We start from the raw sequence: 55949 nt of genomic DNA, 5'->3' as shown, positions 1-55949 counted from the left end.
CTCGACGGCCGGGCCACCAGCCTGAGCGCCTTGCAAGGCAAAGTGGTGTTCGTGAATCTGTGGGCCAGCTGGTGCCCGCCCTGCGTGGCCGAAATGCCCGGCATTCAGGCCCTCTACCAAAAGATGGACCCGAAGAAAGTGGCCTTCGTGATGATTTCGCTCGACCAGAACCCGGCCAAGGCCCAGGCGTTGCTCACGCGCCAGGGCTACACCTTTCCGGTGTACTTTTCCACTGGCCCGCTGCCGGCGCCCTTCGACTCGAACACCATTCCCTCCACCGTCATCCTCGGCCCCGACGGCCAGGTAGCCGCCCGCCACGACGGCATGGCCGACTACGACACACCCGAGTTCAAAGCCGCCATCGAAAAGCTGGCGGCCCGCTAGCCCGCCGCCACCCTCTTCTCGGCTGCCATGCCTAAACCGGCCCCGGCCCGCGGTTTCAGCCGCGCAGCCGGGGTCGGTTTTTTCGGCGGGCCGCCCGCCGCAAAAAAAAGTTGGCCGCTCGCTGTAACCTTGGCCCGAAGGCGAAGTTTCCACGCCCGAATTCGCTTCCATCTCCTCATCGACCCGGCTTGAACTCGCTCACCGACAACTCGCTCATGCTGCAGGTAAAGGCCGGTCAGGTCGAGAAGATGGGCCTGCTGTTCGAACGCTACCACCGGCCGCTGCTGGCGTTTTTCTACCACGCCACCGGCAACGCCACGGCCGGCGAAGACCTGGTGCAGACCGTGTTCTACCGCATGCTGAAGTACCGCCACACCTTCACGGGCGAGGGCGAGTTCCGCACCTGGATGTACCACCTCGCGCGCAACGTGCTAGCCGATGCCGCGAAGAAAAACAAGCCGGCGGCCCACCACCAGGACATTGCCGACTGGGCCGAGAAGATTCCGGGTGGGGCCGCCTCCGACGCCGGGCTGCAGCAGGCGCAGGAGCTGGACCTGCTGCACCGGGCCCTGGGCCGGCTCAGCGCCGACAGCCGCGAGGTGCTGGTGCTGAGTCGCTTTCAGGAGCTGAAGTACGAGCAGATTGCCCAGCTGCTCGACACCACGGTAGGGGCCGTGAAGGTGCGCGCGCACCGGGCCCTGAGCCAATTGAAGGACATCTACTGGAAAATGGAAAATGGAAGCAAAGTTCATTGACTGTGAGAGCGTGCGGCAGGGGCTGATGGACTGGCTGGCCAACGAACTGCCCCCCGACGAGGTGCAGGCCCTGGAAGCCCACCTGGCCCGCTGCCCCGACTGCCGCCGCGAGCAGGCCGCTACCTGGCAGCTCTGGCAAACCCTGGGGCAGCTGCCCGCGCCCGCCCCGAGCGAGGAAATGCGGCCCCGCTTCTACGCCATGCTGGCCGAATTTCAGGCCGCCGAGCAACGGCGCCGGCAGTGGTCGGTGGCGGGCGTGGTGGAGCGGCTGCGGGCGTGGTGGCAGCCGGCCTACGCCCTGCGCCTGGCCTACGGCCTGCTACTGCTGGTGGTGGGGCTGGCCGCCGGCTACGGCCTGCGCAGCCGGGTAGAACCGCCCGCCGTGGCCGCAGTGGAGCAGTCAGTGCCGGAGCCGGTGGCCGCCGACAACGTGCGCCACGCCCGGCTGCTGACTTTGCTGGCCGACCCCTCGGCGGTACAGCGGCTGCGCGCCGTGAGCTACGCCGAGGAAGTAGCTCCCAGCAACGAACGCGTGGTGGCGGCCCTGCTCAGCACCCTCAACCAGGACCCCAATGTGAACGTGCGCCTGGCCACGCTGGAAGTACTGGCCGGCCTGGGCGACGACCCCACCGTGCGCCAGGGCCTGGTGCGCGCCCTGGCCCAGCAGGATTCGCCCCTGGTGCAGTCGGCGCTGGCCGACGTGATGGTGCAGCTGCAGGTGCGCGGCTCGGTGCGCCCCCTGCGCAAGCTGCTGCGCCAGGACAACCTCAACGAGCAGGTGAAAAGCAAAATCGAGCAAAGCATCGAAACTCTATCCAACGACGGGGCCAACAGTCCCGCCACTCCTCCCGCAACTTCTCATGAAACTCCCAACGATAATCACCCTGCTGGGTACGCTGCTGTGGCTGCCTAGCGCCGCCACGCAGGCCCAAAGCCGCGAAGCCAGTGAGAAAATCACCCGCGAGCTGACCCTTACGGCCGACGCCGGCCGTAGCACCCTGGCCGTGTACAACCTCTTCGGCTCGGTGTCGGTGCAGGGCTACAGCGGCAGCAAGGTGCTGGTGGAAATCACCAAAACCATCCGCGCCCGCAACGCCGCCGACCTGGCCCAGGGCCAGAAAGAAGCCCAGCCCGGCTTCGAGCAGCGCGGCGACAGCGTGGTGCTGTACCTGCAGGGCCCGCACGATACCCGTCCGCGCCGTCAGCGCAACTCCGGCAACCACCAGCTGGACTACGAGTTTTCCTTCGACTACGTGGTGAAAGTGCCCGCCGGCATGCAGGTGGACGCCTCGACGGTGAACGGCGGCAGCGTGCGGGTACAGGACGTGACCGGGCTGGTGAAGGCCCGCAACGTGAACGGGCCGGTGGCCATCGTCAACGCCCGGGAGGCCACCGTGGCCCGCACCGTCAACGGCGACGTGAGCGTGAGCTACGCGGCCGTGCCCCGGCAGGCCTCAACCTACCACACCATCAACGGCGACATCACGGTGAGCTACCCCGCGGGCGTGGCGGCCGACGTGTACTTCAAGAGCCTGCACGGCGAGCTGTTCACCGACTTTCCCCAGGCCGAAGTGCTGCCCGCCCGGGTTTCGCAAAACGAAGAGCGCGGCAGTGCCGGCACCAAGTACAAACTCAGCAAGGAGACGGCCGTGCGGCTGGGCAAGGGCGGTACCGATTTCCGCTTCGAAACCCTGAACGGCAACGTCACCATCAAGCAGCTTTCCCGATGAAAAACCTGATTTATAGAGCCCTGTTGACCGCGCTGCTGGCAGCCGGGGTGCTGCCGCTGGCGGCGCAGACTGCTGGCAAAGAACAAATGGTGGTGACGCTCAGCAACCCCGGCAAGCCCGGCGTGCTGCACCTCAAGCTGGTGGGCGGCGCCATTCGGGTGGTGGGCCACAGCGGCAAGGACGTGGTGGTGGACATGAGTACCCGGGGGCGCAGCGGCCGCGACGAAAGCCGGTCGCCCGAGCCGCCCGGCGGCATGCGCCGCATCTCGCAGGCCGGTGGCCTCGATGTGACGGCCCAGGAAAAAGACAACCACGTGTACCTGAAAACCCAGTCCTGGCAGCGACCGGTGGACTTCACCATCAAGGTGCCGCGGCAGTTTTCGCTGCAACTCTCCACGGTGCAGGACGGCGACATCAGCGTGGAGAACGTGGCCGGCGAGTTGGAAGTCTCCAACGTCAACGGCTCCATCCGCCTGAGCGACGTGGCCGGCTCGGCCGTGCTGAGCACCGTCAACGGCGACGTGCAGGCCACCTTCCGCGACGTGACGCCCGGGGCGCCCATGGCCTTTTCGACGGTGAACGGCAAGGTGGACGTGACCCTGCCGGCCCGGGCCAAGGCGGCGCTCAAGCTCAAGTCGGACCACGGCGAAATCTACAGCGACTTTGAGCTGGCCCCCGACAACAGCCCGGCCAAGGTGAGCCGCACCGCCAAGGAGGGCACCTACCGCATCAGCCAGGACAACTGGACCTACGGCCGCATCAACGGCGGCGGGGCCGAGCTGATGATGAAGACCCTGAACGGCAACATCTACATCCGCAAAGCCAAATAGCGCCCCGTCCTACTGGCACCCAACGATTGGTCCGGGCCCGGCTGCGGCCGGCATCTGGTCTCTCTGGTGAGTGAATGCAGCCGGATTCGGCCGCAGCGCTGCCCGGGTCCGGGCCAACCACGGGCGGTTCCCCAGCCTCCGCTTTCCTGCCCGCTGGTTTTCAGCGCCGCCTCGGCGGCTGCCGGCTACAGTCTTGCCTTTTTTCGGCCGCCTCCGCGCGCCCTTGCTGCCCCGCCCCAACCTTTCTGAGCTATGATTCGCACGTTTACTTTTCTGTTGACCGGCCTGCTGCTGTGCTGGGCCGCAACGTTCGGGGTCCGCGCCCAGGGGGCGGCCCCGGCGGCCCTGGCGCCGAAAAAGCAGCTGGCCGCCCAGCGCGTGGCCGGGGGCATCAAGCTCGACGGGGCGCTGGACGAGCCGGAGTGGCAGCAGGCGGCCGTGGCCACCGACTTCATTCAGAACCGGCCCAACCCCGGCCCGCCCGAGCGCCACAAAACCGAGGTGCGCATCCTCTACGACGACGCCAACCTGTACGTGGGCGCCATCATGCACGACGTGAGCCCCGACTCCATTCTGCGCGAGCTGACGGCCCGCGACAACTTCGGCAACAGCGACTTTTTCGGCATCTTCCTCGACACCTACCGCGACCAGCTCAACGGCTACGGCTTTATTGTGTCGGCCAGCGGGGTGCAGATGGATGCGCGCTACTCGCCCGCCAGCGGCGAGGACTTCAACTGGAACGCCGTGTGGGACGCCCGCACCGCCCTGCGCGGCACCGACTGGGTGGCCGAAATGCGCATTCCCTACTCGGCGCTGCGCTTTGGCACGGCCGAGGTGCAGCAGTGGGGCCTGCAGTTCATGCGCCAGCGCCGGCGCGAGAACCAGGCGTTCTTCTGGAACGAGGTGAAGCCCGAAGTCAACGGTTTCGTGAACCAGTGGGGCCTGCTCACCGGGCTGCAGGGCCTGAAGCCGCCGCTGCGCCTGTCGCTGACGCCCTACGTGTCGGGCTACGTGAACCACGACCCGCTGAGCAAGGCGGGGGAGCGGCGCACCACCACCAGCTTCAACGGCGGGGCCGACGTGAAGTGGGGCATCAACGAGAGCTTCACCCTCGACGCGACGCTGGTGCCCGACTTCGGCCAGGTGCAGAGCGACAACCAGGTGCTGAACCTGACGCCCTTCGAGGTGCAGTTCGCCGAAAACCGCCAGTTCTTCACCGAGGGCACCGAGCTCTTCAGCAAAGGCAACCTGTTTTACTCCCGCCGCGTGGGCGCCCGGCCCATCGGCCACGGGCGCGTGGCGCTGGCGGCCGGCGAAAAGCTCGTGCGCAACCCGGCCGAAACGCGGCTGCTGAACGCCACCAAAGTTTCGGGTCGCACCAACAAGGGCCTGGGCGTGGGCGTGTTCAACGCTCTGAGCAACAACGTGTACGCCACCGTGCGCCACCAGGAAACCGGCGCCGAGCGCGAGGTGCTGACCCAGCCGTTCTCGAACTACAACATCGTGGTGCTGGACCAGTCACTAAAAAACAACTCCTACGTCTCGCTCATCAACACCAACGTCACCCGCTGGGGCCGCACCTACGACGCCAACGTGACCGGCGGGCTGTTCCGCTTCAACAACAAGAAAAACGAGTACGCCCTGGACGGCAGCCTGGTGTACTCGCGCCGCCGCGGCACCGTGTTCGGCTCGGAAGCCGCCGTGGACGACCCCGACGGCTTCAAGTACACGGTGGGCGTGGGCAAAATCAGCGGCAAGATTACCTGGGGCCTGAACCACCGCATCGAATCGGACCGCTACAACCCCAACGATTTGGGCATTCTGTTCGGCAACAACAACATCACCCAGTCGCTGGACGCGGGCTACCACCTCTACAAGCCGTTCTGGAAGGTCAACAACCTGCACGTGTTCGGGCAGGTCAGCCACTCGCTGCTGTACCGGCCCACCCGCTACCAGAGCCTGAACTACTACCTCGGGGCCAACACCACCTTCACCAAAAGCTTCCTGCAGCTGGGCTTCGACCTGAACGTGGACCCGGCCAACCACGACTTCTACGAGCCGCGGCAGTTTCCGCTGGGCCAGTACTTCGTGCGGGTGCCGGGCAGCAGCAGCCTGATCTTCTTCATCAACATGGACCCGCGCAAGAAATTTCAGCTGAACTGGAACATGGGCAGCCGCCAGTACGCCCAGGACGAGCGGCTGGACCGCCCGCGCCGCAGCCGCTACAGCTTCGGGGCCTACCCGCGTTACCGCGTCAACGACCACCTCACGTTTCGCTACAACATCGACTGGAGCTTCGACGACAACCAGGTAGGCTACGTGAACGGGGGCATGAAGGCCGACCAGCCGCTCGACCAGCCGTTTCTGGACCAGGTGGTGCTGGGCCGCCGCGACGTAAGCACCGTGTCGAACGTGGTGTCGGCGGCCTACACGTTCACCAACCGCATGTCGCTGACGCTGCGCGCCCGCCACTACACCAGCAGCGTGCAGTACCGCGACTTTGTGCGCCTCTCACCCGGCGGCCACGAAGAAGCCGTGGACTACCGCCGCAACCGCGACAACACCTACAACGCCTTCAACGTGGACGCGGTGTACAGCTGGTGGTTTGCGCCCGGCTCGCAGGTGAGCGTGGTGTGGAAAAACGCCGGCGACTTCTCGCGCGATGCCAACCAGGCCACCCCGCTGTACTTCGACAACCTGGCCAACACCATCAACACCCCCCACAACAACTCCCTTTCCGTCAAAATCCTCTACTACCTCGACTACCTGACGCTGAAGCGCACCCGCTAAGCCGACCGAACTCCACCAACCCTCTGGGGTATACTGCCGCGGCCCGCGCCGCCCGTTTTCGGGATGGCGCGGGCCGCGGTGTGGCAGCAGCAAAGAGGCGGGCGCAACGGAAGCTGGGTGACACCCGACCCATGACCAAGCTGCGGAGGGGCGGCTTCAGCCCTGGAACTGCCCGCGGGCCTGGCCCAGCGTAGCGGCCGGCGCCGCCACCTGGGGTTCCGACAGCACCAGCACCGGCACCGGGCAGCGCGCCACCAGCTCGGCCGTCACGCTGCGGTGAAACACCTCGCCCCAGTAGCTGCGGGCCCGGGCCACCACCACCAGCAGGTCGGCCTGGGTTTCGGCCACGGCCGCCAGCAGTCCGTCGACCGGGTGCTCGTGCACGAAGCCGCGCAGGCTGACCTCGGCCACCCCCGCCGCCAGGCCGCTCGACTGAACCGAGTGCCAGGCCCGAGTGCAGCCCGCATCGTCTTCCACGGCCGATACGTGGGCCACGGTCAGCTCGGGCCCCAGGCTTTGCAGCAGCTGCTGGGCCAGCGTCGCCGAGCGGCCCAGGTCCAGGTCCTCGCCATCGGCGGCCAGCAGCACCCGGCGCGGCGGCAGGGTGCCCGGCTGGTCCGCCGGCACCACCAGCAGCGGCAGGCGGGCAGCGCGCAGCAGCTCCCCGGTGGCCGCGCTGAGCTGAGCCGGGGAAGTGTGCTCGGGGGCCGGCCGACCCAGCACGAACAGGGCGGGCTGGTGCCGGGCGGCTACGTCGCGGGCTACGCCGGGCAGCAGGTCGGTGGCTACCTCCACCACGGCGGGTGCACGCTGCTCGCGGGCGAGGCGGGTGAGCAGCAGGGCCGTGTCGGTGCTCTGCCGCAGTTCCTGCTGCTGCCAGCCTTCACCGGCAAACAGGTAGGGGTCGAACAGGGAGGCGCGGTTGACGTGCAGCAGCACCAGCCGGCCCCCGAGGCAGTCGGCCAGCGCGTCGGCGTACTGCAGCGCCTGTTGGCCGGCGGGGTAGAAGCTGGTAAGTACGATCAGGGAGAGAGGCATGGCGTCGGGGCTGTTGGCGGGGGCGGGGCAGAACTCAGTCGAGGGCGGGCAGCACCAGCACGGGCACGGGGCTGGTGCGCAGCAGACGGTTGGTCACGCTGCGGTGGAACATGGCGTCGAGGAAGCTGTGGCGGCGGGCAACGAGCACCAGCAGGTCGGCCCGGGTGGCGTCGATGGTTTGCAACAGCCCTTCCCAGGGGTAGGCGTGGCGCACGGCCTGCAGGGTGGTGTGGCGGGCGACTTCGGTCAGGCCGTTGGCTTTGGCGTGGCGCAGGGCGGCGGCGCAGTTCAGGTCGTCGTCGATCAGCGACACCGTGGCCACGGTGAGGCTGGGGCGCAGCTCGCCGAGCAGGCGCAGCGCCGCGGCCGGCTGGTCCAGGTTAAACGCGTCGCCGTCGGCGGCCAGCAGTACCCGGTCGATGGGCGCCGCGGCGGGGTAGGTTTCGGGCACCAGCAGCAGCGGAAACTGCCCGCTGCGCAGCACTTCCAGCACCGCCGGGCCCACCTCGTGCTCGTCGTCCTCGTCGGCGGCGCGGCCCAGCACAAACAGGGCGGGCGCGTACTGCCGGGCCAGGGCCCGGGCCGTGGGCAGCTGCAGGTCGCCGACCAGCTCGACGCTGGTGGGCACGTACACCTCATCGGCCAGGGTTTGCACGGCCATCAGCAGGTCGCCCTCGCGCTCGGGCGAGTCGGGCAGCAGCTCGCCCTCGAGCACGGTGGCCTCGCGCACGTGCAGTAGCACCAGCTGGGCCCCCAGCGGGGCGGCCAGCTCGGCGGCGTAGCGCACGGCCCGACGGGCGGCCGGAAAGAAGTTGCTGAGCACGATAAAGCTGAGCGGCGCCCGGGCGTCGGCGGGCACGGCTGAGGGTTCGGGCAGGGGCAGGTCGAGGGACATGGCAGCCAGGGGTAAAGGATGAGTAAACCAGCCGAGACGGGGCGGCCCGGCTACGGCGTAAAGGTGGCGCTCCACCCGGCGGCGGGGCCATGATTAATTTCAGCAAAAACGGTGATTAATGCCCGGCGGCTAGAGCTGGCCGGGCGCAAACAGGGCGCGCCGCAGGCCCGGGTCGCGCCGGTACACGTCGGGGTAGAAGACCAGCTCGCCGCTCTGGGCCGCGCAGGTGGCGTAGCGAATGTGCAGGGGCAGGGGCCGCCGCAGGCGCACGTCGCGGGGACGGGGCTGCCGGGCGCACTCGGCTTCGCTGGGTAGCTCCACGGGCCGGCCTTCGCGGCGCAGCAGGTAGGCAGCCAGCTCCATCGGCTGCTCGAGCCGGATGCAGCCGTGGCTGAAGGCGCGCTCGGGCTGCTCAAAGAACTGCCGCAGGGGCGTGTCGTGCAGGTACACCGCGTAGGGGTTGGCGAAGCGAAACACGATGTTGCCCAGGGCGTTGTCGCAGCCCGCCGACTGACGGAAGGAGTAGGCGAAATTCTCCGGCGTAACCGGCTGCCAGTTGATCTGGTGCGGGTTCAGCGGGCGGCCCCGGGTGTCGTAGAGGCTGTAGTTGTTGCGGGCCAGGTAGCCCGGGTCGCGCTTGAGCCAGGTGAGCAGCTCGCGGCTGGCAATGGAGCGCGGTACGTACCAGTCGGGGGCGAGGGTGAAGTGGGTGATGCGGCTGCTGAGTGTGGGCGTGGGCGTTTCGGCTTCGCCCACAATCACCCGGTGGCGGCGCATCAGGCTGTCGGCGGCTATTACCTGCAGCTCGAAGGCGGGCAGGTTGATGAGCACGTATTCCTCGTCGGCCAGCGCATCCCAGCGCCAGCGCTCCAGGTTCAGGGCCGCCAGCTCGTAGCGGGGCCGGCGGGCCGCCGCCGAGTCGGCCGGGGTGGCCCGCAGCCAGCGGGCCAGGGCCTGTTGCAGCTGCCGGTACTCGCGGTTGGCCGGCTGGCACCCTGCGGGCAGCTGGTCCAGGCGGCCGGCCGTCAGTGCCTCCCGCAGCACTTGTTCGGGCCGAAACGGCTGCCCGGCAGCCCGCTCCCGGGCCGAGGCAGTGTAAGTCCGCAGCCGCCCGCGGTGCAAATCGAGCAGGAAGCGCAGCAGCCCGTCGCTCAGGTACAGCTCCAGCCGGGCCTGGGTGGCGGCGCGCCGCTCGGCCGGCAGGGCCGGGCGGGCCAGGGAGTCGCGCAGGGCCTGGAGGCGAAGCCAGTGGTAGGCAGCGCGGGGCAGGCCGTGCTCGGGCGCCCGGGCCAGCAGGATCAGGGCATCGTGGGCGGCGCGGCTCAGGCTGTCGGCGGGCTGGGTCCAGAGCGGTTGCGCCGGGCTGCCGTACAGGGCATACACCGCCGCTCCGGCCTGCAGGCCCCATTTTTCGGTGGTGGCGGCCGCCCCGGCCCCGGTGGTGTCGAGCAGGGCGCGCAGCCGCAGGGCTACCGGCTCGGCAGCTTGCCGGGTGGTGGTCGGCGCAACCGATGCGTATTCGGCGGCGGGAGCTTCGCGGCGGCCGGCGCAGAACTGGGCCGCCAGCAGCAAGCCCAGGCTCAAAGCAATCAGCAGCAGGCGCACAGGGGGAGAAACAAGGGGCAGGAGAGGTGGCTAGGGTTGCGCAAGGGGCGCGGCTTCGGCCGGGTACAGCTCGCTGGGAGCGGGCTGCTGCTGGGCCCAGGCGTCGAGGTTTTCGACGGTGGTGGCGGCGATGTTGCTCAGGGCCTCGTGGGTGAGAAAAGCCTGGTGGCCGGTTACCAGCACGTTGGGCAAGGTCAGCAGCTCGGCCAGCACGGGGTCGGCGGCGGGCTGCTGGGAATGGTCGTAGAAAAACAGGCCCTTTTCGTGCTCGTACACGTCGAGGCCCAGGTAGCCCAGCCGACCGGCGCGCAAAGCGGCCAGCGCGGCGCGGGTGTCGAGGGTGCCGCCGCGGCCGGTGTTGATGAGCATGGCGCCGGGCTTGCAGGCGGCCAGCTGCTCGGCACCCAGCAGGTGGCGGGTGGCGGGCGTGAGCGGGGCGTGCAGGGAAATGATGTCGGCATGGGCGCACAGCTCGGCCAGCGGCACGTAGCGCAGCCCGTAGCGGTGGATCAGCGCGGCGTCGGGCTGCACGTCGTAGCCCAGCAGCTGGCAGCCGAAGCCGTGCAGGATGCCGGCCAGCACCCCGCCAATGCGCCCGCAGCCGATGATGCCCACTGTTTTGCCGTGCAGGTCGAAGCCCACCAGCTGCTGGTCAAGGCGGAAGTTGAAGCGGCGCAGCTGCTCGTCGGCGCGGCGCAGCTGGCGGTTCAGGGCCAGCATCAGCGCCACGGCGTGCTCGGCAATGGCGTAGGGCGAATATTCGGGCACGTTGGCCACGCGCAGGCCCAGGCGCTGGGCGGCGGCCAGGTCCACCTGGTCGTGGCCGGCGGCGCGCACGGCCACGCCGCGCACGCCCAGCTCGGCGAGGCGCGCCAGCACCGGCGCCGAGGCGTCGTCGTTGGTGAACACGGCCACGGCCTCGCTGCCGGCGGCCCGCTCGGCGGTAGCCAGGGTCAGGGCCTCCTCCACGAAGTGCAGGCGGTGGCGGCCCGCGGCGGCGGCGCTCAGAAAATCAGGCTCGAAGGCAAAGGTGCTGTAGACGGTGACGTGCATGGAAAGGCGTTGAGGGAGGTGCCGGCTGAAGGTATGCCAAGTCGGGCCAGGACCGGGCGCATCGGCTCCGCCACGCCGCAAGTATAGCGGCCCCCCGGCCGCCAAAACATGACGTATGTCAGCGGAAAAACCAACCTTGCGCAGCTCACTCCGGCCGCCGTTGCCGCAAGCGTTGCTGCCCATGACTGCCTCCCTGCTCATTCTTACCGACTTTTTTCACACCGCCAACCGCGCCCTGCGCTACGCCGCCGGGCTGGCCGCGCCGCTGCGCGCCCGCCTCGTGCTGCTGCACGTGCGCCCCGAGCTGCCCGACGACGGCGCCGGCGAAGGCGAGCTGTCGAACCTGAACGAGGAGGCCGTGCGCCTGGCCCTGGGCTGCCTGGCCGACGATTTGGCCGTGCCGGCCGCGGTGGAAGTGGGGCGCGGCAGCGTGGCGGCTGCCGTGGCCGACAGCGTGCGCCGTCACCACCCGGCCCTGGTGGTGCTGGGGCGCAGCCACCCGCGGCCCGACGCGGCCGAGCCGGTGGTAGCCACTTCGCTGGAGCTGCTGCGCACGGCGGCCTACCCCATGCTGGTGGTGCCCCACGAGGTAGTGGCCGCGCACCCGCCGCGCCGGGTGCTGCTGGCCGCCGACGGCGACGCGTTTACCCTGGGCGAGCACGCCGGCACGGCCCGGCACCTGCTCAACAGCCTGCGCGCCGAGCTGACGGTGCTCGGCGTGGGCCGCACGGAGCCGGAAGCAGCCCTGGACCGAGCCCTCGAATCGGTGGCCCGCACCGGCCTCACCATCGATCTGCCGCCGATGCGGGGCCGCGCTGCGGTGGCCGCCGACGTGGCCGAGGGCATTCTGCAGGCGGCCCGCGGCGGCGAGTACGAGCTGCTGGTGCTGGTGGCGCGGCGCCGCAGCTTCTGGGGGCAGCTGTTTCACCGCAGCGTGACGGCCCGGGTACTGCTGGGCAGCCCGCTGCCGGTGCTGCTGCTGCCGGCCCAGGAATAAAAGCAACGGCCCGCTCCAAAACCGGGCGGGCCGTTGGGGCTGGCTGCCAAGGGGCCGGGCTACAGCACCGACAGGCTGGAATTCTGGCGCATGCGGTACTCAAACATGGTGGCGATGTTGTGGGCCTTCTGCCGGGCTTCCTCGGCCTTGGGCCCCTGGAAGTGCTCGTCGAGGTTCTGGTAAAACAGCTCCAGCCAGCGCCGGAAGTGGGTGGCGTCGATGGGCAGGGGCAGGTGCTTGGGGAAGGGACGACCCTTGTAGCGTGCCGTGCCCAGCAGCACCGAGCTCCAGAAGTCGTACATGATGGGCAGGTGGGCGGGCCAATGCACCCGGGCAATGGCGTTGAACACCGGCCCGAGCAGGGCATCCTGGTTGACTTTGTCGTAGAATCGGTCAACCAGGGTGCGGATGTCGGCTTCGGTGGCAATGTCGGGCCGCGGGGTGGGGGAGGCAGGCATAGGCGCGGGTAGCAAAAGGCGGGGAAGGTTAGGCGGCGAAGCTGGCGGTGGCGGCGTGGGCGGCCCGGCGCCGGGCCATGCGCAGGGCCCAGCTGAACGCCAGAACGCCGGTGGTGAGCAGGGCCGCGAACTTGCTCAGCTCCAGCACCACGTACGTGAGGTGCTGCGAGTCGGGCGGGTTGGGCGAGCCGGCCAGCAGAGCCGCGGCGCGGGCGTCGAGGGCGGGCAGCAGCCACAGCGTCTGGGCCGAGAGAATGAGCACGGCCGTGAGCAGCGTCAGCCACACCCGCGAAGGTACGCCCAGCAACCCGGCCGCGAGCAGGGCCACCACGCTCAGCATCAGCTCTACCTTATTGAGGGCCTGGAACACGATGCGCCCGATGCCCACGCCCAGCTCAGTGGTGATGTGTGGGGCGGTGAACTTGAGCGGGGCCTCCAGAAAGGAGATGCCCGCCACCATGCCCGCCCACAGAAACAAACTGAGCACGAGCAGCAACGACAGGGTGGAATGAGCAGGGCGCATGGCGCGGGAAAGCTGAAAGGGAAAACCAGGAGCGGGGCGGATCAGCCGCCCAACACCGCAAAGGTGCGGCTTGGTTCGCCCGCGGGGCCTGACGAGGATCAGGCCGGGAGCTGACGTTGGTCAGCTTTTGGCGGGCGCCGCGGGCGGAATTTTGCGGTACCCATCAACTGAGCCCGCCGCGTGAAAGCCACCGCCGAACTGCCCGCCACCCACACCGCCTGCGCCCACTGCGGCGACGACTGCCCCGCGCAGCCGGTGCGCCTGGCCGCCCGGCCCGAGCTGGCGTTCTGCTGCCAGGGCTGCAAGGCCGTGTACGAGCTGCTCGACGCCAACCAGCTCTGCACCTACTACCGCCTCGACGCCCACCCCGGCCAGAAGGTGAAGGAGGTGGAGCTGCCCGGCCGCTTCGACTACCTCGACTCGGCCGCGGTGCAGGCCCAGCTGCTGAGCTTCCGCTCCGACGCGCTGGCCCGCGTGACGCTGGCCCTGCCCCAGATGCACTGCGCCTCCTGCATCTATTTGCTCGAAAACCTCTACAAGCTCGACGCGGGCGTGGCGGAGTCGCGGGTGAACTTCCTGCGCAAGGAAATCAGCATCAGCTACCTGCCCGGGCAAACCTCGCTCAAGGCCCTGGTGAAGCTGCTCGCGGCCCTGGGCTACGAGCCGCAGATTACCCTGGCCGAGCTGGGCGCCGCCCCGCGCCCGGTGAGCCGCCGCCTCTACTACCAGCTGGGGCTGGCCGGCTTCTGCTTCGGCAACGTGATGCTGCTGGCCTTCCCCGACTACCTGGCCCTCACCGGCGAGCTAGCCCACGAGTTCGGCCGCTTCTTCGGCTACATCAGCTTGCTGCTGGCCTTGCCGGTGCTGCTCTTCAGCGCCCAGGACTTCTACCGCTCGGCCTGGGCCGGGCTGCGCCAGCGCTACATCAACCTCGACTTTCCCATCAGCCTGGGCCTCACGGCCCTGTTTGCGGTGAGCGGCTTCGAGGTGCTGAGCCAGCGCGGCCCCGGCTACCTCGACTCGTTTACCGGGCTGGTGTTTTTCATGCTCATCGGCAAGTGGGTGCAGCAGCGCACCTACGACGCGCTGCGCTTCGACCGCGACTTCACGTCCTACTTCCCCGTGGCCGTGACGCTGCTCACCAAAGAGGGCGAGCAATCGGTGTCGGTGAAGGAGCTGCGGGTGGGCCACCGCATCCGGGTGCGCAACCAGGAAGTGGTGCCCGCCGACGCCATGCTGCTGCGCGGCGCCGGCCAGATCGACTACTCCTTCGTGTCGGGCGAGTCGGTGCCGGTGGCCAAGGTGGCCGGCGAGCTGGTGTACGCCGGGGGCCGGCAGTGCGGTGAGGCCGTGGAGCTGGAAGTGGTGCGCGAGGTGTCGCAGGGCTACCTCACCCAGCTCTGGAACAACCCCGCCTTCGGCAAAACCGGGTCGGCCAGCCTCGAAACCTACGCCAACCGGGTGGGCCGCTACTTCGTGGCCGCCACCCTGCTCATTGCCGCCGGCGCGGTGCTCTACTGGTACCCGCGCGATGAGCAGATGATGTGGCGGGCCTTCACCTCGGTGCTGGTCATTGCCTGCCCCTGCGCCCTGTCGCTGGCCACGCCCTTCGCCCTGGGCAGCGCCCTCACCGTGTTTGGCCGCTGGAAGTTCTACCTGAAAAACCCCGCCGTGGCCGAGGTGCTGGGCCGCGCCACCACCATCGTGTTCGACAAAACCGGCACGCTCACCGACGTGAAGCGCTCGGAAGTACACTACCACGGCGCCCCGCTCACGGCCGCGCAGCAGCGGGCCCTGGCCGCCGTGGTGGCCCAGAGCACCCACCCGCTGAGCCAGCGCCTGGCCCAGGAACTACCCGCCCCGGCCGGCACGGTGCTCGACTTCCGCGAAGTGCCCGGCCAGGGCCTGTGCGGCGTGGTCGGCGGGCTGGAAGTAAAAGTAGGTTCGGCGGCATTCGTGGGGCAGGTAACGGCCCCGGCGGCGCCCGGCGGCGCCTCCGACACCACCGCCCAGCTGCAGTCGCGGGTGTACGTGCGCCTGGGCCACGAGCCGGCGGGCTGCTACGTGCTGCGCAACGTGTACCGCCCCGAGCTGCGGCAGGTGCTCACCGACCTCGGTCAGCGCTACCAGCTGGCGGTGCTCTCGGGCGACAACGACGCCGAGCAGGCCCGCCTGCGCGAGCTGTTCGGCCCGCGGGCCGAGCTGCGCTTCCGCCAGTCGCCCCAGGACAAGCTCGACTACGTGGCTGCCTGCAAGGCCCGGGGCGAAACGGTGGTTATGGTGGGCGACGGCCTCAACGACGCCGGCGCCCTGCAGCAGGCCGACGCCGGCATTGCCCTCACCGACACGCTCAGCAACTTCTCGCCCGCCTGCGACGCCATTCTCGACGCCCGCAGCTTCGGCCAGCTCAGCACCTTCCTGCGCTTCTGCCAGGACAGCCTGCAGGTGGTGCTGGCCACCTTCGTGGTGTCGTTCGTGTACAACGGCATCGGGCTGGGACTGGCCGTGCAGGGCAAGTTTTCGCCCATCGTCTCGGCCATTCTGATGCCCGTCAGCTCGCTGAGCGTCATTTTGTTTGCCACGCTGCTGGTGCGGCTGGCCGCCCACCGGCGCAACCTCTGATTCATTCCCCGATCATGGAAATCATCTTCGCCCTCATCACCATCTCGCTCGTCGTGGCCGTGCTGTTTTTGCTGGCCTTCGTGTGGGCCGTGCGCGGCCGGCAGTACGACGACACCTACACGCCCGCGGTGCGCATGCTCTTCGACGAAACCGACGAGCCCAAGCCCGCCGACCAGTAGCCGGGCCGGTACGCAGCGCCCGGTCTGGTAGCGGCCGATGGTACGCTGCCAAGATGGTGCCACCGGGCTGCGCCTAGGGTGTTGCTATAGTGTCCCTATCCTTTCCCTATGCCCGACAGCCACTGCGCCGTCAGCGGGATTTAGCATTATTCGGGTAAGCGTGCCGCCCGCATGCGTGGAGCCGCGGGTCGGCCGACGCCGCGGGCGGGCAGTGGGGCAGGGGCGGGTCATCTTTTTGGGGCGGCGGGCCGTAGGGCAAAGGCAGCGGAGCCCATGCCCGCCCCACGCCATGCAACACCACCCCAAGACCACCGCCCTGCAGGATATTGCCCGCGTGACGCTGGGCACCTTTATGGTTGCGGCCGGCACCGGCCACCTTACCTTTCAGCGCCGCGAGTTCCAGGCCCAGGTGCCCGACTTCGTGCCGCTCGACAAAGACACCACGGTGCTGCTCTCGGGCGTGGTCGAAATCGGGCTGGGGGCAGCGCTGCTGCTGTGGCGGCGCGAGCGGGCGGTGCTGGGGCTGGCCCTGGGCGCGTTCTACGTGGCCGTGTTTCCCGGCAATGTGCATCAGTATACCCACCAGATCAGCGCCTTCGGCCTCGATACCGATGAAAAGCGTTTTGCCCGCTTGTTTGTGCAGCCCCTGCTGGTGGCCTGGGCCCTGTGGAGCACCGGCGCGCTCAAGGCCCTGCGCAACCGCCGCAAGTCGCGAAAAGCGAAATAGCGCAAGAAGGAGCGCAAATAGAACGTCATCCCAGGGGCGCAGCCGAAGGACCTGGCTCGCCCCCCGCACCAATCAACAAGCGCAGCCGCCCACGCTCTTTATCCAGGGTTTGGGGAGCTGCGCTTCTTGCTGTAAGCGGCGGCACTTTGCTGATAGCGGCGGTGCAGGAGACGAGGAAGGTCCTTCGCCTTTGGCTCAGGATGACGGGCGGGTTTTGTCAGCTGTGGCCTGGTCATGCGGTTTTCCCCGCCTAACCGTTCAGCTGGCGCCGTTCCGGGCCGCCCCGCTTCTGACATCAATCAGCGGGGGCTTCTGACTTTCGTCATCTTTTCCCGGGGCGCGGCGGAGGAGCTTTGTAACACTCCAAATAACCCCGTTTCGCGCCATGGCTGTGCTGGTCCAAGCGAAACCGCCCCAGGTCCTGGAAAAGGCCTCCCGCGCGGTTGACGCATTCTTTTACGACAACAAAATCGTCCGCGACTTCGGCATTGCCACCGTGTTCTGGGGCATTGCCGGCATGCTCATCGGCGTCATTGCGGCCTTTCAGCTGGCCCGGCCCGAGCTGAACATGGGCACGCCCTACACCACCTTCGGCCGCATCCGCCCGCTGCACACCAACGCCGTCATCTTCGCCTTCGTGGGCAACGGCATCTTCATGGGGGTGTACTACTCCCTGCAGCGCCTGTGCAAGGCCCGCATGTTTTCCGATCTGCTCAGCAAAATCCACTTTTGGGGCTGGCAGCTCATCATCGTCTCGGCCGTGGCCACGCTGCCGCTGGGCTACACCACCAGCAAGGAGTACGCCGAGCTGGAGTGGCCCATCGACATTGCCATTACGCTGATCTGGGTGGTGTTCGGCTGGAACATGTTCGGCACCATTGCCCGCCGCAAGGAAAAGCACCTGTACGTGGGCATCTGGTTCTACATCGCCACGTTCCTGACGGTGGCTGTGCTGCACATCGTCAACTCGGTAGCCCTGCCGGTATCGTTCCTCAAGAGCTACTCGGCCTACGCCGGGGTGCAGGACGCGCTGGTGCAGTGGTGGTACGGCCACAACGCGGTGGCCTTCTTCCTGACCACGCCCTACCTGGGCCTGATGTACTACTTCCTGCCCAAGGCCGCCGAGCGCCCAGTGTACTCGTACCGTCTGAGCATCATTCACTTCTGGTCGCTGATCTTCATCTACATCTGGGCCGGCCCGCACCATTTGCTCTACACCGCCCTGCCCGACTGGGCCCAGAGCCTGGGCGTGGTGTTCTCGGTGATGCTGATTGCGCCCTCCTGGGGCGGCATGATCAACGGCCTGCTCACCCTGCGCGGGGCCTGGGATAAGGTGCGCACCGAGCCGGTGCTCAAGTTCATGGTGGTGGCCATTACGGCCTACGGCATGGCCACCTTCGAGGGCCCGATGCTGAGCCTCAAGAACGTCAACGCCATTGCCCACTTCACCGACTGGATTGTGGCGCACGTGCACGTGGGCGCCCTGGGCTGGAACGGTTTCCTGACCTTCGCCGTGCTCTACTGGCTGTGGCCGCGCCTCTACAAAACCCCGCTGTTCTCGACCCGCCTGGCTAACACCCACTTCTGGCTCGGCACCCTGGGCATCCTGTTCTACGCCATTCCCATGTACTGGGCCGGCTTCACCCAGGGCCTGATGTGGAAGCAGTTCAACGACGAGGGCATGCTGCAGTACGCCAACTTCCTCGAAACCGTCCTGCAGATCGTGCCCATGTACTACCTGCGCGGCATTGGCGGGGTGCTCTACCTGAGCGGCGTGTTCCTGATGGTGTACAACCTCTACCAAACCGCCAAAGCCGGCGCCCTGGTGGCCGACGAGCCCTTCCACGCCCCGGCCGTGGCCATCGACAACGAGCACAGCCACGAAGGCGGCCACTGGCACCGCTGGATCGAGCGGCGCCCCGTGCAGCTCAGCATCTGGGCCACGGTAGCCATCCTGATCGGCGGCGCGGTGGAAATGGTGCCCACCTTCCTGATCAAGAGCAACGTGCCCACCATCGAGTCGGTGAAGCCCTACACCTCGCTGGAGCTGGAAGGCCGCGACCTGTACATCAAGGAAGGCTGCGTGAACTGCCACACCCAGATGGTGCGCCCCTTCCGCTCCGAGACCGAGCGCTACGGCGAGTACTCCAAAGCCGGCGAGTTCGTGTACGACCGTCCCTTCCTGTGGGGCAGCAAGCGCACCGGGCCCGACTTGCACCGCGTGGGCCAGAAGTACCCGCACTCCTGGCACTACAACCACATGCTCGACCCCACCAGCATGTCGCCCGGCTCCATCATGCCGCCCTACCCCTGGCTGTTCGAAAACGACCTCGACTACTCCGACCTGCCCGCCAAGATCAGCGCGTTGCGCCAGCTGGGCACGCCCTACCCGGCCGGCTACGAGCAGCAGGCCGTGGCCGACGCCCGCAAGCAGGCCGACGGCATCGTGGCCGAGCTGGCCAAGGAAGAGTTGCAGGTGAAATCCGATAAGGAAATCGTGGCCCTCATTGCCTACCTGCAACGCCTGGGCACCGACATCAAAGTGAAGGACGAGCAGGCCGCGGCCATGGCCGCCGCCGAGTAACCACCACCGCCCGGGCGGGGCGCCAGTTGCCACGCGTGCTGAGAACACTTTCCTCGGCGCTCCGCCCCCGGGCTACTCCCAGATCCAAAGTCATGTACAAGAACGTCCTCCAGGCCATTCAGGGCATCGAGATTTACCCGCTCATCTCGTTTGGCATCTTCTTCCTCTTTTTCCTCGGCCTGCTGGTGTACGTGGCCGTGGTCAGCCGCGAGCATATCCAGGCCATGAAACAGATTCCCCTGCACGCCGACGACGCCGCGGCCGCCGAAACGGAAGGAGGTGCGCTGTGCTAACCCGGACCTACTCCCTCGGGGCGCTGCTGGCGCTGACGGCCCTGCTCGCCGGCCCCGCCGCCCGGGCCCAGGAAGCCGCCGCGGCCACCGCGGCCCAGCCCGTTGCCCAAGCCGCCGCCGACCTTACCGGCATGCTCTGGCTGATGGGCGGCCTCACGGCCCTGATCATCTTCGTGCTGCTGATGCTGTTTGCGCTGCTCTGGCAGATGCGGCCGCTGCTGCGCAAGGTCTACGAGATTGAAACCATCCGCCACTCCTGGTACGGCCGCGCCCTGGGCCTGTTTCTGGGCGACACCACCGGCCTCACCGGCCAGTACAAGGAAGACGTGATGGCCGGCCACGACTACGACGGCATCACCGAGTACGACAACGACCTGCCGCCCTGGTGGAAGTACGGCTTCTACCTCACCATCGTGTTCGGCGTGGTGTACTTCGTGCACTTCCACGTGAGCGACACCGGCAGCCTGAGCGAGGCCGAGTATCAGCACGAAATGGCCGAAGCCGCGATGCTGGCCACCAAGCTGGGCGCCAACGACGACCCCAACAAGCCCACCGACTACCAGGTGCTGACGGCCGCCACCGACCTCGACGAGGGCAAGAAGCTGTTCGTGCAGAACTGCGCGGCCTGCCACGGCCAGGAGGGCGAAGGCAAAGTCGGCCCCAACCTCACCGACGAGTACTGGCTGTACGGCGGCGAAGTCAACAAGGTGTACAAAACCGTCAAGTTCGGCGTCACCAGCAAGGGCATGGTGGCCTGGAAGGGCAAGCTCTCCAGCAAGCAGATGCTGCAGGTGTCGTCGTACATCCTCAGCATTCAGGGCTCGAACCCGGCAGGCGCCAAGGCCCCGCAAGGGGAGAAGGAAGCCCCCGCCAAGCCCGTAGCCAAGCTGTAGAGCGGCCGCGCTGGGTGGTGCGCGCGCTACGGCCCGCCCGCGGTGGGTACTCCTTCCCCGCCGTTTGCCCCGAACGCCGCTTTGCAGCCTAGTCGTTCGGGCAAGCCGCAGGTTCCCACGCCGGCGGCGGGCTTTTGGGGCTGCCTTTGGGTGGCGGCAACGTGCCGCGACCCCGCCAGGGCCTGCTCCCAGTGGCCCGACGGAACGTGTAGTAAGCTTTAAACGCTGCCCCGGCGGGCGGTTGCCTCGCAGCCCCGCCCCCGAGCAGCCTTCCCCGATGAACCCCGTCGCCCCCAAACCCACCGCCGCCGAAAGCTTCCGCGACACTATCTCTACGATAGACGCCGAGGGCAAGCGCGTGTGGATCTACCCCAAAAAGCCCAGCGGCAAGCTCTACAACGCCCGCAAGTGGGTGAGCTACGGCCTGCTCACGCTGCTCTTTGCCGGCCCCTGGCTGCGCATAGGCGAGCTGCCGGTGCTCATGCTCAACGTGGTGGAGCGCAAGTTCATCATCCTGGGGCAGATCTTCTGGCCGCAGGACTTCTTTATCCTGCTGCTGGGCTTCATGGCTTTCATCCTGTTCATCATCCTCTTTACGGTGGTGTACGGCCGGATTTTCTGCGGCTGGGTGTGCCCGCAGACCATCTTCCTGGAAATGGTGTTCCGCCGCATCGAGTACTGGCTCGAAGGCGACGCGCCCCAGCAGAAAGCCCTCGACCGGGCCGACTGGACCTGGAACAAGATCTGGCGCAAAACCAGCAAGCACGCGCTGTTTCTGCTCATCTCCTTTCTGATTGCCAACACCTTCCTGGCCTACATCATCGGCACCGAGGCCCTGACGCGGATTGTGACCGACTCGCCACTGGAGCACCTGGGCGGCCTGAGCTCGATGGTGATTTTCACGGGGCTGTTCTACGCCGTGTTTGCCCGCTTCCGCGAACAGGTGTGCACCATTGCCTGCCCCTACGGCCGCCTGCAGGGCGTGATGCTGGATAAGAACACCATCACGGTGGCCTACGACTACGGCCGCGGCGAGCCGCGCGAGAAGCTGCGCAAAAACCAGGAGCGCCGGGCCGGCGACTGCATCGACTGCAAGCAGTGCGTGCAGGTGTGCCCCACGGGCATCGACATCCGCAACGGCGCCCAGCAAATGGAGTGCATCAACTGCACCGCTTGCATCGACGTGTGCAACTCCATCATGGACCTGATCAACAAGCCCCAGGGCCTGATTCGCTACGACTCGGAAGCGCACATCGAAGCCGGCACCAGGTTCCAGGTTACGGCCCGCATCAAGGCCTACACCGCGGTGCTGCTGCTGCTCGTGGGCGTGATGGCCGGGCTGCTGCTCACCCGCTCCAACGTGGAAGCTACCGTGCTGCGCACCCCGGGCCAGCTGTTCCAGAAAACCGGCCGCGGCACCGTCACCAACCTCTACAACATCTCCGTCATCAACAAAACCAACCAGGCCATGCCCCTGGAGCTGCGCGTGCTCGAGCCTGCCGCCGGCACGGTGAAGCTGGTGGGCCAGCGCGGCCTGCAGCTGCCCGCCCAGGGCAAGGCCGACGGCGTGTTCTTCGCCGAGCTGCCCCCGGCGGCCCTGCGCCAAACCAGCAACCAGATCCGCATCGGCGTGTACAGCGGCGGCCGGCTGATTACCGAGCAGCAAACCAAGTTCCTGGCCCCGCCCCAGTAAATCCCGTCGGTCCGTTTTCTCCTTTCTCCCGATTCCCATGCCTTCCCTCGTCGTGAACAAGCCCGCCCCGCAACGCAGCCTCTGGCCCTACGCCATCATTGCCACCTTCGTGCTGTTTGCTCTCTTTATCGGCTCGATGGTGAAGCAGGCCATGAGCAGCAGTGTGGACCTGGTGAGCAAGGACTACTACCGCCAGGAGCTGGAGCACCAGCAGCGCATGGAGGCCACGGCCCGCACCCGCGCCCTGGCCGCCGAGGCCGTGGTGCGCTACCAGGCCGCTGCCCACCAGCTGGAGGTGCAGCTGCCCGCCGCCCTGCAAGGCCAGGCCCTGAGCGGTACCGTGCAGTTTTTCCGGCCCTCCGACCAGACCCGCGACTTCAGCGTGCCCCTGCAGCCCGACGCCGACCTGCGCCAGGTGCTGAGCACCGCCCGTCTGCAGCCCGGCTACTGGCGGGTGCGCCTCGACTTCAGCGCCGACGGCCAGCGCTATTTCGTGGAGCAAAACGTCACCATCCCCAACTGATTTTCGTCATGGTTCCCCGCGGCGGCGCCAACGAACTTGCCCTTCGTTAGCGCCGCCGCCGCGTTTGGGCCCCGCCACCATACCGGCCACCCGCCAGCTGCCCAACAGCTACTCCCTCATCGGCCATTCAGCCTATTCCTCTATCAGCCCATTGCCCACATCAGGCCATTACCCACATCCCGCACATTCATCACATTACCCACATTCATCACATTAACAAATGCTCTGGGCTGGTTTGGTATTTGGGTTTCTGGGTAGCTTCCACTGCGTGGGCATGTGCGGCGCCATTGCGCTGGCGCTGCCCGGCGCGGGCCAGCCCCGCGGCCGCTACCTGCTGGGCCGGCTGCTCTACAACCTGGGGCGCGTGAGCACCTACGCCGGGCTGGGCGCGCTGGCCGGGCTGCTGGGCCAGTCGCTGCGGCTGGCGGGCTGGCAGCAGGGCCTCTCCATTGCCTCGGGCCTGCTGATTCTGCTGCTGGTGGCCGTGCCCGGGCGCTACAGCGGCCGCGTCGCCGCCCGGCTGGGCCTCGACCGGGGACTGGCCCGGGTAAAGCAGGCGCTGGCGTACTTTTTTCAGCAGCCCACCTACCGCGCCCTCTACCTGACCGGCGTGCTCAACGGCCTGCTGCCCTGCGGCCTGGTGTACCTGGCCCTGGCCGGGGCCATCAGCGCGCCGGGCGCGGCGGGCGGTGCGGCCTACATGGCCCTGTTTGGTCTGGGCACGCTGCCCTTGATGCTGGCTCTCTCGCTCACGGGGCAGCTGGTGCCGCTGCTCTGGCGGGGCCGCCTGCGCCGCGCCGTGCCGGTGGTAGCCTCCGTCATGGCGGTGCTGTTCATCGTGCGCGGGCTGGGCCTGGGCATTCCCTACCTGAGTCCGCGCCCCGCGGCTCCGGCCGCCGCCACCGTCGGCCGGCCCGCCGCCATTACCCAGTGCCACTAACGTTTTTCCGTCGGCTTCTCCCGCCCTCCCGCATGCAGACCATCCTCGTTCCCCTGGACCTGACCGCCGCCACCGAGCACACCGTGGTGTACGCCAACAAGCTGGCCGTGCGGCTACACGCCGAAGTGGTGCTGCTCTACTGCCACCCCGGCGCCGAACTCACCGCCGCGGCCGAAGCCGGCTTCCGGCAGCGGCTTTCCATCCTGGCCGAGCGCCTGCGCTACGTGCAGCTGGTGCGCCAGGACGGCCGCCGCATCCGCTACCGCTTCGTGGTGCGCGCGGGCTGTTTGCACGACCACGTGCCGGCCGTCATCGGCGAGGTAGGGGCCGATTTGCTGGTGCTGGCGCTGGAGCACACCGACTGCGGCGAGCAGGCCCCCGACGGCAACCACGCCGTGCGCATCGCCGAGCAGGCACCCTGCCCGGTGCTGGTGGTGCCGGCCGGCCCGCGGCCTCTGCCCAGCCGGCTGGTGTTCACCACCGATTTCGGCCACGTCGATGCGGCAGCGCTGCCGCTGCTGGGCGAGCTGGCCCACAGCCTGCGGGCGCAGCTGAACCTGGTGCACTTCTACCGGCGCCTCGATTTGCCGGGGCTTATCAGCGTGAAGCGCGGCCTGCGCGACACCCGCGAAGCCCTGGCGGGCGTGCCCGTCGACTGCAAGCTGGTGCTCGAGGACGATCCGCTGGAAGGCATCGGCGAGTTCTGCGCCCGCATTGGCGCCCAGCTGCTGGTGTACGCGCCCGCCGAAACCGGCCCGCTGCGCCGCTTTTTCGACGTGTGCTACACCAAAACCGACGCCTACCACACCCGCATTCCGGTGCTGGTGCTGCCCCGGCCCGCCGCGCCGGCCGAAGCATTCTGCTGCCAGCGCTGCGCCCAGCAGGCGCACCCGGTTGCCCTGGCCGAAGCGGTTTAGCGGAGTTTCTGGCAAGGCGCCGGGACGGGAGAAGGGCCCGGCGCCTTTCAACCCGGCTTCACTCGCGCAACGGCAGCGACCTGCGCCACGCCAATCCTGGCAGGGCGGGCGGAGCTTTCCGGCCCGACGCTTCCCGGGGGCCGCCGCTCCGCCGGCTTGTTTTCGGCCAGACAACGGTACGCTGGGCGAAACTCGCCAGTGCCTTTTCCCGCAGACATTAGGACGAGTTGCCGGAAACGATAGGACAACTTCCCGAAAAGACCGCAGTCTTTTTCCCAGGATGCCAGGTCGAGTCGTGGGAAAGGTCCCGTCGCTTCGGCCCGAGGCGGCCGGCTTTTCGCCTAAACGCCGGCCGCCTACCAGTTGGCGCGGCGCAGCTTCTCGGGCTGCAGCACCCGGATGCCCTTGCCGCTGAGCTCGATCAGGCCGTCCTGCTTGAACTCGCTCAGGGTGCGAATCAGCGACTCGGGCGCGGTGCCCACCACGGCGGCCATGTCGTCGCGGGAGAGCTGAATGGCGGCCCCGGCTTCGGCGGCGGCGCTTTGCTGCTCGTGCATGCGCAGCAGCGTGTCGGCCACGCGCTTGCGGATGGAGTTGTAGGCCATGCCCAGCAGCTGCTGCTCCCGCTCGCTCACGCGCCCGGCCAGCAGCCGAATGAAGTGCTGGCCCACCTCGGGGTTGCGCAGCAGCAGCTGGCTGAAGTCGTCGCGGGGAATGTACACCAGCACCGAGTCGTCGACGGCCACGGCCGAGTCGCTGTGGCGGGTTTGCTCGAGCAAGGCCAGGTAGCCGAAGAACTCGCCGGGCTGGTAGAGGCCGGTAATGAGCTCCTTGCCGCCCGGCGTGGTCTTGATGGTTTTCACCCGCCCCGACTTGACGAAGTACACCCGGGTGGGCTCGTCGCCCTCGGAGTAGATTTCCTGCTTTTTGCGCACGGAGTGCTCCTTGCGGTCGGCCGAGAGGCCCTGCAGGTTGCCCACGGCGCGGGCATCTTCCAGAAACTCGTGCAGGCCGTCCTGCTGCAGGTCGTAGTCGGCGCGCAGCTGGCGGAAGCGGCTCAGGCGGCTGGTGATGGCGCGCAGCAGCTCGGCCTCGTCGAAGGGCTTGGTCAGGTAGTCGTCGGCGCCCAGCTCCATGCCGCGGCGCTGGTCGGCGCGCTCGGTTTTGGCCGTCAGGAAGATGAAGGGCACGCCCGCGAGCTGGGCGTTCTGGCTGAAGATCTGCAGCACGCCGTAACCGTCGAGCACCGGCATCATGATGTCGCAGATGACCAGGTCGGGGCGGCGGGCCAGGGCCTGCGCCACGCCCAGCTTGCCGTTTTCGGCCGTGAGCACCTCGTAGCCGGCCAGCTCCAGAATCTCGGCGGTGTTTTCGCGAATCAGGTCGTTGTCCTCAATCAGCAGGATGGTCTTCATAGGGAATGTCGATGGTGACGGTAGTGCCGTGGTTTAGCTCGCTGCGCAGGGCAATGGTGCCGCCCATCAGCTCCAGGTACTTGGCAATGATATACAGCCCGAGGCCGGTGCCGGGCACGTTGGTGACGTTGCGGGCCCGGAAAAACCGCTCGAACAAGTGCTCCTGGTCTTCGGGCGAGATGCCTACGCCCTGGTCCTGCACCGTGAGCGAGAGCCGCCCCCCGGCGCAGGCGGCCTGCACCGTCACCCGCGAGTTTTCGCCCGAGTACTTAATGGCGTTGGAGAGCAGGTTCACCAGGATTTTGCGCAGCAGCGAGGGGTCGAGGCGCACCGGGGCGGGGCAGTTTATGTCGCGCACAATGGTCTGGCCGGCTTTCAGCAAGCCCTGCACGTCGGCAATGGTGTCGGCCAGCAGCGCGCCCAGCTCCAGGGCCACGGGCCGGGCCTCAATCTTGCCTTCCTCGATCTTGCCCACCGAGAGAAACTCCTCCAGAATGTCGTTGAGGTGGTTGACGGAGGTGCGAATGCGCTGCAGGTGCTTGAGGCGCTTGTCCTGCTGGTCGCTGCCGGGGTATTTCTCGATGAGCGTGGCCGAGGTGAGCACGGCGGTGAGCGGGGTGCGAAACTCGTGCGAGGCCATGCTCACGAAGCGCGACTTCAGCTCGCCCAGCTCCTGCTCGACGGCCAGGGCCTGGGCCAGCTCCTCGGTGCGCTGCTCCAGCTGCTCGAGGGTGTTGAGCAGGGCGTGGGTGCGCTCGGCTACTTTCTGCTCCAGGTCGGCGTTGAGGCGCTCCACGCGCTGGCGCTCGGCAATCAGCTCCCGCTCGGCTTCCTTCTTGTAGGTGATGTCGAGCACGTACGACACCACGTACAGCTCGTCGCCGAGGTGAAAGTAGCTCAGGCTGACTTCCACCGGAAACACCGAGCCATCCTTGCGCTGGGCCTGCAAATCGCCGCGGTGGGCGCCCATGGCCCGCACCGAGGGCTGGGCGTTGTAGCTCTCGCGCAGGCGCTGGTGGTGGGGGCTGATGGCGCCGGGCACCAGCACCTCGATGCGCTGGCCCGGCAGCTCGCCCGCGCCGTAGCCGAAGAGCTGCTCCGAAAGGCGGTTGGCTGATACGATGGTGCCCTGGCGGTTGCACACGATGATGCCGATGGTGGCGTTGGCCACGATGGCCTCGAAGCGCCGCTCGCTCTGGGCCAGCTCGCGCTCGGCCTGCTGCAGGCGGCCCTGCTCGCGCAGGCGCACCAGAAAGTAGGGGCGCTCCTGGGCCTGGAAGTAGGTCAGCTCCAGGTAGGCGCCCAGGTCGGGGCCGGCGGGGCGCACCACGCACACCTCGCCCTCGTAGCGGCCGGCGCGGCGGGCTTCGGCCAGCAGCTCGGGCCAGGGTTGACCGGCGGCCGTGCGCAGCTGCCAGGGCCCAGTGGCCTCGGCCGCCGCCCCCAGCAGCTGCTGCCCCGCCGGGTTCACGCGCACAAACTGCTCCTGCGCCCCGTCGTAGATGCCGATAAACTCCTGGGCCTGGTTGATCAGGATGTCGGTCAGGGCGAGGGTGTAGGGGTGGTGGCTGGGCATGCGGGACAGGGGAAAGCGCGGGCGTTACGGGCCTCAAACTTCGGATTTCCCGGCCCGCCTGACAAGCATTACGTCGGCGGGCTGACGAATGTCATGGGACGGGGGCGGGGAAGCGGGCAATTTTACGGCAGGAAAAGTACCCCAACCATGCTGATGTCCCTCGTTCCTGCTTCCCAACCGATGCTGCCGGCCCCCGACCCGGCCATGCTGCTGGTGCTGCTGCCGCCGGTGGCCGGTGGCGAAGGCCGGGCCCAGCTGCTGGCCGTCAACACCCTGCTCGACGGGCTGCAGGGGCGCCTGGGGGCCGCCATCCGCGTCCTGAAAATCAACGAAGCCAGCCATCCGGCTGTGGTGCGCAGCTTCCGGGCTCCCCAGCTGCCGGCCTTCGTGCTGGTGCAGCAGGGCATTGAGCTGTGGCGCCAGCAGGGCCTGCCCGAGGGCGAAGACCTGGCCGGGCTGCTGCTGAGCAAGCTGCGCCCCGCCGAGGCGCCCGTGCCCGAGGTGAGCTAGCGCGCTACCCCAGCAGGCGCGGGCTATTCAATACACACCTTACGTTAGGTTGCCCGGCGCCACTCAATTGGTGCCGAGCGGGCGGGCGGCGGCGGAATTTTCCAGGCGGGGGTAACAGTCAGTTTGGCTGGGGCTTACTGCGCGGGCGCTCAAAAAGCGGTGCCGCGGTTAAACTTTCCTCGGGGTTTGTTGGTAGTGAGTCCGTATTTGTACGTATCGGTGGCTGCTGCGCGAGTGGTCGTGTTCTGATGCCTATCCAATACCTTTGGCATTCCACGACCCCGACTACTGGCCCGCATGACCGATTTGCTGTTCGACGTCAACCTGCAACAGCTGCCGGATGACTTTCTGGCGGGGTCGTGGCGCATTGCCGACCGGGTGCTCAACCGCACCAACCCCGACAGCGCGCTGGCCCTGGCCACGCACTTGCAGCTGCAGGGGCAGGAAATGCGCTTGCAGCTGCCCGGGCAGGCCGAGGCCAGCGGGCACTGGTCGGTGCAGCGCGATGCCCTGCTGCAGCGGCCCTACCTGGAAATCAGCTTGGCCGAGGAAAGCACCCGTGCCCTGATTACCCGCCTGCGCCGTTCCGCCGACGGCCGCCAAAGCCTCCTCAACCTGTATTTCCTGTCGGGAATGGAGCTGCAGCTGGCCCAGTCCTGAGCTCAGCCGCCGTTTCCGTCATTTCTTACTCGCATGCTGAAGCCCGAAGAATCCCAGACCACCAGTTACGAACGCCTGCAAGCCGCGGTGGAAGCCGCGGGGGTGGGCACCTGGGACCTGAACCCGCTGACCGGCCAGCTGCTGTGGTCGGACCGCTGCAAGGAGCTGTTTGGCCTGGCGCCGGCCGAAGAAGTGGATTACCCGCGTTTTCTGCGCTGCCTGCACCCCGACGACCGCGCCCGCGTGGACGCCGTGGTGCAGCAGGCCCTGGACCCGCGCGGCACGGGCGCCTACGACGTGGAGTACCGCACCGTGGCCCCCGACGGGCAGCTGCGCCAGGTGCGCGCCACCGGCCGGGCCTATTTCGATTCGGCCCGCGCCCAGGCCCTGCGCTTCGTGGGCACCATTACCGACGTGAGCGACGCCAAGCGCCGCGACGACGAGTACCGGGCCGTGGTCGAGTTCATTCCGCAGATGGTGTGGCTGACCGACCCGGCCGGCTTCCACACGTTTTTCAACCAGCGCTGGATCGACTACACGGGCTACACCGTGGAGCAAAGCCAGGGCACCGAAATGTGGAACAACCTGCTGCACCCCGACGACCAGGAGCGGGCACGGCAGATCTGGAGCCAGTGCCTGGCCAGCGGCAACGACTACGAAATTGAGTACCGCTTTAAGGGCAAGGCTGGTGACTACCGCTGGTTTCTGGGCTTGGCCCGGCCCATTCGCAACTCCGAGGGGGAAATCGTGCAGTGGTTTGGCACCTGCACCGATATTCACGAGCAGCGCGAATCGGAGGACGCGCTGCGCCGCAGTGAGCAGCGCTATGTGCTGGCGTCGCTGGCCACCAACGACGCCATCTGGGACTGGGACCTGGAAACCAACTCCGTGGGCTGGAATCCGGCCATCTACCGGGTATTCGGGTACGCTCCCGAGCAGGTAGAGCCCACCGCGCAGTGGTGGTACGACCACCTGCACCCCGACGACGCCGAGCGGGTGGTACACGGCATTCACGCCGCCATCGACAGCGGGCAGGCGGCCTGGCACGACGAGTATCGCTACCGCCGCGCCGATGGCTCGTATGCCCAGGTCCTGGACCGCGGCCACGTGGCCCACAACGCCGAGGGCAAGGCCGTGCGCATGATCGGGGCCATGCAGGACGTGACCGAGCAGCGCCGGGCCGAAGCTGCCCTGCGCGAGCGGGAAGAGCAGTTTACCGCCCTGGCCGACAACATGGCCCAGCTGGCCTGGATGACCGACGCCACTGGCTACATCCACTGGTACAACCAGCGCTGGTACGACTACACCGGTACCACGCCCGAGCAGGTGCAGGGCTGGGGCTGGCAGCAGGTGCATCACCCCAGCTACCTGGAGGCGGTAACCACCAAGTTTGAGGAACACTTGGCCGCCGGCCAGCCCTGGGAAGACACTTTTCCGCTGCGGGGGCGGGACGGCGAATACCGTTGGTTTTTGTCGCGGGCGCAACCCATCCGCAACGAGCAGGGGCAGGTGGTACGCTGGTTTGGCACCAATACCGACGTGACCGAGCAAAAGCAGCTGCACGAGCAGCTCGAGCGCGCCTACGCCGACCTGGAAGCCAAGATAACTTTCCGCACCCTGGAACTGGAGCACCAGGTGCAGGAGCTGCGCCGCCAGCTCGAGCAGCGCTAATACCGCCGGGAAATAGCCGTTTCGGCAGTCCAACTAAGCGGCATCGGGGCTGCTGATGCGTACCCGTAGCTGCTGCTCGGGCGCTGCGGCCAGGCTGCGCGCCAGCCCCAGCTGCCGCACCTGCACGCGGGGCAGCTCGCGGTAGGGCAGCGTCACCTCAAACTCTTGGGCGAAGGGAAACGGCGCGAGTTGCACGCGGTCGGGCGCCAGCCAGGCGGCCTGCAGCAGCTGGTGGCCGGTGTGGGCGAAGAAATCGGAACCTGGAATTCCCGCGCGGTACCAGGGGTGCTCAGCGGCCTTACTGGCACCCGGCTCGTTCAGGCACAGGTACAACGACAGCCGGTCGCAGAACTTAAGCAGCTGCAGGTGATACTCCAGGGCGTCTTCGGCCGGGCCAGGAGTGAGGTCGAGCCAGGTTTTCAGCCGCTGCTGCCGCCGCTGCTCGTGGGCCAGGAATTCGGCCGCGGCGCCGGGCTCGGCGGGGTTGAAAAAGTCGGCGTAGTGGCGGCTGCAGAGCAGCCCGGCGTAGGGGGCCAGCGCCTCCACCTCGTCGAGGCCGGCGCGGTAGTGCACCAGCTTGGGCGAAGTCGGAAAGTCGAGAAAAGAGTAGGGCGCCTGGGTTTCAGAGTTCCAGAACGGCGCCGCGTCGAGGGGCTGCCAGCCCCGGTCGTGCTCGTGAATGGCCAGCAGCACGTCGGCCCGCCGCGCCGGGGCCGGGAAGTGCGCCCGGGGCCAGTGCTCGGCCAGCCGGCCCGATGCGCGGGCGTGGTCGGTCTGGGTCAGGTACACGAAGCTGCTGGGCGTAGCGCGTACAATCATCGGCGTGGACTACAGGTCGGGAAGTTCGGCGCCAGCTCACCAAAAACGAACAACCAGCTAAATCAGCCGATCAGGGGTGATGGGCAGCTCGCGGATGCGCCGGCCGGTGGCGTTGAAGATGGCGTTGGCAATGGCCGGGGCCACGCCGATGATGGCAATTTCGCCGATGCCCTTGGTACCCATGGGGTCCACCAGCAGATCGGGCTTGTCGATGAACACCACCTCGATGGGCGGCGCGTCGGCGTGCACGGGCACGTGGTACTCGGCCAGGTCCTTGGTCACGTAGCGGCCGAAGCGGTGGTCCATCACGGCGCCCTCGGTCAGGGCCATGCCGATGCCGCCCACGGCCCCGCCAATCATCTGGCTGCCGGCGGTTTTGCGGTTGGCAATGGTGCCCGCGTCGGCGCACGACACCATTTTCGATACCCGCACCTCGCCGGTGAGGGCGTGCACCCGTACCTGGGCAAAGTGCACCGAAAACGAGTACATGGAGTACTGCTGCCGCTCGTTGCCAGGCTTGGCCTCGGCCACCACTTCCACTTCCTGCCCGTTGTTCTGGCGCACGAGGTCGGCGTAGCTGAGCCGGGCTGCGGGGTTGCTGGTCAGTGTCAACTCCCGGGCGTCCAAGCGCAGCTCCTCGGGCTTGGCCGCGGCGAAGGCCGCACCGGCCAGCTGCTGCAACTTCTTCCGCAGCTCGGCGCAGGCCGCCACCACCGCCGAGCCCACGCTGGCCACCGTAGCCGAGCCGCCCTGCGAGGGAGCCTCGGGAAACGTGGAGTTGCCCAGCTCGAAGCTCACGCGCTCGGCTGGCAAGCCCAGCGCGTCGGCGGCAATCTGCACCATCACCGTGCCGGTGCCCGGGCCGATGTCGGTGGTGGCGCTTTGCAGGCGCACGTGGCCGTTGGCCAGCAGGCGGGCCCGGGCCTTGGCACCGCGGCGGTTGGCCCCGAACGTGCCCACGCCCATGCCGTAGCCCACCAGCCAGTCGCCCTCGCGCACCGTGCCGGGCTTGAGTTGCCGCTGAGTCCAGCCAATGCGCTCGGCGCCCAGCTGCATGCACTCCCGCAGGTACTTGGTCGACCAGGGCTTGCCGTTGTCGGGGTCGCGGTCGGCGTAGTTGCGCAGGCGCAGCTCAATGGGGTCGAGGTCCAGCAAGTGGGCCAGCTCGTCGAGGGCCGACTCCAGGGCGAAGGCGCCGGTGGCCTCGCCCGGGCCGCGCATCCAGATGGGCGTGCTCACGTCGAGGCCCAGGATGCGGTAGCGGGTCGACACGTTGGGGCAGGTGTACATCATGCGCGTCTGCTGCAGGGTCGACTCGGTAAACTCCTCGTAGCTCGAGGTTTGCCCCACCGACTCGTGGGTGATGCCCACCAGCTTGCCGGCCCGCGTGGCCCCGATGCCGATGCGCTGCCAGGTGTAGGGCCGGTAGCCAACCATGGTGAACATCTGCTCGCGGGTGAGCATCAGCTTCACGGGCCGGTTGGTAACCTTGGCACCCATGATGGCCGCCGTTTCGTGGGGCCAGTTGTGCAGGCCGTTGCCGAAGGCCCCGCCCACGAAGGTGGCAATAACCTTCACGTTGTCTTCGGGCAGGCCCCAGTCCTTGGCGAAGGCCCGCTGCGTGCCCTTCACCGCCTGCACCTTGTCGTACACCGTGAGCCGGTCGGGGGCTTCCCAGTGCGCCGTGATGCTTTGCAGTTCCATGGGGTGGTGCATTTCAGAAGTGTGCACGTACTCGGCTTCCAGCTTTACCGGGGCGGTCTGGTAGCCGTCTTTCTGGCCCCGGTCGTAGTCGTTCTGGGCCGACTTGGGGTTGCGCTTGGCCTGGGTGGGCAGAAAGCCGCGGCTGCGGTTGGCGTCGAAGTCGGTGCGGTGCTCCTCGGGCGCGTACTGCACCCGCACCAGCCGCGCCGCGTAGCGGGCCCGCTCCAGGGTGTCGGCCACCACCAGGGCCACGGGCTGGTCGTTGAAGTAAATCCGCTCGTCGTAGAACACGCGCAGGGGCTGGCCAATGGCTGGCGGCTCGTCGGGGTTGGTTTTGGCGGCGTAGCCCGGCACCTTGGGCGCGTTCAGGTGGGTGAGCACGGCCAGCACGCCCGGGGCCCGCTCGGCGGCCTTGGTATCGATGCTGCGAATGCGGCCCTTGGCAATGGTGCTGCCCACCAGAAAGCCGTGCACCAGCCCCGGCAGCTGGTATTCGGCCGAGTACCGCGCCGCGCCGGTTACTTTCAGCCGCCCGTCGACGCGGCTCAGCGGGTCACCCATCAGCGGGCCATCGGCCGGTAAAACTTGCTCGTTCATGGTGCTTCTAGGCTAAGCCAGCGGCGTTTTTCAGGGCCTGAACCAGGGCATTGGGTCCCAGCTTCAGCTTGTAGGCGTTGTGTTTAAAGGCTTTGGCCCCGCGCATGGCCACTTCGGCGGCCCGCCGGAACGAGGCTTCGGTGGCTGGCTGGCCCACCAGCGCCTGCTCGGCCTCGGGCAAGCGCCAGGGCTTGTGGGCCACGCCGCCCATGGCCAGCCGGGCGGCCTTGATGGTCGAGCCCTCCAACTCCAGCGCCGCGGCCACCGACACCAGGGCGAAGGCGTAGGAAGCCCGCTCGCGCACTTTCAGGTAGTGCGCGTGCCGGGTAAAGGCGTTGTCGGGCACGTCCACGGCCACAATCAGCTCCCCGGGCTCCAGGTTGGTGTCGCGCTGCGGGGTGTCGCCGGGCAGGCGGTGCAGGTCGGCGAAGGCCAGGCGCCGTTCGCCGCGGGGACCGGTTACCAGCACGGCCGCATCCAGCGCGGCCAGGGCTACGCTCATGTCGGAAGGGTGCACGGCAATGCACTGGTCGGAGGCGCCGAAGATGGCGTGCATGCGGTTGTAGCCTTCGAGCGCCCCGCAGCCCGAGCCCGGCTCGCGCTTGTTGCAGGGCATGGCCAGGTCGTAGAAGTAGGGGCAGCGGGTGCGCTGCAGCATATTGCCGCCCACGGTGGCCATATTGCGCAGCTGCGGCGAGGCGCCCGCGCTCAGGGCCTGGGCCAGCAGCGGCAGCCGCTCCCGTACCAGCGCGTCTTCGGCCACGGCGCTGTTCAAGGCCAGCGCGCCAATGCGCAGGCCGCCGCTCTGCCGCTCGATGCGCGCCAGGGGTAAACTATTGATGTCGACCAGCCGCGGGGGCGCCATCACGCCGCGCTTCATCAGGTCGAGCAGGTTGGTGCCGCCGGCAATGAACTGCGCGCCCGGCTCGCGGCCGATGGCTTCGATGGCAGCCTTGGTCTTGCCGGCACGCACGTACTGGAACGGGTTCATACTGGTAGTTGGTGGTATGTAGTAAGTATTGGGACTAGGCAACTAGGGCTGGGTGCCCTGAGAGAGAGGAGGAAGAAGGTCGAAGCGGCGCCTGGGCGGCATCCAACTACTTACTACCAACTACCCAATACCCTTTACACCTTCTGCCCGCCGTTTTTCACTTCCTCAATGGCGGCCACGATGTTGGGGTAGGCCCCGCAGCGGCAGATGTTGCCACTCATGTACTCGCGGATTTCGGTTTCCGAGTCGGCGTGCCCCTCGCGGACGCAGGCCACCGCCGACATGATCTGCCCGGGGGTGCAGTAGCCGCACTGAAAGCCGTCGTGCTTCAGAAAGGCTTCCTGCATGGGGTGCAGCCGGTCACCCTCGGCCAGGCCCTCGATGGTGGTGATTTTTTTGCCTTCCTGCATCACGGCCAAGGTCAGGCAGGAGTTGATGCGCTGCCCATCCACGTGCACCGTGCAGGCCCCGCACTGGCCGTAGTCGCAGCCTTTCTTGGTGCCGGTGAGGTGCAGCTGCTCGCGCAGCAAGTCCAGCAGCGTGGTGCGCGGCTCCACCCGCAGCTTGTACTTTTTGCCGTTTACGTCGAGCTTGAGCGGGACCTGCTCGAAGGCCGCCGCTACCTTCTCGTCCCACTCGGCCGCCGCCGCCTGCACCACCGGGCCGGGGGTGAGGGCCAGGGCCGTGAGCACCGAAGTTTGCTTGAGGAAGGCTCGCCGGGCCTGGTCGTGCTGACCGGGTCCGGGGGGCGGGGAATCGGGCTGATCCTGGGCCATAGGGATAAGAAACGTGGGCGAAAAAGGTTGTACGCAGTCGATCAAGGGCGCGTTCGGCCGAGCTAGCGGAACCGCCACAGCGGCAGCGCCTCGCCGGCGGTAAACTGCTCCCGCTCGGCCGGCAGCTCCACGAATCCGTCGCAGTGCAGCAGGCTGGCCAGGTCCCCCGAGTTCTGGGTGCGCGCCAGGGGGTGAGCCAGCAGGCGGCCGTCGGGGGCGCTTGTCAGGCGTACCAGCAGGAAGTGGGTGAGGGGCGGGCGGAACGTCACGTCGGCGGCCAGCGCGGCGTAGTGGGCTGGCTCCGGCGCGGCCTGCGGCTGCTGCACGGCCCGCAGCCAGGGCTGCACGTAGCGGTAGAAATTCACGAACGACGACACCGGATTGCCGGGCAGGGCAAACACCACGGCCCCTTCCGGGTACTGCCCAAACCACAGCGGCTTGCCCGGCCGCTGCCGCACTTCGTGAAACAGCTCCCGGGTGCCGGCCTCGCGCAATGCCGCCGGCAGAAAGTCGGCCAGTCCCTTCGACACGCCGCCGCTGAGCACCAGCGCGTCGTAACCCCGCAGCAGGGCGGGCAGCTCGCGCCGCAGCACGGCCGGGTCGTCGTCGAAGTGAAATAAATCGGCCTCGGCGCCGGCGGCCTGCGCGGCGGCCTGCAGCATCAGCCCGTTGGAGCGCCGGATCTGGTGGGGCAGGGGCACCTGGCTGATGGCCACCAGCTCGTCGCCGGTACTCACCACGGCCAGCCGTGGCCGGCGCGTCACGGTTACCTCGGCCGCGCCCACGGTGGCGGCCACGGCCAGCTCGGCGGGGCCGAGGTGAGTGCCGGCAGGCAGCAGCAGCTCGCCCTGGTGGCGGTCGGTGGCCCGGCGGTGCACGTTGTGGCCCCGGGCGGGCGGCAGTACCTGCACCGTGGCCACGCGCCGGCCGTCGGCTTCTTCCCCGATGAGCAGGTCCTCGTAGCGAATCACCGTGTCGGTGCCCGGGGGCAGGGCCGCGCCGGTCATGATTTCGACGGCCGCCGCGGGGTTTTGCAGGGGCGCGGGCGGCTGGCCGGCCAGCTGCACGCGCTCCAGCCCGAACGCCCGCTGCCCCGCGGCCAGCGCCTCAAAAGCCAGGGCCACGCCGTCCATGGCCACGCGGTCGAAGGGCGGAAAGTCGCGGTCGGCGTGCAGGGGCTCGCGTAGCACCCGGCCTTGGGCCTGGGCCAGCGGCCGGGTTTCCGGGGGCAGCGGGCGGATGGTGGCAGCAATTAGGTAGGTGGCTTCGGCAACGGAAATCATGAATGCGGTAATTTGCGGGCGGAAAAAGCGGCGCGGCGACGGGGCCGCGCGTAGAGGCCCAACCGCCCCCGCGGCGCCGGGTTGGCGCCGGCGGCGGGTTAACTCGGCCGGAGCCCGCAACATACGCAGCCCGCCGGTGCCGGGCCGGCCGATTCTTTCCGCCGCCTTTCGTCTTTTCAGCCTGCACTCATGTCCGATTCCAAACTTACCCACCTCAACGCCGCCGGCCAGCCGGCCATGGTCGACGTGGGCCTGAAAGCCGTTACGCGCCGCGTGGCCCGCGCCCGCAGCCGGGTGGTGCTCGGGGCCGACATCCTGGCTTTGGTGCAGCAGGGCGACCTGCCCACCCGCAAGGGGCCCGTGTTTCAAACCGCCATCCTGGCCGGGGTGATGGGCGCCAAGCGCACCGCCGACCTGATTCCCCTCTGTCACCCCCTGGGCCTCGACGACTGCCAGATAACCATCGAAGTAGCCCCGCCCGACGCGGTGGTGATTGAGTGCACCGCCGTGGTCACGGGCAAAACCGGCGTCGAGATGGAGGCCCTCACCGGCGCCTCGGTGGCGGCCCTCACGGTGTACGACATGTGCAAGGCGCTGTCGCACGATATCGTCATCGAGCAGACGCGGCTGATCAGCAAAACCGGCGGCAAGCGCGACTTTCACCACCTCGATGCATAATCCAACCGAACCGGCTGCCCCGCACCGCAAGCACGCCACCCTCAGCCGGGCCGATCTAGGCGAGTTCGGCCGCCACGAGCTGGCTATTCTGGGCGCGCCCTGCGGCCTGATCAAGGAGCTGGCCGCCCGCCTCGCGGCCTCGCTGCCCGCGCTGGCCCTGGCTTACGTCGATGCCGACCACGCTGCCGGCGACGAGGCCGCTGAGGGCGGCAGCGGCGGGGCCGGGGCTCTGCTGCAGGCGGGCGCCGCGGCCGAGCTGACCGACAAGATTCACTTCACCCGCCTCGATTTGCGCCGGGGCTTCGAGCGGTTTGCCCAGCAGCAGTGGCTGGGCGGGCAGGACGTGGTGCTGGTCAACGGCAACCACTTCCGCGCCCGGCAGCAGGTGGCCATCGTCAGCGCCCAGAAGCCCCTGGAGAAAAAGCTCGACCGCCTCAGCGACGTGCAACTGGTGCTGCTGGAAGAGGGTCAGGCTGCGCTGCCCGGCTACCTGCAGGCCCACCTGCCCACCGCCGTGCCCGTGCTCAGCCTCGCCGACACCGCTGGCATTGCGGCCTGGCTGCAGCAGTGGTGGCAGCAGCGGCAGGCCCCGCTGCGCGGACTGGTGCTGGCCGGCGGGCGCAGCCAGCGCATGCGCGAAGACAAAAGCCGCCTGCGCTACCACGGCCGCGAGCAGCAGGAGCACGCCGCGGCCCTGTTGGCCCCCTTCTGCCAGGACGTGTGGGTGTCGTGCCGCCCCGAGCAGGCCGGCACCTTGCCCACCGGCCTACGGCCGCTGCCCGACCAGTTTCTGGACCTGGGCCCGATGGGCGGCATCCTCTCGGCCTTCCGCCACGACCCGAACGCGGCCTGGCTGGTAGTGGCCTGCGACCTGCCCTTTCTCTCGGCCGACACCCTCGATTACCTCGTGCGCCACCGCCACCCGGGCCGGGTAGCCACCGCCTTTCAGAGCCCCGACAACGAGTTTCCCGAGCCGCTCATCACCATCTGGGAGCCGCGCAGCTACCCGGCGGTGCTGCAGTTTCTGGCCCTGGGCTACTCCTGCCCGCGCAAGGTGCTCATCAACTCGGCCATCGAGCGGCTGCAGGCTCCTGCGCCGCCCGAGCTGCGCAACGTGAACACCCCCGAAGAGCGCGACGCCGCCCAACAAGAGCTAAGCCGCTGAGGCGCGGCTAACCAAAGCTGCTGGCGGGCGGAGACAAGCCCGGTTCGTTGGTGGCTGCCGACGAGAAGTACCGGCGGTGGGAAGTAGTATGCAAAGAGTAGCTAGTGGGATAGTGCAAAACCCACCGCCGGGGGCTTTGGGCGTTCAACCAGCACTTTGGATATAGGCAGTATTTACCCACTCCCTACCGAGACCCTACCCAGGCCGAAGCTCCGGCATAGGGAAAATACAATCATTGGTCAGGCAGCACCTAGTCAGGCTATAGCGGGAAGCGCATTTCTCAATAAGGCGCCGGAAGCCGGAAACGTGGGGGACGGCCTTAGCTGCCCGGCGGCCGGCAAGCCGCTGAACCCTGCATTCGAGTAGCTGCCCCGGCTAAGGGCCGAAACCGGCAAGGCCCCGCAGCAGGTTCGGCCGGTTGGGGTAGGCGCCGGCTGTGGCGAGGCGCTACCCGCAACGGCCCGCAAGGCTCAGGGGTGGGCCGCTACCCACACCGAGCCGTCCTCGTACTCCTCCTTTTTCCAGATGGGCACTACCTGCTTGAGCGTGTCGATGATGAACTGGCAGGCAGCAAACGACTCGGCGCGATGGGGGGTGGATACGGCCACCACCACGGCCACGTCGCCGATTTCGAGCGTGCCCTTGCGGTGCACCACGGCCACCTGCTGCAGCATGGGCCACCGCTCCCGGGCCTGCTCGGCCACGCGGCGCAGCTGGTGCAGGGCCATCTGGTCGTAGGCTTCGTAGTGCAGGCGTACCACCCGGCGGCCGGTGCTCTGGTTGCGGATGGTGCCGACGAAGGCGTTGACGGCCCCGGCCCCGTCGGCCTGCACGGCCTGCAGCACGGCGGCCACGTCGATGGGCCGGTCGATCAGATCAATTAACATTTATCAGTTAACATTTATCATTGATCAATCGGCCCGGAGACTTGAGCAATGAGAGGGAAGGAAGTCGGAGTTACGCAGACGGGAGCGGCGGGCCATACCTGCGGCCTGGGGCCCGGCGGGTGCAAGCCACGGGCGCTGGTCCTCTACACGGGTGCCGGGTTACAAGTAGGAAGGCGGGCTGGGTAGCGGCACTGATAAATGATCAATGCTAACTGATCAATGGCCTCAGCCGCCGCTGACGGGTGGAATCAGGGCTATTTCGTCGCGCTCGTGCAGCAGGGCGTCGGGCTCGGCATACTCGTTGTTGACGGCCACGGCCAGGCTGCTGAGCTGGGCCAGGGCTGGGTACTGCGCGCGTAGCTGGGTGAGCAGGCCGGCTACGGTCTGGCCCGCGGGCACGGCCAGCAGCTGCAGCTCGGGGCGGCCCACTATCTCGCGGGTGATGCCGAACAGGGCGATGGAGAGGTTCATGGCAAACGGGAAAGCAAAAGAAAAGCGGCCGACGGCGGCGCAAAGGTGAACACAAAACCGTTGTTGGCGTTCTTTGTGGCAGCTACCGCCCGCCTCCGGCGCGGTGCTCCCTTGATTCGCCCCGGTTTATGGCCCCCATGCCCACGCAGTTGTACGATGCCCACGGCCGCCCGCTGGAATACGTGCGTTTGGCCGTGACGGACCGCTGCAACCTGCGCTGCTTTTACTGCATGCCCGAGGAAGGCATCCGCTACGTGGCCCGCGAGCAGCTGCTGAGCTACGAGGAAATGACGCGGCTGGTGGGCTTGCTGGCCGGGCTGGGCGTGCGCAAGGTGCGCCTCACCGGCGGGGAGCCGTTCGTGCGCCGCGACCTGCTGCCCTTCATCGAGCAGCTCAGCCGCCTGCCGGGCATCGACGATTTGAGCCTGACCACCAACGGCGTGCTCACGGCCCCGCACGTGCCCGAGCTGGCACGGCTGGGCGTGCGCAGCGTCAACCTGAGCCTCGACACCCTCGACCGCGCCAACTTCCGGCGCATTACCCGCCGCGACGAGCTGCCCCAGGTGCTCGACACCCTGGAGGCCCTGCTGGCGGCCGGCATCGAGGTGAAAATCAACGCCGTGGTGATGGACGGGCAGAACACCGACGACTTGATTTCCCTGGCCGAGCTGGGCCGCCACCGGCCGGTGAGCGTGCGCTTCATCGAGGAAATGCCCTTCAACGGCGGCAGCCACGAGGCCACGCCCGCCACGCTGCCCTGGAACCACCGCCGCATCCGGGAGCACCTCGAAGCCCACTTCGGCCCGCTCACGCCGCTGCCCACCGCGCCCGGCGCCACCGCCGACGAGTACCGCATTGCCGGGCACCTGGGGCGGGTGGGCATCATCGCGGCCTACTCGCGCACCTTCTGCGGCAGCTGCAACCGCCTGCGCATCACGGCCGAGGGCGGCGTCAAAACCTGCCTCTACGACCAGGGCGTGCTCGACCTGCGCGCCCTGCTGCGCGGCGGCGCTTCCGATGCGGAAGTGGTGGCGGCCCTGGCCGCGGCCTTCCGCCACCGCGCCGCCAACGGCTTCGAGGCCGAGCAGCGCCGCCCGCTGCACCAGCTCAGCTTCGAGTCCATGTCGACTATCGGCGGGTAGCCGGGCCGGGGCTCAAAACATGGTGTTGGTATTGCGGGCTTCGGCCGGCACCACCTGCAGCACGTCCCAGTGCTCCACAATGCGGCCTTGCTCGTCGAAGCGGAAGATGTCGATGCCGGCCCAGTCCTGGTCGCCGGGCCAGTGCTGCAGGCAGTGCAGCACCACGTAGCTGCCCTCGGCCAGCACCCGCTTGATTTCTACCCGCTTGCCGGGGTACTCGCGCTGCATCCGCTCGAAGTAGTCGATAAAACCCTGCTTGCCGTCGGCCACGTGGGGATTGTGCTGGGTGTAGTCGGCCCCCACGTAGCGCGCCACGGCCTCGGCGGGCCGGCAGTCGTTGAACATCAGCTCGTAGAAAGCCACCGCGGTTTGCTTGTTGTGCTCCTGTGGGGTCATAGGTCCGAAGTAGTTGCTATTTGGCCTCAGCAGTAAGACGTTTTATCTCACCGCGGCGGGCAATATGCGGGTTAACTTGCCTGCATGAAAGCGCCGCCCCCCGCTATTGCCTACTACCTGCACGACTCGGTATTGGTGAAGACCAGCCTGGAGGAGGATAGGTTGGTGCTGGACCTTGAGCTGTACAGTATTTTTTATCCCAATGAGGCGGACGTCAAGCTTATTCTGTCGGGAATCAGCAACCTCCGGGAAGTAGCGGCCTTTCACCAGGAGGTGACCCGGCTCGGCAGCAAGCGAAGACCCAAAGCCGACCGGAAGTACAAGGGGCGCCTGGGCTACCGCATCAATTCGTTCGACTACGCCGCCGATGTGCCCTCCAGCAAGGGCCAGCTGCACCTGTATCTAGACGTAGACCACTTGGCGCCGCTCAATATTCGGTGCACCAAACTGGAGTTCGTGCCAGTAACCGAGTAGCACCTAGCGAACGAGCCGAATCGATACAGCGGGTTCAGAAACGGTACAGAGACGCATACTTACGTCTCCTCGGAACGATGCCGCTCTACTGGAGCGGACGACGAGACGCAAGTATGCGTCTCTACACGGGGTTGCACAGTCCGTAAAAACCGATACCCACTGCTGAGGCTTACTTGCCCAGGCCCACCCAGCCGCGCTGCATGGCGTAGTGCGTGGCCGTGCCCACCACCAAACCCACGAGGTAGCCGTAGGGCAGGCCCCAGCACAGCAAGCCCACCAGCAAGGCCACCAGCAAAGCCGGGCGCTGGTCGGCCACGTCGCGCAGCAGGGTGGCCAGGGTCAGGGCCTCGAACAGCAGCAGCACGCCCAGCACCGGCAGGGGGAAAATCTGCACCACCTGGGCAAAACCCTGGCTGAAGAACAGTCCCAGCGCCAGGAACAGCCCGCCGTAGAGCACCACTGAGCCGCCGGTGCGCGCCCCAAAGGCGTAGTGGCCCACCATGCCGCCCGAGCCGTGGCACACCGGAAAGCCGCCCAGAAACGGGTTCACCAAATTCATCAGGGCGTAGGTAAAGCTGATTTGCCGCACCGTGAGGCCGCGCTCGGGAAAGTAGTCGGCCGCTACCTGCCGGGTAGCCAGAATGGAGTTGCCCAGCGACAACGGAATCTGGGGCAAGGCCAGCAGCACGGCGCCGGTCAGGATGTCGGCGCGGGTGGGCACGTGCCAGCCGGGCAGGTGCAGGCCCACGGCGCGCTGGGCGGTGGCCAGGTCCAGCTTGAACAGCAGGGCGTATACCGCGCCGAGGCCGATGACCACCAGCGCGGCCGGCCAGCGGCGGTGGCCCAGCAGCAGCACCGTTACGGCAAAAGCCACGGCCGCCAGCGCGTAGCCGGGCAAGCCATCGGCCGAAACGTAGTCTTTGAGCGCCAGCGTGGCCAGCTGCAAAGCCAGCCCCAGCTGAATGCCGCGCACCACGGGCTTGGGCACCAGCCGCGCCAGCCCATCGATGAGTCCCGTGGCGGTGAGCAGGAGCATGGACGCGCCGATGGCCAGCCCGCCACCGAAGATGACGCGGCCGGGAATCTGCTGGGCAATGACCAGGGCGGCAAAAGCCTTGAGCGGCTGCACCGGCATGGGCAGGCCGTACCACAGCCCCGAAAACACCTGCATCAGCCCAAACATAATCAGGATGCCCGCGCTGTCGGCACCTGAAGCAGCCACCACGCCGATGAGCAGCGGCAGGTCGGTGCCCAGGTCGCCGAAGGCCCCGGCCAGCTCGTGGCGGTTGAAGCGCAGGCGCGGTCGGGCAGCGGCGGGCGGTGAATCGGTCAACAACGGATGCTTATTGGGTGGTGAGTAAGTCCGGCGGGCAGGCCAGCAGGCCGCCTTCCAGGTTGAGCAGGTTCTGGTGCCCGCACGCGGCTTGCAGGTGCGCTATGGCCTGGGCGCTGCGGGCCCCCGAGCGGCAGTACACCACCACGGGCTGGTCGTGGGGCACGGTGGCAGCTTGCTCGCTTAGCCGGCTCAGCGGCAGCAGCCGGGCGCCGGGCAGGTGGCCGGCGGCAAACTCGGCCGGCTCGCGCACGTCGAGCAGCAGGGGTGGGGCGGCCGAGGTCAGCAGGCCGGCCAGCTCAGCCGCCGAAATGCCGGCTGGGGCAGGTGCGCAGCCGGGGTCGGCGTAGTCGGCGGGGTTGGCCGTGTCGAGGTTGATGAGGCTGCGCTCGGGGTGGCGCGGAAAGCGCAGGGTGCGGCTCTGAAACGTCAGCGCGTCGATAACCCAGAGCCGGCCGCGGAGCACCTCGCCCAGATCAAGGATGACCTTGAGCGCCTCGGTGGCCTGGGCCGTGCCCACCAGGCCGGGCAGCACGCCCAGCACGCCGGTGGCGTCGCAGTTGGGGGCCTCGGCCGGGCCGGGTGGCTGCGCAAACAAGCAGCGGTAGGAGGGGCCGCCGCGGTAGTTGAACACCGACACCTGCCCCTCAAACTTGTAGATGGCCCCCGACACCAGCGGCTTGCCCAAACTCACGCAGGCGTCGTTGAGCAGGTAGCGGGTGGCAAAGTTGTCGGAGCCGTCCACCACCACGTCGTAGGCCGCCACTAGCGCGCGCACGTTGCCCGGTACCACGCGCACCGGGTAAACTTCGCAGTGCACCAGCGGGTTGAGGCGCTGCACAGCGCGGGCGGCCACTTCGGCCTTGAGCTGGCCCAGGTCGGCGGGACCGAAGAGGATCTGGCGCTGCAGGTTGCTCATTTCCACCCGGTCGGCGTCGGTTAAACCCAGGGTGCCCACGCCGGCGGCGGCCAGGTACTGCAGCACCGGGCAGCCCAGGCCGCCGGCGCCCACCACCAGCACCCGGGCGGCGCGCAGGCGCAGCTGCCCGGCCTCACCGATTTCGGCAAGCTGCAGGTGGCGGCGGTAGCGCTGGCGTTCGGCGGGGGTGAGCATGGGGGCAATCAGGGGGCAAAGATGAAGGCCAACGGGCAAATCGGCGGCGGGTTACGGACAACCGCTGCGGGCGGCAATGGTTGGCGGCCTTATTGATTGGGGCCGGCAAACAACGCCGGCCCCGGCGGGCGCGTAGGCAAGGCTTTGGCCGGCGCCTGCCCCGGGCAGGCCGCCGGCTGCTTCCTCAACCCTTTCACCGCCGCCAGTATGAGTGGAAACCCTACTTCTTCCGCGCCCGCGCTACCGGTGCCGCCCGGCCCCGTTACGCTGCGCATCAACGGCCAGAGCCACCAGCTGCAGCTCGCACCCTGGACTTCGCTGCTCGATGCCCTGCGCGAGTACGCCGGCCTGACGGGCACCAAGAAAGGCTGTGACCACGGCCAGTGCGGCGCCTGCACGGTGCTGGTCGACGGCAAGCGCATCAACAGCTGCCTCACGCTGGCGGTCCTGCAGGAAGGCGCCGACATCACCACCATCGAGGGGCTGGGCTCGGAGCACGCCCTGCACCCCCTGCAGCAGGCCTTTATCGACCACGACGCCTTTCAGTGCGGCTACTGCACGCCCGGCCAGATCTGCTCGGCCCAGGGCCTCATCAACGAGGGCAAGGCCCACACCGAAGACGAAATCCGGGAGCTGATGAGCGGCAACCTCTGCCGCTGCGGCGCCTACGCGGGCATTCTGGCGGCGGTGAAGGAAGTAGTCGATGGCAAGAGCTTGGAGCATGGAAATCGGAGCTGAGTGGCAGATGCCAAGCGGCGTCTCATGACCAATTCCAAGCGCTAACCTCTCACTGCTAAGCTCCAAACCATGAACCCCTTCACCCTTACCCGCGCCGTTTCGCCTGACGAGGCCGTGCGCGACTTCGCCGGGCACGAGCAGCCCGCCTACATCGGCGGCGGCACCAACCTGCTCGACCTGATGAAGGAAAACGTGGCCCGGCCCACGCACCTCGTCGGGCTCAACCAGCTGCCGCTGTCGGCCATCGAAACCACTGCGGACGGCGGCCTGCGCCTGGGCGCCACGGCCACCAACGCCGATACCGCCTGGCACCCCGAAGTGAAAAAGCGCTACCCGCTGCTCAACCAGGCCATCCTGGCCGGGGCCTCGCCGCAGCTGCGCAACATGGCCACCAACGGCGGCAACCTGCTGCAGCGGACCCGCTGCTATTACTTCTACGACCTGGCCACGCCCTGCAACAAGCGTGAGCCGGGCTCGGGCTGCTCGGCCATCGGCGGCTTCAACCGCATCCACGCCATCCTGGGCGCCTCCGAGCACTGCATTGCCACCCACCCCTCCGACATGTGCGTGGCCCTGGCCGCGCTGGAAGCCGTGGTGAACGTGCTGGGCCCCGACGGCGAGCGGCAGATCCGGTTCGAGGACTTCCACCGCCTGCCCGGCGATGCGCCCGAGCGCGACAATACCCTGCAGCCAGGGGAGCTGATTACCAGCATCGACCTGCCCGCGCAGGGTTTCGCCGGGCACTTCAGCTACCTCAAGCTGCGCGACCGGCAGAGCTACGCCTTCGCCCTGGTGTCGGTAGCGGCGGGGCTGGAGCTGGAGGGCACCACCATCAAGGCCGCCCGGCTGGCTTTGGGCGGCGTGGCCCACAAGCCCTGGCGCCGGTCCGAGGCCGAGCAGGCGCTGCTGGGCCAGCCGGCTACCGAGGAAAGCTTCCGCCGGGCGGCCGAGGCGCTGCTGGCCGGAGCCCAGGGCCAGGGTGCCAACGACTTCAAGATTGAGCTGGCCCGCCGCGCCGTGGCGCGGGCCCTGAAGCAGGCCGCCAGCGGCGAGCAGCGGGCATCCGACGTTTTTACCAACAGCAATCCATGAGCACCGAGAGCAACACCAAACACGTCGGCAAGGCGCCCAGCCGCGTCGAAGGGCCCCTGAAAGTGACGGGCCAGGCCCGGTACTCGGCCGAGTTTGCCGTGCCCGACCTCGCCTACGGCTACGTGGTGAGCAGCCCCATTGCCAAGGGCCGCATCAAGAAGATTCACGCCGACAAAGTACTGGCCCTGCCCGGCGTCATCCAGGTGTTTTCGCACGAGAACGTGCCCTCGCTGGCCTGGTTCGACCGCAGCTACAAGGACGACGTGGCCCCCGGCGGTTCGCCCTTCCGGCCCCTGCACGACGACGAAGTGAAGTTTAGTATGCAGCCCGTGGCGCTGGTGGTGGCCGATACCTTCGAGCTGGCCCGCTACGCGGCCAGCATCCTGGAAGTGGAGTACGCCGAAGCCCGGCACGAAACCGACATCGAGCAGCAGCGCGACGCGGGCCACGAGCCCGGCCGCGGCAAAACCGGCTACCAGCCGCCCGTGCGCCGCGGCAACGCCGACGACGGCCTCGGCAAGGCCGAGCACCGCATCCGGCAGGAGTACATCCACGGCGCGCAGCACCACAACCCCATGGAACTGTTCGGGGCCACGGTGCACTACCACCCCGACGGCAAGCTCACCATCTATGACAAGACTCAGGGCGTGTACAACTGCCAGCAGTACGTCATGAAGGTGTTCGGGCTGAGCAAGGACCAGGCCCGGGTGGTGAACCTGTTCATGGGCGGTGGCTTCGGCTCGGGTTTGCGCCCGCAGTACGAGCTGTTTCTGAGCGTGCTGGCGGCCCTGGAGCTGAAACGCTCGGTGCGCCTCTCGCTCACGCGCCAGCAAATGTTTTCCTTCGGCCACCGCCCGCACACGCTGCAAACCCTGGAGCTGGGCACCGGCCCCGACGGCGCCCTGCTGGGCCTGAAGCACTACGCCCTGCACGAAACCTCGCGCTTCGAGGAATACACCGAAAACGTGGTCAACTGGTCGGGCATGCTCTACCAGTGCCCCGACGTGCACCTGAGCTACCAAGTGGCCCCGCTCGACGTGTACACGCCCCTCGACATGCGCGCGCCCGGCGCGGCCACCGGCTCGTTTGCCCTGGAAGTAGCCATGGACGAAATGGCCTACGCGGCCGGCCTCGACCCCCTGGAATTCCGCCGCCGCAACTACGCCGACCACGACCAGAACAAAAAGGCGCCCTTCAGCAGCAAGAAGCTGCGCGAGGCCTACGACGAAGGCGCCCGCCGCTTCGGCTGGGACCAGCGCCCGATGGCCCCGCGCTCCATGCGCGAAGGCGGCAAGCTGGTGGGCTGGGGCGTGGCCGGGGGCGTGTGGGATGCTTCCATGCAGAAAGCCGCCGCCAAAGCCAGCATCACGGCCGACGGCCGGCTCACCGTAGCCAGCGCCGCCGGCGAAAACGGCACCGGCACCTACACCATCATGACGCAGATTGCGGCCGAAACCCTGGGCTTGCCCCTGGAAGCCGTAACCTTCCGCCTCGGCGACACCAACCAGCCCGAAGCCCCACTGCAGGGCGGTTCCTGGACGGCCGCCTCGGTGGGCACCGCCGTGAAAAACGCCTGCGAGGCCCTGGGCGAAAAGCTGCTCAAGCTGGCCCAACAGATGACCGACTCTCCCCTAAAAGGCGCCAAGCTCGAGGACGTGGAGTTTACCAACGGCCAGATTCGGCGGCGGCTGGCGCCCGAGCAGGCGGTGGTGCTGCGCGACGTGCTGCAAACCAGCGGCGAGCGGGAAATAGAGGCCGAATCATCGGCCATGCCCAACCCGCTGAATATGCAGCAGTTTTCCATGCACTCCCACAACGTGGTGTTCGTGGAGGTGAAGGTAGACGAGGAGCTGGGCACGGTGCAGGTGTCGCGGGTGCTGAACGTGGTGGCTGCCGGCCGCATTCTCAACCAGAAAACGGCCCGCTCGCAGGTGCTGGGCTCCATCGTGTGGGGCATCAGCATGGCCCTGATGGAGGAAACCGTGATGGACCACCGCTTCGGCCGCTACATGAACCACAACTACGCCGAGTACCACGTGCCCACCAACGCCGACATCCGCGACATCGAGGTGCATTTCGTGGAGGAGGAAGACCCGCACGTGAACCCGCTGGGCGTGAAAGGCATCGGCGAAGTGGGTATGCTGGGCGTGGCCGCCGCCGTTACCAACGCCGTGTACCACGCCACCGGCAAGCGTATCCGTCAGCTCCCGATTTACCTGGATAAGCTGCTGTAACCGCAGTGGCTGGAGCAGCAACGCAAACGCCCCGGAACCGCAGCGGTTTCGGGGCGTTTGCGTTTATTATCTGGAGTTTTGGCAAGTAGCTAAATGAGCATCAGGTTCAGGTCAATACTGGTTTATAATATAGGTGCTATCAATAAAATGTTGGAATATGTATTTTCGTTTAACATGATGACTGCTGATTGGCTATTGCTCGATATTTTTCTGGTCAAACAGAAATTGCTTGAAGTTATTAATCATTAACAGGTATTCGTTTTTTGAAAAAACTAGATTGTTAATCTTGTCGAACCATTCTACGATGGTGCCAACCTTCTCAGCCTCCCATTCGCTTGTCTTGTCAAGGCCAACCCTTTGCCATTGGATTGTGTCACCGCAATTTTTGATTTCAGCAACGATTAGCGTGCAGGAAAAATCATTGTCTTCGGGACACATTAAGATTGGGCATATTTTTGTTTCTCCTTCACCTGGAATAATGCGTCTCCAAACGACCTCCTTTTCATCCTCCCTATCCAGCCAAGGAACAAGTGTAGGAATTAGCCCGCGGTACATTTGGTTGGGGTATTGCTCGTCGAGCTTTCTATCTAGCCAAACGCCATCAATGTAGTAATTCATGAAGTCAGGGTTTCCTTCATAGTTACTGTTGTCTAATAATCCTTGTATACTATTCATCGTTTATTACCCAAGAGAGCTTCGCATTTAGGCCGCCGTTATGTACGGCTTCGGGTGAACGTTGTTAATTGTTTTTACAGGCTGCAACGCAATGTAAATGATCTGCACTGCTGGCACAATATGCCATGTCTCATAACCGGTGGAGCGCGTTCAAATTGCCTGCGCCCGCCGCTTCGCCAGAAACGCCCGCGCCGCGGCCAGCTCCGGGCGGTTGGCGCCGGGTGCGTTGGCTACCTCGGTCAGTTGCTGGTAGTAGCGGCGCGCCTGGTCCGGCTGGCCGGCCCGCTCGGCCGCTAGCGCCGCGCCGTACAGCCCGTTGAAGCGGTTGGGGTGCTGGCGCAGGTCGGCTTGGTAGGCTTGCAGGGCTTCGTCGGGGCGGTTCAGCTCCAGCAGCATATCGGCCAGCAGCTCCCGGGCGGGCAGGACCTCACCGGGCGTCACGGGGTGCTTTTCGGTGCGGTCTTCCAGGTCGGCAGCCTGCTGCATCAACGCCAGGGCCTGAGCGGGCTGGCCCTCGGCGAGGCGCAGCCAGGCCGTGGCGGCGTGCCGCTGAATCTGCACCTGGTCGGCCTTGTACTGGTCCTGCTGAGCCAGCAAGACCCCGTGGAGGCGCGCCAGCTCGGCCAGCTCGCGGCGGGCCGAATCGGGCTGGCCGAGGCGGGCGTAACCCAGGCCGCGGGCAAAGCGCACGATGGCCGCCTGCCAGGGATACTGCTCCCAGCTGAGGTGCCTGGAGCGCAGGGGTAGGCGAGTGGCCTCGGCCCACAGCCGGTTTTCGAGCACGTAGCGCGCCGGTACGGCGGCCAAGGCGTAGGCCACCTTGAAGTTTACCGGCTCCACCCGCTGCAGGGTGTCGAGGTAGCGCCACTGGTCCCGGGCCTGCCGGTTGTCGCCGCGCTGCAGGTAGGCGTAGGCGAGGTAATCGAGGCCGTGCAGCTCTTCGTCCCAGTGGCCCTGAATGCCGGCGCTTTCGGCGTAGCAGCGGGCTGCGGTGGTGGCCGCCAGGTTGGAGGCAATGCAGTCGGACCACAGCCCCAGCCGGGTGAAGATGTGCGAGGGCATGTGCAGGGCGTGCGCCGACGATGGGGCCACCGCCGCGTATTGGCGGGCGGCCGGCAGCCCCAGCGCGGCCAGCTCGGGGTAGTCGTAGGTGTGAATGAGGTAGTGCACGATACCCGGGTGGTTCGGCTGGCCGGGGTACAGCGCCTGCAGCAGGGCCCCGGCTTTTTTCTGCTGGCGGTAGGTTTTGTCGGCCGGGTCGGCGGCGGCGTTCAAAGCCAGGGCGTAGAAGACGGCGGCCTCGCGGTCCTGCGGGAAATCGGCGTGCACGCGCGCCATGGCCTGCTCAAACCGCCGGCTGCGGCTGCGATGGTCGGTGCTCGGCCAGTCCTGGTAAAACGCGGCCAGCGCCTCGATGTAGGCCGCTTCCCGGCTTGATTTGCCGCTCAGGCGCCGGGCCAGGGCAATAGCCCGGGCGCCCTTAGTGAGTTCCGGCGGGGTGGGCGGCGTCCAGAGCGGGTGGTAGCTGCTCATGGCCACGCCCCAGTAGGCCATGGCGCAGCCCGGCTCCCGGGCAATGATGCCGGCAAATACCTTCTCGGCCTCGTCGTACTCGAAGGAGTGCAGCAGGGCCAGCCCCAGGTTGAAGTCGGCCTGCACCGCCTGGCCGCAGGACGTGGCGAAGGTTGCCGAGCCCAGCTGCCGGTCGGCGGGGCCGCAGAGCGCGAGGTTGCCCCGCTTCAGGTCGATGGCGCGGATTTCGGCGGCCGTAGGCGTGCGGCCGGAGTCGCGGCAGGCGGGCAGCAGCCCACCGGCCAGCAGGAGCAGGACCAACCAATGCTTCATGACCGCGGGGGAAGGGGAATGAAAGATGCTGCCCTATTTCTCGCCCTGCACCACCACCGTGCCGTAGTCCAGCGCCGCGCTTTTATCCTGGCAGAGCTGGTCGACCTGCGCAAACACGTCCCGCTTGATTTTCTCGCGGGTGGCCTCATCGGCCTTGCTGAGCGCGGCTACCACCGGGGCGGCCACCTCGTTCATAAACGGCCAGTACTGCTCGTTGGTGCCGCAGCGCAGCTTGCCGGTTACCTCGCGTTCGTTCACATTGCGGAAGCCCGCCTGCTTCAGCAGGTCGGCCAGCATGCCCGGGCTGCCGCAGCGGAACATGCCGGGCGCGCCGGGCGGCGGGGCGGGCAGCTCCAGGTGGCGGTTGATGGTGCCCATGATGGCGGTAATCCAGGCGTTTTTGGCGGGCACGCTCCACACCGCGGCGGCCAGGCGCCCGCCGGGCTTGAGCACTCGCTGCATTTCGCGGGCCGCCAGCAGCATGTCGGGAAAGAACATGAAGCCGAAGCGGCAGCTCACCGCGTCGAAGGTCTCGTCGGGGAAGGGCAGCTCGCACACGTCGCAGGCCACGGTTTCGTAGTTGCGGATGCCGCGGGCCCGGGCCTTGTCGCGGGCCACGTCGAGCATGCCCTCGGCCAGGTCGGTGATGACGACTTTGCCGTCGCGGGCCAGCGTGGCGATGCTCAGGCCCGGTTCGCCGGTGCCGGCGGCCACGTCGAGCACCAGGTCGGTGGGCTTCACGTGCAGGGAGCGGATGATTTCCTCGCCCATGGGCCGCAGCCAGTCCATGGTGAAGTCGTCCCACTTGCGCCAGCCAGCCGAAAACTTGTTCCAGGTCGCTTTCTGCTGCTCGCGGATTTCTTCGAGTTGGGTGTTCATAGCTTGGGAGTTGGTTGTAAACCTTCGGCCCGCCGGACGCGGGGAGGGAAGGGAAAGGGCTTTAAAGGGGGCGAGGACGGGCTGACGAAGTCAGGGCAGAAGCCGTTGCCGGCAAGCCGGAATGACGGACCGGGGCGGCCGGGGCATGGGCCGGGTCGGGCGCAGTTCAGTAACCAGAAGGTAACAGGAAAATCGGGAAAAGTGAATATTGCTCGGCCGCGGGGCCGTGGCCTGGTCCCGCCCGCCGGGCGCGAGTCGGGCCGCTGAATCCCGGGGTTTGGGAGGTGGCGTGCCGGCTGCGAGCGGGCCCGGGCACAACCGCCCACCGCGGGCCGGCGTACTGCCCGAGGTCGGCTGCCCAACCAGCCGGGGCACCCCGCGCCGCTTACTTCCCGCATTCATGACCGAACTTCAACGCCTGCTGGCCGCCTACGACGAAAACCGCGCCGCCGGCCGCGCCTGCGCCCTGGCCACGGTGGTCGAGGTCGAAGGCTCGGCTTACCGCCGCCCCGGCGCCCGCATGCTCGTCACCGACGACGGCCGGCTCACCGGCGCCATCAGCGGCGGCTGCCTCGAGGGCGACGCCCGCCAGCGCGCCTGCCAGGCCCTGCAGCGCCGCCAGCCCGTGCTGGTCACCTACGACACCGCCGACGAAGACGACCCCCGCCACGGCCTGGGGCCCGGCTGCCAGGGCGTGGTGCGCATCCTGCTCGAGCCGCTCGACTTCCAGGACCCCGACAACCCCCTGGAGCTGCTGCGCGGCTTTGCCCGCCACCCCGAGCCGGCCGTGCTGGCCACCGTGTTTCGCTGCGCCGCCGGCCAGGCCCTGGCCGAGCTGGGCCAGCGCCTGCTGCTGCTGCCCGACGGCCAGGTGCGCGGCTCGGTGCTCGACAACCTCGACCTCACCGCCCGCCTGCGCCACGCCGCCGACCAGGCCCTGGCGCAGAACCACTCGCTCATCGGCGACTACCCCGGCCCCGGCGGCGGCACCGTGCGCGTGTTTCTGGAAGTGCTGCGTCCCCCGCTGCACCTCACCGTGTACGGCGCCGGCAACGACGCCCAGCCGCTGGTGCGCCTGGCCGCCGCGCTGGGCTGGCACGTAACGGTGGTAGACGGGCGCCCGCGCCTGGCCGCCGCCGAGCGGTTTCCCGAGGCGGCCGCGGTGCGCGTAGTGCCGCTGGCCGAGGTGCCCGCCCTGCCGCTCGCGGCCGACTACGCCGTGCTGCTGAGCCACAACTACGCTTACGACTACGCCGTGCTGCACCGCCTGCTGCACGCGCCCACGCCCTACCTCGGGCTGCTGGGACCGCGCAGCAAGGCCACCCGCCTGCTCGCGGAGCTGAGCGCGGCCGAGCCCGCCGCCGAGGCCCGGCTGGCCGGCCGCCTCTACAGCCCCGTGGGCCTCGATGTGGGCGCCGAAACCCCCGAGGAAATTGCCCTGTCCATCGTGGCCGAAATCCAGGCCGTGCTGGCGGGGCGGCCCGCGGGCTTTCTGCGCCACGCCGCCGGTCCCGTGCACGCCGCCCGCCTGCCCGTGTCGTGCTAGCCGCCGCGCCCGACTTCGTGGCGGTGCTGCTGCTGGCTGCCGGGGCTTCCAGCCGCATGGGCCGCCCCAAGCAGCTGCTGCCCTACCGCGGCCGCAGCCTGCTGCGCCACGCCGCCGAAACCGCCGTGGCCGTGGGCTGCGGGCCGGTGCTGCTGGTAACCGGGGCCGAGCACGAAACGCTGCTGCCGGAAGTGGCCGGCCTGCCCGTGCAGGTCGTGCCCAACGCCGCCTGGGCCGAGGGGCTGAGCAGCTCGATTCGGGCGGGGCTGGCGGCCGCCGAAGCCCTGCCCGGCCGCTGCCGGGGCGTGCTCATCGTGCTGGCCGACCAGCCCCTGGTAACCCCCGCCCTGCTCGGGCAGCTGGTAGCGCTGCATCGCCAAAGTGCCCGCCCCATCGTGGCGGCGGCCTACGACGACGGGCTGGGCGTGCCGGCGCTGTTCGGGGCCGAGGTGTTTGCCGAGTTGCGCGCCCTGCGCGGGGCCGCCGGCGCCCGGCATTTGTTGGCCGCCAACCCCGGCCGGGTGCAGCCGCTGCCCGGCGCCGCTGCCCTGCTCGACGTGGATACCCCTGCCGACTACGCGCGGCTGCTGGCCGGCCCACCCGCGTCGTAGCGCGCGGGCGGGGTAGCTGCCTCTCGCAATGCGCTGCCGCCGGGCGCCGCGACCGATTGCATTCTGCCAATAGGCCGCCGGTAGTCTCCGGCTATACTGCGGCTATACTCCGTCTATACTCCCTCTATTCTTTCCGTATTCCTGGTGGGCGCTGCCCGCAGGCATGACCTTAGCATTATTCGGGGAAGCGCGTGGCCTCTTCGCCTCCGGTGGGCAATTGCAACGGGGCAGCAGTAAATACATAATCGAACTGACCGGGGTCTGGAATTCGGCTCTGGGCTGGTCGGTAACGGGGCCGGAAAGCCGGGAAAAGCACCCGCCGGGCATTAGGTAGAATGCAAATGGCTGACTTACCTTGTAGCCCCGTTCCGCTTCCTTCCGCCCGGTTGCCGGCCACCCACTGCCACCCGGATACCCGAGCTACCTACCTGCCCACCCCGGGGAGCTGCCACCGCATTTCCCTGACTTAGCCTCTTTTCTTCGTGCAAAGCACCCTCTTCGTGCTGGGCCTGCTGCTGACCCTGGCCGGGCCGGCCGCGCAGGCGCAGACGGCCGCGGCCGACAGCAGCCTATTGGCGGCGGCCGTGCAGCAGGCCCGCGGGCAGTACGCCCGCACCGTCCGCAACGAGTCGTACCTGTACAGCGGCTCGGAGTACGTGAACTACCACGAGAGCTACGTGGCAGGCCACCAGTTCTTTCTCTCGACCGAGGACAGCCCCGGCGTGGTCGACTACGACGGGGCGGTGTACGCCGTGCCGCTGCGCTACGACATGCGCCTCGACCAGGTAGTGCTCAAGTACCCCGGCGTGAACTTGTACCTGAAGCTGGTGCCCGAGAAGGTGCGCCGCTTTGCCGTGCACAATCACACCTTCGTGCGCCTCGCGGCCGACACGCTGGCCGGCTCGCCCATCAAAACCGGCTTCTACGACCTGCTCCACGAGGGGCGGGTGCAGCTGCTGGCGCGCCGGGTGAAGTACCTGCAAACCAAGACCACGCCCGACGGCCCCACCGGCGAGTACCAGCTGGTAACCGAGTTCTACGCCCGCCAGGGCGGGGGCTACCGGGCCCTGAGCGGTAAAAAAGCGGTGCTGGAGCTGTTTCCGGCCCGCAAGGCCGAGCTGCAGAAGTTCATCCGCGACAACCAGCTCAAGTTCAACAAGAAGACCAAGGAAGCCGCCATCGTTGCCCTGGTGAAGTACGGCGATGCGCTTTAATTCCGATAGCATGAGGCTTGATTTCTGGCCGACCGGCGCCGCGGCGCCGGCCCGCACCGTATTTGCGTGGCTGCCGCGGGCGGCGCTGCTGGCGTTGCTGCTGAGCACCGCCGCCCACGCCCAGCAAACCCCGGCGGCCCAGGCCCCGCTCATCAGCGCCAACCTCGACAGCGTGCGCTTCGATGAGTTTGTGCGTCGGGTGGAGGCCCAGACCCCGCACCGCTTTTACTTCGAGGCCGAGGCCGTGGACTCGCTGCGCATCAGCCTGCATGTGCAGCAGCAGCCCCTGGCCCAGGTGCTGGAGCGGGCCCTGCAACCCAGCGGCCTCAAGTTCGCCATCGACGCGCACCGGCGCATCTACATCACCCGCGGCGCGGCGGTGCTCACCGATTTGCCCGAGCACTACCAGCTGCCCTCGGCCGACAGCCCGGTAGCCGGTCTCGCGCCCGACGACGCGGCCCTGCTTTCGTCGACCGCGGCGGCCCGCCGCCGCCGGGCTGCCGCCGAGCAGAAGCTGGTGGAGGTGGGCACGGGCCAGCCCGACAAAAGCCGGCCCACGCTGGCGGGCTACATCCGCGACCTGAAAACGGGTGAGGGCGTGGCCGGCGCCACCGTGTTTATCGAGTCGCCGCCCACCGGGGCCAGCACCGACCAGTTCGGCTTCTACTCGCTCACGCTGCCGGCCGGACGCCACGAGGTGCGCGTGCGCGGCATCGGCCTCAAGAGCACCCGCCGCCAGGTGCTGCTGCGCGCCGACGGCAAGCTCGACATCGACGTGGAGGAGGACATCACCCCGCTCAAGGAGGTGGTCATCGAGGGCAACAAGGACGCCAACGTGGCCCGGGTGCAGATGGGGGTGGAGAAGCTCGACATCAAGACCATCCGGCAGGTGCCCACGGCCTTCGGCGAAACCGACATTCTGCGCGTGGTGATGACCTTGCCGGGCGTGAAGTCGGTGGGGGAGGGCAGCACCGGCATGAACGTGCGCGGCGGGGCCACCGACCAGAACCTGATTTTGCTCAAC

At 67.8% G+C, this 55949-nt stretch carries 52 protein-coding genes (2 of these 52 cut by a window edge); 31 read left to right on the top strand and 21 right to left on the bottom strand.

Annotation, left to right across the window (positions count from 1 at the left end):
• From ACE191_RS07690 to ACE191_RS07665, 6 genes are all read left to right on the top strand, one after another.
• Positions 1 to 384: the 3' portion of a TlpA family protein disulfide reductase gene (locus tag ACE191_RS07690; protein ID WP_400191610.1), read on the top strand. 222 nt of this gene lie to the left of the window's left edge; the window shows 384 of its 606 coding nt (coding positions 223–606); its start codon lies off the left edge, out of view; the stop codon is at positions 382 to 384.
• A 188-nt stretch (positions 385 to 572) separates the two neighbouring features.
• Entirely contained in the window at positions 573 to 1139 is a 567-nt protein-coding gene (locus ACE191_RS07685) for an RNA polymerase sigma factor (RefSeq protein WP_400191609.1), read from the top strand.
• Entirely contained in the window at positions 1120 to 2052 is a 933-nt protein-coding gene (locus tag ACE191_RS07680; RefSeq protein WP_400191608.1) for a HEAT repeat domain-containing protein, read from the top strand. Before ACE191_RS07685 ends, ACE191_RS07680 begins: the two co-directional genes overlap by 20 nt.
• Positions 2000 to 2869, top strand: coding sequence for a hypothetical protein (locus tag ACE191_RS07675; protein WP_400191607.1), 870 nt, complete (start codon positions 2000 to 2002; stop codon positions 2867 to 2869). The genes ACE191_RS07680 and ACE191_RS07675 overlap by 53 nt, the downstream gene beginning before the upstream one ends.
• Entirely contained in the window at positions 2866 to 3699 is an 834-nt protein-coding gene (locus ACE191_RS07670; RefSeq protein WP_400191606.1) for a DUF4097 family beta strand repeat-containing protein, read from the top strand. The genes ACE191_RS07675 and ACE191_RS07670 overlap by 4 nt, the downstream gene beginning before the upstream one ends.
• Positions 3700 to 3951: 252 nt before the next feature.
• Positions 3952 to 6489 carry a DUF5916 domain-containing protein gene (locus ACE191_RS07665; protein WP_400191605.1) on the top strand — a complete coding sequence of 846 codons (2538 nt, stop codon included), beginning with the start codon at positions 3952 to 3954 and terminating at the stop codon, positions 6487 to 6489.
• Positions 6490 to 6645: 156 nt separating this feature from the next.
• On the opposite strand, the gene ACE191_RS07660 is transcribed toward ACE191_RS07665, so the two are convergent.
• The 4 genes from ACE191_RS07660 to ACE191_RS07645 all read right to left on the bottom strand — a co-directional run bounded on the left by ACE191_RS07660 (position 6646) and on the right by ACE191_RS07645 (position 11080).
• Entirely contained in the window at positions 6646 to 7527 is an 882-nt protein-coding gene (locus ACE191_RS07660) for a universal stress protein (RefSeq protein ID WP_400191604.1), read from the bottom strand.
• A 34-nt stretch (positions 7528 to 7561) separates the two neighbouring features.
• Positions 7562 to 8422, bottom strand: coding sequence for a universal stress protein (locus ACE191_RS07655; RefSeq protein ID WP_400191603.1), 861 nt, complete (start codon positions 8420 to 8422; stop codon positions 7562 to 7564).
• A 129-nt stretch (positions 8423 to 8551) separates the two neighbouring features.
• Entirely contained in the window at positions 8552 to 10027 is a 1476-nt protein-coding gene (locus tag ACE191_RS07650; RefSeq protein ID WP_400191602.1) for a L,D-transpeptidase family protein, read from the bottom strand.
• Positions 10028 to 10057: 30 nt separating this feature from the next.
• Positions 10058 to 11080 (bottom strand): 2-hydroxyacid dehydrogenase, encoded by a 1023-nt coding sequence (locus ACE191_RS07645; RefSeq protein WP_400191601.1) that lies wholly within the window; start codon positions 11078 to 11080, stop codon positions 10058 to 10060.
• Between the two features lie 181 nt (positions 11081 to 11261).
• Between ACE191_RS07645 and ACE191_RS07640 the strand changes: the two genes are divergently transcribed.
• Positions 11262 to 12077, top strand: a complete 816-nt coding sequence (locus ACE191_RS07640; RefSeq protein ID WP_400191600.1) for a universal stress protein — start codon at positions 11262 to 11264, stop codon at positions 12075 to 12077.
• A 59-nt stretch (positions 12078 to 12136) separates the two neighbouring features.
• On the opposite strand, the gene ACE191_RS07635 is transcribed toward ACE191_RS07640, so the two are convergent.
• Together ACE191_RS07635 and ACE191_RS07630 are read right to left on the bottom strand one after the other, a co-directional pair.
• A complete protein-coding gene (locus ACE191_RS07635; RefSeq protein WP_400191599.1) occupies positions 12137 to 12535 on the bottom strand; it encodes a group III truncated hemoglobin in 399 nt (132 codons plus the stop codon).
• A gap of 28 nt (positions 12536 to 12563) precedes the next feature.
• Positions 12564 to 13058, bottom strand: coding sequence for a hypothetical protein (locus ACE191_RS07630; protein ID WP_400191598.1), 495 nt, complete (start codon positions 13056 to 13058; stop codon positions 12564 to 12566).
• A gap of 180 nt (positions 13059 to 13238) precedes the next feature.
• Between ACE191_RS07630 and ACE191_RS07625 the strand changes: the two genes are divergently transcribed.
• From ACE191_RS07625 to ACE191_RS07580, 10 genes are all read left to right on the top strand, one after another.
• Positions 13239 to 15680 (top strand): heavy metal translocating P-type ATPase, encoded by a 2442-nt coding sequence (locus tag ACE191_RS07625; protein ID WP_400191597.1) that lies wholly within the window; start codon positions 13239 to 13241, stop codon positions 15678 to 15680.
• Between the two features lie 14 nt (positions 15681 to 15694).
• Positions 15695 to 15859 (top strand): cbb3-type cytochrome oxidase assembly protein CcoS, encoded by a 165-nt coding sequence (gene ccoS, locus ACE191_RS07620; protein WP_400191596.1) that lies wholly within the window; start codon positions 15695 to 15697, stop codon positions 15857 to 15859.
• Positions 15860 to 16148: 289 nt separating this feature from the next.
• Positions 16149 to 16586 carry a hypothetical protein gene (locus ACE191_RS07615; protein ID WP_400191595.1) on the top strand — a complete coding sequence of 146 codons (438 nt, stop codon included), beginning with the start codon at positions 16149 to 16151 and terminating at the stop codon, positions 16584 to 16586.
• A 385-nt stretch (positions 16587 to 16971) separates the two neighbouring features.
• Positions 16972 to 19170 (top strand): cytochrome-c oxidase, cbb3-type subunit I, encoded by a 2199-nt coding sequence (gene ccoN, locus ACE191_RS07610; protein ID WP_400191594.1) that lies wholly within the window; start codon positions 16972 to 16974, stop codon positions 19168 to 19170.
• 92 nt (positions 19171 to 19262) lie between these two features.
• A complete protein-coding gene (locus tag ACE191_RS07605) occupies positions 19263 to 19463 on the top strand; it encodes a hypothetical protein (RefSeq protein ID WP_400191593.1) in 201 nt (66 codons plus the stop codon).
• Positions 19457 to 20356: a cbb3-type cytochrome c oxidase N-terminal domain-containing protein gene (locus ACE191_RS07600; RefSeq protein ID WP_400191592.1), complete on the top strand. Its 900-nt coding sequence runs from the start codon at positions 19457 to 19459 to the stop codon at positions 20354 to 20356. Before ACE191_RS07605 ends, ACE191_RS07600 begins: the two co-directional genes overlap by 7 nt.
• 277 nt (positions 20357 to 20633) lie before the next feature.
• Positions 20634 to 22049, top strand: a complete 1416-nt coding sequence (ccoG, locus tag ACE191_RS07595; protein ID WP_400191591.1) for a cytochrome c oxidase accessory protein CcoG — start codon at positions 20634 to 20636, stop codon at positions 22047 to 22049.
• Positions 22050 to 22086: 37 nt separating this feature from the next.
• Positions 22087 to 22572 (top strand): FixH family protein, encoded by a 486-nt coding sequence (locus ACE191_RS07590; RefSeq protein WP_400191590.1) that lies wholly within the window; start codon positions 22087 to 22089, stop codon positions 22570 to 22572.
• Positions 22573 to 22792: 220 nt separating this feature from the next.
• Positions 22793 to 23512 carry a sulfite exporter TauE/SafE family protein gene (locus ACE191_RS07585; protein ID WP_400191589.1) on the top strand — a complete coding sequence of 240 codons (720 nt, stop codon included), beginning with the start codon at positions 22793 to 22795 and terminating at the stop codon, positions 23510 to 23512.
• 32 nt (positions 23513 to 23544) lie between these two features.
• Positions 23545 to 24429, top strand: a complete 885-nt coding sequence (locus ACE191_RS07580; RefSeq protein ID WP_400191588.1) for a universal stress protein — start codon at positions 23545 to 23547, stop codon at positions 24427 to 24429.
• Between the two features lie 356 nt (positions 24430 to 24785).
• On the opposite strand, the gene ACE191_RS07575 is transcribed toward ACE191_RS07580, so the two are convergent.
• A complete protein-coding gene (locus ACE191_RS07575) occupies positions 24786 to 25844 on the bottom strand; it encodes a response regulator (protein ID WP_400191587.1) in 1059 nt (352 codons plus the stop codon).
• Positions 25822 to 27420, bottom strand: coding sequence for an ATP-binding protein (locus ACE191_RS07570; RefSeq protein WP_400191586.1), 1599 nt, complete (start codon positions 27418 to 27420; stop codon positions 25822 to 25824). Before ACE191_RS07570 ends, ACE191_RS07575 begins: the two co-directional genes overlap by 23 nt.
• Positions 27421 to 27573: 153 nt before the next feature.
• On the opposite strand from ACE191_RS07570, the gene ACE191_RS07565 reads away from it, so the two are divergent.
• The 3 genes from ACE191_RS07565 (at position 27574) to ACE191_RS07555 (ending at position 30261) form a co-directional block, all read left to right on the top strand.
• A complete protein-coding gene (locus ACE191_RS07565; protein WP_400191585.1) occupies positions 27574 to 27930 on the top strand; it encodes a thioredoxin in 357 nt (118 codons plus the stop codon).
• A 297-nt stretch (positions 27931 to 28227) separates the two neighbouring features.
• The gene (locus tag ACE191_RS07560) at positions 28228 to 28590 is read left to right on the top strand and encodes a hypothetical protein (protein ID WP_400191584.1); all 363 of its coding nucleotides are present in this window, start codon (positions 28228 to 28230) and stop codon (positions 28588 to 28590) included.
• Positions 28591 to 28623: 33 nt separating this feature from the next.
• Entirely contained in the window at positions 28624 to 30261 is a 1638-nt protein-coding gene (locus ACE191_RS07555; RefSeq protein ID WP_400191583.1) for a PAS domain-containing protein, read from the top strand.
• 33 nt (positions 30262 to 30294) lie between these two features.
• Here the strand turns inward: ACE191_RS07555 and ACE191_RS07550 are convergent, their stop codons facing one another.
• The 5 genes from ACE191_RS07550 to ACE191_RS07530 form a co-directional block, all read right to left on the bottom strand.
• A complete protein-coding gene (locus ACE191_RS07550; protein WP_400191582.1) occupies positions 30295 to 31080 on the bottom strand; it encodes a DUF3891 family protein in 786 nt (261 codons plus the stop codon).
• Positions 31081 to 31137: 57 nt separating this feature from the next.
• Positions 31138 to 33381 carry a xanthine dehydrogenase family protein molybdopterin-binding subunit gene (locus ACE191_RS07545; protein ID WP_400191581.1) on the bottom strand — a complete coding sequence of 748 codons (2244 nt, stop codon included), beginning with the start codon at positions 33379 to 33381 and terminating at the stop codon, positions 31138 to 31140.
• A 7-nt stretch (positions 33382 to 33388) separates the two neighbouring features.
• Positions 33389 to 34372 (bottom strand): FAD binding domain-containing protein, encoded by a 984-nt coding sequence (locus ACE191_RS07540; protein ID WP_400191580.1) that lies wholly within the window; start codon positions 34370 to 34372, stop codon positions 33389 to 33391.
• A 134-nt stretch (positions 34373 to 34506) separates the two neighbouring features.
• Entirely contained in the window at positions 34507 to 35148 is a 642-nt protein-coding gene (locus ACE191_RS07535) for a (2Fe-2S)-binding protein (RefSeq protein WP_400191579.1), read from the bottom strand.
• 62 nt (positions 35149 to 35210) lie between these two features.
• On the bottom strand, positions 35211 to 36431 hold the full coding sequence (locus ACE191_RS07530) for a molybdopterin molybdotransferase MoeA (RefSeq protein ID WP_400191578.1): 1221 nt from the start codon (positions 36429 to 36431) through the stop codon (positions 35211 to 35213).
• 189 nt (positions 36432 to 36620) lie between these two features.
• Here ACE191_RS07530 and moaC point away from each other — a divergent pair, with 189 nt between their 5' ends.
• Both moaC and ACE191_RS07520 read left to right on the top strand, forming a co-directional pair.
• The gene (moaC, locus tag ACE191_RS07525) at positions 36621 to 37109 is read left to right on the top strand and encodes a cyclic pyranopterin monophosphate synthase MoaC (RefSeq protein ID WP_400191577.1); all 489 of its coding nucleotides are present in this window, start codon (positions 36621 to 36623) and stop codon (positions 37107 to 37109) included.
• Positions 37102 to 38274, top strand: a complete 1173-nt coding sequence (locus ACE191_RS07520) for an NTP transferase domain-containing protein (RefSeq protein WP_400191576.1) — start codon at positions 37102 to 37104, stop codon at positions 38272 to 38274. The genes moaC and ACE191_RS07520 overlap by 8 nt, the downstream gene beginning before the upstream one ends.
• Before the next feature lie 470 nt (positions 38275 to 38744).
• Here the strand turns inward: ACE191_RS07520 and ACE191_RS07515 are convergent, their stop codons facing one another.
• Both ACE191_RS07515 and moaD read right to left on the bottom strand, forming a co-directional pair.
• A complete protein-coding gene (locus ACE191_RS07515; protein WP_400191575.1) occupies positions 38745 to 39161 on the bottom strand; it encodes a molybdenum cofactor biosynthesis protein MoaE in 417 nt (138 codons plus the stop codon).
• A gap of 225 nt (positions 39162 to 39386) precedes the next feature.
• Positions 39387 to 39632 carry a molybdopterin converting factor subunit 1 gene (gene moaD, locus ACE191_RS07510; RefSeq protein WP_400191574.1) on the bottom strand — a complete coding sequence of 82 codons (246 nt, stop codon included), beginning with the start codon at positions 39630 to 39632 and terminating at the stop codon, positions 39387 to 39389.
• A gap of 137 nt (positions 39633 to 39769) precedes the next feature.
• On the opposite strand from moaD, the gene moaA reads away from it, so the two are divergent.
• A complete protein-coding gene (gene moaA / locus ACE191_RS07505) occupies positions 39770 to 40774 on the top strand; it encodes a GTP 3',8-cyclase MoaA (RefSeq protein WP_400191573.1) in 1005 nt (334 codons plus the stop codon).
• Positions 40775 to 40786: 12 nt separating this feature from the next.
• Here the strand turns inward: moaA and ACE191_RS07500 are convergent, their stop codons facing one another.
• On the bottom strand, positions 40787 to 41170 hold the full coding sequence (locus ACE191_RS07500; protein ID WP_400191572.1) for a nuclear transport factor 2 family protein: 384 nt from the start codon (positions 41168 to 41170) through the stop codon (positions 40787 to 40789).
• Positions 41171 to 41254: 84 nt separating this feature from the next.
• Between ACE191_RS07500 and ACE191_RS07495 the strand changes: the two genes are divergently transcribed.
• On the top strand, positions 41255 to 41644 hold the full coding sequence (locus tag ACE191_RS07495; protein WP_400191571.1) for a hypothetical protein: 390 nt from the start codon (positions 41255 to 41257) through the stop codon (positions 41642 to 41644).
• A gap of 169 nt (positions 41645 to 41813) precedes the next feature.
• On the opposite strand, the gene ACE191_RS07490 is transcribed toward ACE191_RS07495, so the two are convergent.
• Positions 41814 to 42980, bottom strand: coding sequence for a putative sulfate/molybdate transporter (locus ACE191_RS07490; protein WP_400191570.1), 1167 nt, complete (start codon positions 42978 to 42980; stop codon positions 41814 to 41816).
• 7 nt (positions 42981 to 42987) lie between these two features.
• Entirely contained in the window at positions 42988 to 44091 is a 1104-nt protein-coding gene (gene moeB / locus ACE191_RS07485; RefSeq protein ID WP_400191569.1) for a molybdopterin-synthase adenylyltransferase MoeB, read from the bottom strand.
• Between the two features lie 207 nt (positions 44092 to 44298).
• Between moeB and ACE191_RS07480 the strand changes: the two genes are divergently transcribed.
• The 3 genes from ACE191_RS07480 (at position 44299) to ACE191_RS07470 (ending at position 48155) form a co-directional block, all read left to right on the top strand.
• Positions 44299 to 44829 carry a (2Fe-2S)-binding protein gene (locus ACE191_RS07480; protein WP_400191568.1) on the top strand — a complete coding sequence of 177 codons (531 nt, stop codon included), beginning with the start codon at positions 44299 to 44301 and terminating at the stop codon, positions 44827 to 44829.
• 69 nt (positions 44830 to 44898) lie between these two features.
• Positions 44899 to 45921: an FAD binding domain-containing protein gene (locus ACE191_RS07475; protein ID WP_400191567.1), complete on the top strand. Its 1023-nt coding sequence runs from the start codon at positions 44899 to 44901 to the stop codon at positions 45919 to 45921.
• The gene (locus tag ACE191_RS07470; protein ID WP_400191566.1) at positions 45918 to 48155 is read left to right on the top strand and encodes a xanthine dehydrogenase family protein molybdopterin-binding subunit; all 2238 of its coding nucleotides are present in this window, start codon (positions 45918 to 45920) and stop codon (positions 48153 to 48155) included. Before ACE191_RS07475 ends, ACE191_RS07470 begins: the two co-directional genes overlap by 4 nt.
• A gap of 192 nt (positions 48156 to 48347) precedes the next feature.
• Here the strand turns inward: ACE191_RS07470 and ACE191_RS07465 are convergent, their stop codons facing one another.
• The 3 genes from ACE191_RS07465 to ACE191_RS07455 form a co-directional block, all read right to left on the bottom strand.
• Positions 48348 to 48773: a hypothetical protein gene (locus ACE191_RS07465; RefSeq protein WP_400191565.1), complete on the bottom strand. Its 426-nt coding sequence runs from the start codon at positions 48771 to 48773 to the stop codon at positions 48348 to 48350.
• A gap of 207 nt (positions 48774 to 48980) precedes the next feature.
• On the bottom strand, positions 48981 to 50675 hold the full coding sequence (locus tag ACE191_RS07460; protein WP_400191564.1) for a tetratricopeptide repeat protein: 1695 nt from the start codon (positions 50673 to 50675) through the stop codon (positions 48981 to 48983).
• Between the two features lie 33 nt (positions 50676 to 50708).
• Positions 50709 to 51554, bottom strand: a complete 846-nt coding sequence (locus ACE191_RS07455) for a class I SAM-dependent methyltransferase (protein ID WP_400191563.1) — start codon at positions 51552 to 51554, stop codon at positions 50709 to 50711.
• 400 nt (positions 51555 to 51954) lie between these two features.
• Here ACE191_RS07455 and ACE191_RS07450 point away from each other — a divergent pair, with 400 nt between their 5' ends.
• The 4 genes from ACE191_RS07450 to ACE191_RS07435 form a co-directional block, all read left to right on the top strand.
• Complete coding sequence (locus ACE191_RS07450) at positions 51955 to 53100, top strand: XdhC family protein (protein WP_400191562.1); 1146 nt, start codon at positions 51955 to 51957, stop codon at positions 53098 to 53100.
• On the top strand, positions 53094 to 53711 hold the full coding sequence (locus ACE191_RS07445) for an NTP transferase domain-containing protein (protein WP_400191561.1): 618 nt from the start codon (positions 53094 to 53096) through the stop codon (positions 53709 to 53711). Before ACE191_RS07450 ends, ACE191_RS07445 begins: the two co-directional genes overlap by 7 nt.
• A gap of 482 nt (positions 53712 to 54193) precedes the next feature.
• Entirely contained in the window at positions 54194 to 54925 is a 732-nt protein-coding gene (locus ACE191_RS07440; RefSeq protein WP_400191560.1) for a hypothetical protein, read from the top strand.
• Between the two features lie 10 nt (positions 54926 to 54935).
• On the top strand, positions 54936 to 55949 hold the start of the coding sequence (locus ACE191_RS07435; protein ID WP_400191559.1) for a carboxypeptidase-like regulatory domain-containing protein. The gene runs 1818 nt beyond the window's last position; only the first 1014 of its 2832 coding nucleotides appear in the window; the start codon lies at positions 54936 to 54938; its stop codon lies off the right edge, out of view.

It is taken from the genome of Hymenobacter sp. B81 (assembly GCF_044628455.1).
Lineage (GTDB): Bacteria > Bacteroidota > Bacteroidia > Cytophagales > Hymenobacteraceae > Solirubrum.
Note: the sequence above shows the minus strand (reverse complement) of the source record. Positions and strands in the feature narration are given on the sequence as shown.

Bases quoted from the DNA above. Each gene is read 5' to 3' on its own strand.
- ACE191_RS07565 (WP_400191585.1), top strand. From the start codon at position 27,574: ATGTCCCTCGTTCCTGCTTCCCAACCGATGCTGCCGGCCCCCGACCCG.
- ACE191_RS07515 (WP_400191575.1), bottom strand. From the start codon at position 39,161: ATGTTAATTGATCTGATCGACCGGCCCATCGACGTGGCCGCCGTGCTG.
- ACE191_RS07670 (WP_400191606.1), top strand. From the start codon at position 2,866: ATGAAAAACCTGATTTATAGAGCCCTGTTGACCGCGCTGCTGGCAGCC.
- ACE191_RS07470 (WP_400191566.1), top strand. From the start codon at position 45,918: ATGAGCACCGAGAGCAACACCAAACACGTCGGCAAGGCGCCCAGCCGC.
- ACE191_RS07465 (WP_400191565.1), bottom strand. From the start codon at position 48,773: ATGAATTACTACATTGATGGCGTTTGGCTAGATAGAAAGCTCGACGAG.
- ACE191_RS07640 (WP_400191600.1), top strand. From the start codon at position 11,262: ATGACTGCCTCCCTGCTCATTCTTACCGACTTTTTTCACACCGCCAAC.
- ACE191_RS07560 (WP_400191584.1), top strand. From the start codon at position 28,228: ATGACCGATTTGCTGTTCGACGTCAACCTGCAACAGCTGCCGGATGAC.
- ACE191_RS07455 (WP_400191563.1), bottom strand. From the start codon at position 51,554: ATGAACACCCAACTCGAAGAAATCCGCGAGCAGCAGAAAGCGACCTGG.
- ACE191_RS07460 (WP_400191564.1), bottom strand. From the start codon at position 50,675: ATGAAGCATTGGTTGGTCCTGCTCCTGCTGGCCGGTGGGCTGCTGCCC.
- ACE191_RS07520 (WP_400191576.1), top strand. From the start codon at position 37,102: ATGCATAATCCAACCGAACCGGCTGCCCCGCACCGCAAGCACGCCACC.
- ACE191_RS07540 (WP_400191580.1), bottom strand. From the start codon at position 34,372: ATGAACCCGTTCCAGTACGTGCGTGCCGGCAAGACCAAGGCTGCCATC.
- moaD (WP_400191574.1), bottom strand. From the start codon at position 39,632: ATGAACCTCTCCATCGCCCTGTTCGGCATCACCCGCGAGATAGTGGGC.
- ACE191_RS07550 (WP_400191582.1), bottom strand. From the start codon at position 31,080: ATGATTGTACGCGCTACGCCCAGCAGCTTCGTGTACCTGACCCAGACC.
- ACE191_RS07630 (WP_400191598.1), bottom strand. From the start codon at position 13,058: ATGCGCCCTGCTCATTCCACCCTGTCGTTGCTGCTCGTGCTCAGTTTG.
- moeB (WP_400191569.1), bottom strand. From the start codon at position 44,091: ATGCTCACCCCCGCCGAACGCCAGCGCTACCGCCGCCACCTGCAGCTT.
- ACE191_RS07500 (WP_400191572.1), bottom strand. From the start codon at position 41,170: ATGACCCCACAGGAGCACAACAAGCAAACCGCGGTGGCTTTCTACGAG.
- ACE191_RS07495 (WP_400191571.1), top strand. From the start codon at position 41,255: ATGAAAGCGCCGCCCCCCGCTATTGCCTACTACCTGCACGACTCGGTA.
- ACE191_RS07545 (WP_400191581.1), bottom strand. From the start codon at position 33,381: ATGAACGAGCAAGTTTTACCGGCCGATGGCCCGCTGATGGGTGACCCG.
- ACE191_RS07605 (WP_400191593.1), top strand. From the start codon at position 19,263: ATGTACAAGAACGTCCTCCAGGCCATTCAGGGCATCGAGATTTACCCG.
- ACE191_RS07475 (WP_400191567.1), top strand. From the start codon at position 44,899: ATGAACCCCTTCACCCTTACCCGCGCCGTTTCGCCTGACGAGGCCGTG.
- ACE191_RS07530 (WP_400191578.1), bottom strand. From the start codon at position 36,431: ATGATTTCCGTTGCCGAAGCCACCTACCTAATTGCTGCCACCATCCGC.
- ACE191_RS07615 (WP_400191595.1), top strand. From the start codon at position 16,149: ATGCAACACCACCCCAAGACCACCGCCCTGCAGGATATTGCCCGCGTG.
- ACE191_RS07580 (WP_400191588.1), top strand. From the start codon at position 23,545: ATGCAGACCATCCTCGTTCCCCTGGACCTGACCGCCGCCACCGAGCAC.
- ACE191_RS07555 (WP_400191583.1), top strand. From the start codon at position 28,624: ATGCTGAAGCCCGAAGAATCCCAGACCACCAGTTACGAACGCCTGCAA.
- moaA (WP_400191573.1), top strand. From the start codon at position 39,770: ATGCCCACGCAGTTGTACGATGCCCACGGCCGCCCGCTGGAATACGTG.
- ACE191_RS07655 (WP_400191603.1), bottom strand. From the start codon at position 8,422: ATGTCCCTCGACCTGCCCCTGCCCGAACCCTCAGCCGTGCCCGCCGAC.
- moaC (WP_400191577.1), top strand. From the start codon at position 36,621: ATGTCCGATTCCAAACTTACCCACCTCAACGCCGCCGGCCAGCCGGCC.
- ACE191_RS07585 (WP_400191589.1), top strand. From the start codon at position 22,793: ATGCTCTGGGCTGGTTTGGTATTTGGGTTTCTGGGTAGCTTCCACTGC.
- ACE191_RS07660 (WP_400191604.1), bottom strand. From the start codon at position 7,527: ATGCCTCTCTCCCTGATCGTACTTACCAGCTTCTACCCCGCCGGCCAA.
- ACE191_RS07665 (WP_400191605.1), top strand. From the start codon at position 3,952: ATGATTCGCACGTTTACTTTTCTGTTGACCGGCCTGCTGCTGTGCTGG.
- ACE191_RS07575 (WP_400191587.1), bottom strand. From the start codon at position 25,844: ATGAAGACCATCCTGCTGATTGAGGACAACGACCTGATTCGCGAAAAC.
- ACE191_RS07535 (WP_400191579.1), bottom strand. From the start codon at position 35,148: ATGGCCCAGGATCAGCCCGATTCCCCGCCCCCCGGACCCGGTCAGCAC.
- ACE191_RS07480 (WP_400191568.1), top strand. From the start codon at position 44,299: ATGAGTGGAAACCCTACTTCTTCCGCGCCCGCGCTACCGGTGCCGCCC.
- ccoS (WP_400191596.1), top strand. From the start codon at position 15,695: ATGGAAATCATCTTCGCCCTCATCACCATCTCGCTCGTCGTGGCCGTG.
- ACE191_RS07680 (WP_400191608.1), top strand. From the start codon at position 1,120: ATGGAAGCAAAGTTCATTGACTGTGAGAGCGTGCGGCAGGGGCTGATG.
- ACE191_RS07570 (WP_400191586.1), bottom strand. From the start codon at position 27,420: ATGCCCAGCCACCACCCCTACACCCTCGCCCTGACCGACATCCTGATC.
- ACE191_RS07645 (WP_400191601.1), bottom strand. From the start codon at position 11,080: ATGCACGTCACCGTCTACAGCACCTTTGCCTTCGAGCCTGATTTTCTG.
- ACE191_RS07450 (WP_400191562.1), top strand. From the start codon at position 51,955: ATGACCGAACTTCAACGCCTGCTGGCCGCCTACGACGAAAACCGCGCC.
- ccoN (WP_400191594.1), top strand. From the start codon at position 16,972: ATGGCTGTGCTGGTCCAAGCGAAACCGCCCCAGGTCCTGGAAAAGGCC.
- ACE191_RS07635 (WP_400191599.1), bottom strand. From the start codon at position 12,535: ATGCCTGCCTCCCCCACCCCGCGGCCCGACATTGCCACCGAAGCCGAC.
- ACE191_RS07675 (WP_400191607.1), top strand. From the start codon at position 2,000: ATGAAACTCCCAACGATAATCACCCTGCTGGGTACGCTGCTGTGGCTG.
- ACE191_RS07590 (WP_400191590.1), top strand. From the start codon at position 22,087: ATGCCTTCCCTCGTCGTGAACAAGCCCGCCCCGCAACGCAGCCTCTGG.
- ccoG (WP_400191591.1), top strand. From the start codon at position 20,634: ATGAACCCCGTCGCCCCCAAACCCACCGCCGCCGAAAGCTTCCGCGAC.